General features: G+C 65.8%; 39 protein-coding genes and 9 pseudogenes. 21 read left to right on the top strand and 27 right to left on the bottom strand.

The features are described 5' to 3' along the window. Nucleotides 1-1,090 precede the first annotated feature (1,090 nt). Complete coding sequence (locus IEY79_RS35360) at nucleotides 1,091-1,942, bottom strand: hypothetical protein (protein WP_189111757.1); 852 nt, start codon at nucleotides 1,940-1,942, stop codon at nucleotides 1,091-1,093. A 685-nt stretch (nucleotides 1,943-2,627) separates the two neighbouring features. On the opposite strand from IEY79_RS35360, the pseudogene IEY79_RS35355 reads away from it, so the two are divergent. Continuing rightward, nucleotides 2,628-3,020 (top strand): annotated as a pseudogene (locus IEY79_RS35355) (pyridine nucleotide-disulfide oxidoreductase); the annotation flags it as partial. A gap of 27 nt (nucleotides 3,021-3,047) precedes the next feature. Here the strand turns inward: IEY79_RS35355 and recA are convergent. Next, complete coding sequence (gene recA, locus IEY79_RS35350) at nucleotides 3,048-4,124, bottom strand: recombinase RecA (protein ID WP_189111756.1); 1,077 nt, start codon at nucleotides 4,122-4,124, stop codon at nucleotides 3,048-3,050. Between the two features lie 429 nt (nucleotides 4,125-4,553). Continuing rightward, on the bottom strand, nucleotides 4,554-4,856 hold the full coding sequence (locus tag IEY79_RS35345) for a hypothetical protein (protein WP_189111755.1): 303 nt from the start codon (nucleotides 4,854-4,856) through the stop codon (nucleotides 4,554-4,556). 1,044 nt (nucleotides 4,857-5,900) lie between these two features. On the opposite strand from IEY79_RS35345, the gene IEY79_RS35340 reads away from it, so the two are divergent. Beyond that, entirely contained in the window at nucleotides 5,901-7,352 is a 1,452-nt protein-coding gene (locus tag IEY79_RS35340; RefSeq protein WP_189111754.1) for a scabin-related ADP-ribosyltransferase, read from the top strand. A gap of 196 nt (nucleotides 7,353-7,548) precedes the next feature. On the opposite strand, the gene IEY79_RS35335 is transcribed toward IEY79_RS35340, so the two are convergent. Beyond that, on the bottom strand, nucleotides 7,549-7,950 hold the full coding sequence (locus IEY79_RS35335; RefSeq protein WP_229701400.1) for a transposase: 402 nt from the start codon (nucleotides 7,948-7,950) through the stop codon (nucleotides 7,549-7,551). A gap of 319 nt (nucleotides 7,951-8,269) precedes the next feature. On the opposite strand from IEY79_RS35335, the gene IEY79_RS35330 reads away from it, so the two are divergent. Together IEY79_RS35330 and IEY79_RS35325 are read left to right on the top strand one after the other, a co-directional pair. After that, nucleotides 8,270-10,885 (top strand): WD40 repeat domain-containing protein, encoded by a 2,616-nt coding sequence (locus tag IEY79_RS35330; RefSeq protein WP_189111752.1) that lies wholly within the window; start codon nucleotides 8,270-8,272, stop codon nucleotides 10,883-10,885. Between the two features lie 248 nt (nucleotides 10,886-11,133). After that, nucleotides 11,134-11,286, top strand: a pseudogene (locus IEY79_RS35325) (cysteine hydrolase); the annotation flags it as partial. A gap of 58 nt (nucleotides 11,287-11,344) precedes the next feature. Here IEY79_RS35325 and IEY79_RS37785 read toward each other — a convergent pair. Next, nucleotides 11,345-11,548, bottom strand: a pseudogene (locus IEY79_RS37785) (VOC family protein); the annotation flags it as partial. Nucleotides 11,549-11,630: 82 nt separating this feature from the next. On the opposite strand from IEY79_RS37785, the gene IEY79_RS35315 reads away from it, so the two are divergent. Further along, entirely contained in the window at nucleotides 11,631-11,816 is a 186-nt protein-coding gene (locus IEY79_RS35315; protein WP_189111751.1) for a hypothetical protein, read from the top strand. A 418-nt stretch (nucleotides 11,817-12,234) separates the two neighbouring features. Here IEY79_RS35315 and IEY79_RS35310 read toward each other — a convergent pair whose 3' ends face one another. Then, nucleotides 12,235-14,967, bottom strand: a complete 2,733-nt coding sequence (locus tag IEY79_RS35310; protein WP_189111750.1) for a hypothetical protein — start codon at nucleotides 14,965-14,967, stop codon at nucleotides 12,235-12,237. A 185-nt stretch (nucleotides 14,968-15,152) separates the two neighbouring features. Here IEY79_RS35310 and IEY79_RS35305 point away from each other — a divergent pair, with 185 nt between their 5' ends. From IEY79_RS35305 to IEY79_RS35290, 4 genes and pseudogenes are all read left to right on the top strand, one after another. Next, nucleotides 15,153-15,323: a hypothetical protein gene (locus IEY79_RS35305; RefSeq protein WP_189111749.1), complete on the top strand. Its 171-nt coding sequence runs from the start codon at nucleotides 15,153-15,155 to the stop codon at nucleotides 15,321-15,323. A gap of 139 nt (nucleotides 15,324-15,462) precedes the next feature. Further along, nucleotides 15,463-15,766: pseudogene (locus tag IEY79_RS35300) on the top strand (hypothetical protein); the annotation flags it as partial. Between the two features lie 140 nt (nucleotides 15,767-15,906). Then, nucleotides 15,907-16,343, top strand: a pseudogene (locus IEY79_RS35295) (helix-turn-helix domain-containing protein); the annotation flags it as partial. A 199-nt stretch (nucleotides 16,344-16,542) separates the two neighbouring features. Beyond that, the gene (locus IEY79_RS35290; RefSeq protein ID WP_189111747.1) at nucleotides 16,543-19,350 is read left to right on the top strand and encodes a P-loop NTPase fold protein; all 2,808 of its coding nucleotides are present in this window, start codon (nucleotides 16,543-16,545) and stop codon (nucleotides 19,348-19,350) included. Between the two features lie 552 nt (nucleotides 19,351-19,902). Here IEY79_RS35290 and IEY79_RS35285 read toward each other — a convergent pair. After that, nucleotides 19,903-20,169, bottom strand: a complete 267-nt coding sequence (locus IEY79_RS35285) for a hypothetical protein (RefSeq protein WP_189111746.1) — start codon at nucleotides 20,167-20,169, stop codon at nucleotides 19,903-19,905. A gap of 99 nt (nucleotides 20,170-20,268) precedes the next feature. Between IEY79_RS35285 and IEY79_RS35280 the strand changes: the two genes are divergently transcribed. Beyond that, nucleotides 20,269-21,083 (top strand): IS5 family transposase gene (locus IEY79_RS35280; RefSeq protein ID WP_373292692.1). Its coding sequence is split into 2 segments (ribosomal slippage): nucleotides 20,269-20,629 and nucleotides 20,629-21,083, totalling 816 coding nucleotides; the frame shifts between segments, so codons are not numbered across the junction. Here IEY79_RS35280 and IEY79_RS35275 read toward each other — a convergent pair. The 5 genes and pseudogenes from IEY79_RS35275 to IEY79_RS35255 form a co-directional block, all read right to left on the bottom strand. Beyond that, nucleotides 21,062-21,325: a hypothetical protein gene (locus IEY79_RS35275; protein ID WP_189111745.1), complete on the bottom strand. Its 264-nt coding sequence runs from the start codon at nucleotides 21,323-21,325 to the stop codon at nucleotides 21,062-21,064. The two genes, IEY79_RS35280 and IEY79_RS35275, sit on opposite strands and share 22 nt — an antisense overlap. A gap of 262 nt (nucleotides 21,326-21,587) precedes the next feature. Then, entirely contained in the window at nucleotides 21,588-21,770 is a 183-nt protein-coding gene (locus IEY79_RS35270; RefSeq protein ID WP_189111744.1) for a hypothetical protein, read from the bottom strand. Nucleotides 21,771-21,932: 162 nt separating this feature from the next. Next, a complete protein-coding gene (locus IEY79_RS35265; RefSeq protein ID WP_189111743.1) occupies nucleotides 21,933-23,087 on the bottom strand; it encodes a TIGR02391 family protein in 1,155 nt (384 codons plus the stop codon). Nucleotides 23,088-23,252: 165 nt separating this feature from the next. Continuing rightward, the gene (locus IEY79_RS35260) at nucleotides 23,253-24,479 is read right to left on the bottom strand and encodes a terminase large subunit domain-containing protein (RefSeq protein ID WP_189111742.1); all 1,227 of its coding nucleotides are present in this window, start codon (nucleotides 24,477-24,479) and stop codon (nucleotides 23,253-23,255) included. Nucleotides 24,480-25,901: 1,422 nt separating this feature from the next. Then, nucleotides 25,902-26,546 (bottom strand): annotated as a pseudogene (locus tag IEY79_RS35255) (HAD-IC family P-type ATPase); the annotation flags it as partial. A 311-nt stretch (nucleotides 26,547-26,857) separates the two neighbouring features. Between IEY79_RS35255 and IEY79_RS35250 the strand changes: the two are divergent. Both IEY79_RS35250 and IEY79_RS35245 read left to right on the top strand, forming a co-directional pair. Continuing rightward, the gene (locus tag IEY79_RS35250) at nucleotides 26,858-28,687 is read left to right on the top strand and encodes a PhoX family protein (RefSeq protein WP_189111740.1); all 1,830 of its coding nucleotides are present in this window, start codon (nucleotides 26,858-26,860) and stop codon (nucleotides 28,685-28,687) included. Between the two features lie 459 nt (nucleotides 28,688-29,146). Beyond that, nucleotides 29,147-30,037 carry a DUF5655 domain-containing protein gene (locus IEY79_RS35245; RefSeq protein ID WP_189111739.1) on the top strand — a complete coding sequence of 297 codons (891 nt, stop codon included), beginning with the start codon at nucleotides 29,147-29,149 and terminating at the stop codon, nucleotides 30,035-30,037. 227 nt (nucleotides 30,038-30,264) lie between these two features. Here IEY79_RS35245 and IEY79_RS35240 read toward each other — a convergent pair whose 3' ends face one another. From IEY79_RS35240 to IEY79_RS35215, 6 genes and pseudogenes are all read right to left on the bottom strand, one after another. Next, a complete protein-coding gene (locus tag IEY79_RS35240) occupies nucleotides 30,265-30,519 on the bottom strand; it encodes a restriction endonuclease (RefSeq protein WP_229701401.1) in 255 nt (84 codons plus the stop codon). A 30-nt stretch (nucleotides 30,520-30,549) separates the two neighbouring features. After that, on the bottom strand, nucleotides 30,550-31,290 hold the full coding sequence (locus tag IEY79_RS35235) for a hypothetical protein (protein WP_189111738.1): 741 nt from the start codon (nucleotides 31,288-31,290) through the stop codon (nucleotides 30,550-30,552). Between the two features lie 157 nt (nucleotides 31,291-31,447). Next, nucleotides 31,448-31,756 carry a WhiB family transcriptional regulator gene (locus IEY79_RS35230; RefSeq protein ID WP_189111737.1) on the bottom strand — a complete coding sequence of 103 codons (309 nt, stop codon included), beginning with the start codon at nucleotides 31,754-31,756 and terminating at the stop codon, nucleotides 31,448-31,450. Between the two features lie 373 nt (nucleotides 31,757-32,129). Beyond that, nucleotides 32,130-33,511: pseudogene (locus IEY79_RS35225) on the bottom strand (IS1380 family transposase). Nucleotides 33,512-33,980: 469 nt separating this feature from the next. Further along, nucleotides 33,981-35,543, bottom strand: coding sequence for a SpoIIE family protein phosphatase (locus IEY79_RS35220; RefSeq protein ID WP_189111736.1), 1,563 nt, complete (start codon nucleotides 35,541-35,543; stop codon nucleotides 33,981-33,983). 1,308 nt (nucleotides 35,544-36,851) lie between these two features. Continuing rightward, nucleotides 36,852-37,436, bottom strand: coding sequence for a CGNR zinc finger domain-containing protein (locus IEY79_RS35215; RefSeq protein WP_189111735.1), 585 nt, complete (start codon nucleotides 37,434-37,436; stop codon nucleotides 36,852-36,854). 178 nt (nucleotides 37,437-37,614) lie between these two features. Here IEY79_RS35215 and IEY79_RS35210 point away from each other — a divergent pair, with 178 nt between their 5' ends. The 4 genes from IEY79_RS35210 (at nucleotide 37,615) to IEY79_RS35195 (ending at nucleotide 40,656) form a co-directional block, all read left to right on the top strand. Beyond that, complete coding sequence (locus IEY79_RS35210; RefSeq protein WP_189111734.1) at nucleotides 37,615-38,079, top strand: VOC family protein; 465 nt, start codon at nucleotides 37,615-37,617, stop codon at nucleotides 38,077-38,079. 206 nt (nucleotides 38,080-38,285) lie between these two features. After that, on the top strand, nucleotides 38,286-39,200 hold the full coding sequence (locus IEY79_RS35205) for a pyridoxamine 5'-phosphate oxidase family protein (RefSeq protein WP_189111733.1): 915 nt from the start codon (nucleotides 38,286-38,288) through the stop codon (nucleotides 39,198-39,200). After that, the gene (locus IEY79_RS35200) at nucleotides 39,197-39,454 is read left to right on the top strand and encodes a ferredoxin (protein WP_189111732.1); all 258 of its coding nucleotides are present in this window, start codon (nucleotides 39,197-39,199) and stop codon (nucleotides 39,452-39,454) included. Before IEY79_RS35205 ends, IEY79_RS35200 begins: the two co-directional genes overlap by 4 nt. Then, complete coding sequence (locus IEY79_RS35195) at nucleotides 39,451-40,656, top strand: NAD(P)/FAD-dependent oxidoreductase (protein WP_229701399.1); 1,206 nt, start codon at nucleotides 39,451-39,453, stop codon at nucleotides 40,654-40,656. The genes IEY79_RS35200 and IEY79_RS35195 overlap by 4 nt, the downstream gene beginning before the upstream one ends. Before the next feature lie 222 nt (nucleotides 40,657-40,878). Here IEY79_RS35195 and IEY79_RS35190 read toward each other — a convergent pair whose 3' ends face one another. The 4 genes from IEY79_RS35190 to IEY79_RS35180 all read right to left on the bottom strand — a co-directional run bounded on the left by IEY79_RS35190 (nucleotide 40,879) and on the right by IEY79_RS35180 (nucleotide 42,944). Next, nucleotides 40,879-41,736, bottom strand: coding sequence for an alpha/beta fold hydrolase (locus IEY79_RS35190; RefSeq protein ID WP_189111731.1), 858 nt, complete (start codon nucleotides 41,734-41,736; stop codon nucleotides 40,879-40,881). A 244-nt stretch (nucleotides 41,737-41,980) separates the two neighbouring features. Beyond that, nucleotides 41,981-42,502, bottom strand: a complete 522-nt coding sequence (locus IEY79_RS38555; protein WP_373292691.1) for an MFS transporter — start codon at nucleotides 42,500-42,502, stop codon at nucleotides 41,981-41,983. Continuing rightward, entirely contained in the window at nucleotides 42,499-42,723 is a 225-nt protein-coding gene (locus IEY79_RS35185) for a hypothetical protein (protein WP_189111730.1), read from the bottom strand. The genes IEY79_RS38555 and IEY79_RS35185 overlap by 4 nt, the downstream gene beginning before the upstream one ends. Nucleotides 42,724-42,746: 23 nt before the next feature. Continuing rightward, nucleotides 42,747-42,944: a hypothetical protein gene (locus IEY79_RS35180; RefSeq protein ID WP_189111729.1), complete on the bottom strand. Its 198-nt coding sequence runs from the start codon at nucleotides 42,942-42,944 to the stop codon at nucleotides 42,747-42,749. Between the two features lie 657 nt (nucleotides 42,945-43,601). Between IEY79_RS35180 and IEY79_RS35175 the strand changes: the two genes are divergently transcribed. Then, entirely contained in the window at nucleotides 43,602-43,850 is a 249-nt protein-coding gene (locus IEY79_RS35175; protein ID WP_189111728.1) for a hypothetical protein, read from the top strand. 188 nt (nucleotides 43,851-44,038) lie between these two features. Here IEY79_RS35175 and IEY79_RS35170 read toward each other — a convergent pair. Then, nucleotides 44,039-44,326: pseudogene (locus IEY79_RS35170) on the bottom strand (transposase); the annotation flags it as partial. A gap of 1,742 nt (nucleotides 44,327-46,068) precedes the next feature. On the opposite strand from IEY79_RS35170, the gene IEY79_RS35165 reads away from it, so the two are divergent. Further along, on the top strand, nucleotides 46,069-46,443 hold the full coding sequence (locus tag IEY79_RS35165) for a MerR family transcriptional regulator (protein WP_189111726.1): 375 nt from the start codon (nucleotides 46,069-46,071) through the stop codon (nucleotides 46,441-46,443). On the opposite strand, the gene IEY79_RS35160 is transcribed toward IEY79_RS35165, so the two are convergent. Further along, a complete protein-coding gene (locus IEY79_RS35160) occupies nucleotides 46,413-47,207 on the bottom strand; it encodes an alpha/beta fold hydrolase (RefSeq protein ID WP_189111725.1) in 795 nt (264 codons plus the stop codon). The two genes, IEY79_RS35165 and IEY79_RS35160, sit on opposite strands and share 31 nt — an antisense overlap. Before the next feature lie 40 nt (nucleotides 47,208-47,247). Next, entirely contained in the window at nucleotides 47,248-48,336 is a 1,089-nt protein-coding gene (locus tag IEY79_RS35155; RefSeq protein WP_189111724.1) for an NADH:flavin oxidoreductase, read from the bottom strand. A 474-nt stretch (nucleotides 48,337-48,810) separates the two neighbouring features. Here IEY79_RS35155 and IEY79_RS35150 point away from each other — a divergent pair, with 474 nt between their 5' ends. Next, on the top strand, nucleotides 48,811-50,040 hold the full coding sequence (locus IEY79_RS35150; protein ID WP_189111723.1) for an MFS transporter: 1,230 nt from the start codon (nucleotides 48,811-48,813) through the stop codon (nucleotides 50,038-50,040). Between the two features lie 115 nt (nucleotides 50,041-50,155). Beyond that, complete coding sequence (locus tag IEY79_RS35145) at nucleotides 50,156-50,872, top strand: DsbA family oxidoreductase (protein WP_189111722.1); 717 nt, start codon at nucleotides 50,156-50,158, stop codon at nucleotides 50,870-50,872. Between the two features lie 612 nt (nucleotides 50,873-51,484). Here the strand turns inward: IEY79_RS35145 and IEY79_RS35140 are convergent. Continuing rightward, on the bottom strand, nucleotides 51,485-51,742 hold the full coding sequence (locus tag IEY79_RS35140) for a DUF6221 family protein (protein ID WP_189111763.1): 258 nt from the start codon (nucleotides 51,740-51,742) through the stop codon (nucleotides 51,485-51,487). An 88-nt stretch (nucleotides 51,743-51,830) separates the two neighbouring features. On the opposite strand from IEY79_RS35140, the gene IEY79_RS35135 reads away from it, so the two are divergent. Continuing rightward, nucleotides 51,831-51,974: a hypothetical protein gene (locus IEY79_RS35135; protein WP_189111762.1), complete on the top strand. Its 144-nt coding sequence runs from the start codon at nucleotides 51,831-51,833 to the stop codon at nucleotides 51,972-51,974. A 34-nt stretch (nucleotides 51,975-52,008) separates the two neighbouring features. Here IEY79_RS35135 and IEY79_RS35130 read toward each other — a convergent pair. Continuing rightward, nucleotides 52,009-52,443: pseudogene (locus IEY79_RS35130) on the bottom strand (ATP-binding protein); the annotation flags it as partial. Nucleotides 52,444-52,592: the final 149 nt, after the last annotated feature.

Below are 52,592 nucleotides of genomic sequence, written 5' to 3'. Positions count from 1 at the left end.
GGACCAGACGCCTCACCATCGCTGTCACGAAGGGCAGCCTAATGATCACCAATTGAGATCGGCTCTAAGAATCACAACGCTACGGGGAGGGTCTGACAATCGGGGCTGAACTGCGGAAACAGGGTGCATTGGGCCTACAGCGGGTCAGGTCCGCATAGCTCGCAGCGCTTCCTCTTGAGCTTCTTCGCTCGTCGATCCTGTCTGGTGAGCAGGGAGGGGAGACCGGACCATGCCAGGTAGGAGCGGCTGTGCCCGTGGCGGACTGCCCCGGTGCCCATCTCCATGGCCTCGACCCGCTTCTCGAGGCTCATGAGCGAACGGCATTCCCATCGGTGGAGTCGGCTCGTGCTGGATCACATGGCATAGGTCTTGCCTCGTTGAGCACCGGCAGGTTCTTCGTCTGCTGGTGGTACAGGCGGTACAGCCTTCTGACCAGCAAGGATGTCGGTCCGACGGGTTCAATGTGGGGAGTTGGCCCGCGTATGGTCCGGATCTTGGTGGTAGTGGGGCGTGTTGTACCGCGATGGTTTGGTTGGTAGCAGGGGACAGGCGGCGAGCGAGATGACGCGTGATACCTCGGCGCGCATGGCCGTCTTGGACGGGCCGCAGGGGTGTTGGGGGCCGCTGACCCGGCGAAGCTGGGGATGATTACTGGGCGGGTGGCTGCGATGCGGTGGTCCTGGAAGAAGGCGATCGTCGCGATGGCCTGCTGGAGGTTTTTCTTGCCGGGCGATGCTCAGGCGTCGGTGATTGGTTGTCAGGTGGGGGCGGGTGTCGGGATCTCTGAAGCGCTTTGTGGCCTCCCGCGGTCGGGGCGCGGTCTGGAAGGCCGGCGGCGGTGGCCCAGTGCTGATCGTGGACCGGACCACTCTGGGCGACGGCGCGATCCGGTCCCACATGGCACAGGTTGTAGATCGCGTCTCGCGCGGTCCAAGGTGGTCCAGGTGAGGCATATAAGACCAGGTCAGCCCATTTTGGGCCAGGGGCGTCAACGCAGTTGGTGAGACGCGTGTGAGAGAAACGAACCCCCGTCGGCTGGTGCCGGCGGGGGTTCCCCGTGTGTCGTTTGCGATGACATGCCGTCGCTTCGTCACGCTGTGCAGTTTCGGCGAGGCGGAGAACTCGACCCCTCAAGGCCGCTGGGGAAGAGGCCGAGCGGTGCTGTGAGGTTGGCTGCGCGGGCTGCAGTGACGAAATCCGTGTGGTGGGATTCGAGGCCTTCCATGAGCGGGTCCCGGACCCATCCACCGATCAGTCGGTCCCACATGGCCGGGCAACGGTCGGCTAAGGAGAGAGCCCGAGCTACCTGCATTTCGGTGAAGGTGGCGCTGTCGCGGAGGCAGTAGTCCAGAAGATCCCGATCATGCCTGCTTCCCTCCTCGTCCTTGCGCGCCCACCCGACGAGAAATTCCCAGGCTACGTAAGCCGAGTTATGACGATCGTCGGTGCAATTCTCTGGGTCGCCGGGACACCAACCTGCTTCCAAGGCGCTGATCGTCGCGCGCAGTACCGCGCGATCGAGCGCGCAGCGTTCCAAGAGGCGGCATTGCGAGAGAAGGCGCTCTGCGGCTGTAAGGACATCAGGTGGGGCCAGAAACTCTAGTGAGGCGTAAGGGATTTCCATCGAGATGGCGTGCTTGGCCATGAGCGCCTGGCGTTCATCGTGATCGAGGCTCGGGAGTCGCTTCACCGCACTTACCAGGGTGCGGGAGGCGTTCAGGAACTCCATGCATGCGGTACCGAGCGCAATGTGTCGTTGCTGATCCTGATGGAGGAGGCTCTGGGCCTGTACCGCCGAGATGGCCGTGTCGGCCTGGATACGCCCGGCGAGGAGCGCGGCAGATGTTGCACTTTCTGCGCTGCGCTTAGTCCACCATGCTGCGACTAAGGCGGTGGGAACGGAGAGCAGGGCTGCGATCTCACCCAAGTCGACTATGTCCATGGACCAATGCTGGGTGAAGAAGAGCCGCCAGGAAGGCGGTTCGGTACAAATTGATGAGACCTGACATTTGTTCCCGCTCGCCCGGCTGTTGAGGCAGCCCGTTTCGATGAGACATCAGCGCCGTGTACGGAGATTCTGGAACCTACCGCCAAGGCAGTGTGGCGGAGGCAGACGAGGGTGCGTTACCCGGGCGGCACCGGCGAAGTCTTGAAGCTGACTGCGGCCATATCGCGCCTACGGACTCACGAGGAGTGCCATCATCGGCCCTCGCGCTGACCCAGGGCGTGAAAGCGTGAAAGTGTTCGAGGCGAACCGGCCGGACCGGACCGACCGCCGTCTCCGTGGTAAGTCGGGACCCCCTGATGCCCAGAACGCCGCCCGGGCAGTGCTGAGCGGGCGGGCACGTGCCCGCGCCAAATCAGGCGACGGACCCGTGCAGATCGCCCGGATGTACAAACTCACCAAAGGGGCGGCAGCCAGAGCCCGTACCCAGGCCGTCAACCAGCTCGAGGTCGTCCTCGTCACCGCTCAGGCGGCCTGCGCGAAGACTGGCCGGGCTGAACAACCCGGACCTCCTCCGTACCTGCGCACGGTTCGCCGACGACAGCAACAACAACGAGTGCGAGGAGGAGACGGTCCTGGCCACCCGCATCACCCTGCGCCTGCTGGCCCACCAGATCGAGCAGCGGAGGAGATCTCGAAGCTTCCGTTCGACGTCGTTCCGGCAGCGTCCCGCAGGCAGTTGGCCGCGTCATCGACGGTGAGGAGCCGATGCCAGCCGTGTATGTCACGGGATGGATCAAGCGGGCCGATCGGTCTGATCGGGCACACCAAGGGCGACGTCAATGAGACGGTGGTCTGCCTGTGGGAGGACCACATGGCGGGCCGCCTGGCCGCTCCCGACCAGCCGGATCCTGACGCGGTCGTCGATTTCCTTGCCTAGCGCGGTGTCCGCTGCGCCACGTGTAAGGGCTGGTATCGCCCGGACACGTACGAGCAGGTTCTCGGCACGGAACAGGGACGCGAGCGGATCAAGGTTGTGGAGCGCGCCGCGATGCTGGACGCGTCGGAAGCCTGACCTCCCGCCGGGCCGCGCCCATGTCTGTCAGGCGGCGCTACCCGCCGAGGTTCGGGCGGCATCAGGGGCCGGGACGGTGCCCGTGTCCTCGGCGACCGCGGCCTTCGCCGATACCCTGATTCCGAGCTTCTCCAGGATCTTCTTCTCGATCTCGTCGGCGAGATCGGGGTTGTCCTTGAGGAAGTTGCGGGCGTTCTCCTTGCCCTGGCCGACCTGGTCGCCCTCGTACGTGTACCAGGCACCGGCCTTGCGGACGAAGCCCTCCTCCACGCCCATGTCGATCAGACCGCCCTCACGGCTGATCCCGTGGCCGTACAGGATGTCGAACTCGGCCTGCTTGAAGGGCGGCGCGACCTTGTTCTTGACGACCTTGACGCGGGTGCGGTTGCCGACGGCGTCGGTGCCATCCTTCAGCGTCTCGATACGACGGATGTCGAGCCGCACCGAGGCGTAGAACTTCAGCGCCCGGCCACCGGTCGTGGTCTCCGGCGAGCCGAACATCACGCCGATCTTCTCGCGGAGCTGGTTGATGAAGATCGCCGTCGTCCTCGTCTGGCTGAGCGCGCTGGTGATCTTACGGAGCGCCTGGCTCATCAGACGGGCCTGAAGACCCATGTGGGCGTCGCCCATCTCGCCTTCGATCTCGGCGCGTGGCACCAGGGCCGCGACGGAGTCGATCACGATCAAGTTGATCGCGCCGGAGCGGATCAGGATGTCGACGATCTCCAGCGCCTGTTCACCGTTGTCCGGCTGGGACAGAATGAGGTTGTCGGTGTCGACGCCGAGCTTTTTGGCGTATTCCGGGTCCAGAGCGTGCTCGGCGTCGATGAACGCCACCGCGCCGCCGGCCTTCTGTGCGTTCGCTACTGCGTGCAACGTCAGCGTCGTCTTGCCAGAGGATTCCGGCCCGTATACCTCCACCACACGGCCGCGCGGCAGACCGCCCACACCGAGCGCCACGTCTAGCGCGGTCGATCCGGTAGGGATCACCTCGATGGGCTCGTTGGGCCGCTCGCCGAGGCGCATGACCGCTCCCTTGCCGAACTTCCGCTCGATCTGTGCGAGCGCGGTGTCCAGCGCCTTCTCGTGGTCGGTTCCTGCCATGAGCTTCACCCGGTCCGATTGAGTGGCGCGCCGCACGTCGGAGAACGTGAGCGTCTACTGCCGACAACGGACGTGTCGGAGATCCCAGAAAACGAACATCCGATCGATTGTTGTGTCCAATGAAAGGTACCAAACCGAGGGAAGCGGGATGGGTCGCGCACCGGACCGCTCCGGACGCAGACCGCGCCACCCGCTTCCCCTCGCTGAACCACGGGCTCGTCGAATGTCGTCACTGCTTCCGAGAATGCCTTCCGCCGGCTTCGTGACGTACGAGACCTCGCTGCGGCTGGCCTCCTCGCTGGCATGAGGCGTACTCAGGTGGCCGTGCCGATCACGAAGCCGCAGTCTCACGCAGCCCTGCTGTCTCTCGGTAACAGTGAACGGCAGGCGCCCCAGACCGCATGGCAGTGCCGTCGTGCCGAGGTCTGCCTACTGGGAGTAGAAGCCGGTGATGCGGTAGAGCTGTCGGAGGTAATGGATGCTGAAGCCCATGACCCACCGCTCGTACAGGTCGTCCACGACGATCAGCTGCGGGTCGGTGCGGGCGGTGGGGCGGTGCAGGGGCATGGCCACCGGCACTGGGCACTCGCCGAGCAGGGACCGGGCGTGGGAGGTAGGGGCAATCACTATGCGTCCCACGAGCGCACCGGTCGGGTGGAATTCGGCAGGCACCTGTTCCTTGGCAGCTTTGGGGTCGGCCAACTGGTAGGGACTCGCTTCGCATCGAGCCATTGCGTCTCGCGTAGTCCAAGCAAGAAGCCAGGCAGATGGGCGTCCAGCGCAGAGAGCGCGCTCTTCAGATTCTTCGGCGCTCCAGCATATCCACCGGCGGACCGGCCGCCCACCGCAGTGTTTCGTAGGTTCGCCACGGACTGAGCGGCCAAACCGCGCACTGCCGGAACAGTCGACCGGAGTGATCCGTTGACCCGCGAATGGCCGCCTGCTCTTGCCGCTGATACCGATGAGGTCTCTGCGCAGAAGGGCTACGACGGCGCGCAGTGTCCGGCGCGGGCACCGTTGTACTCCGGCTCCCCGCTATCAAGCACGCGTAGCAAGGGCGCGGTGACGACGCGAGTCGAGCGGCCGATTCTGAGCACCCGGCACGGGAACTCGCCCCGACGAACCAGTGCGTAGCCCTTGGCCCGCGAAAAGCCCAACGCCTTCGATGCGTCCGCGACGCTTCCCGTTCCGTCCCACGTGGCTCGGATGCGTGCGGAGCTGTACTGCGATGCCGGTAGCTCGGGGGTCTCTTTGCGCAATTGGATTCTCCAAGTCATTTCGGGTCCGCATTCAACGAGTCTGGCTAAGGGTGCGTGTGGCTGTCAGGTCGTGGCTGCTGACCGAACGCGGCAGTGGCGTATCTATGGTCTGCGGGATCGCCGGTTTGGGTGACCGGCGATCCCGCGCTATGTTGCTCCGGCTTGAGTCTCGTTGACCTGTTCCCGATGACGCATCATGTGGAGTGCGTGGCGATCCTCGAACCCGTCACAAAGGCTGCCTGACCTGCAGTTTCGCCCCCAAGCGCGGAGGGGCGGCCGGGGATTGCTCCCTGCGGGCGCGGGGACGAAGTCTCCGAGACCCACTGTCCGAAGGGGGCGTCCCCGCACGCGCGGGGAGCAGTCCAGGGCCTTCCTCGCCGTGGCGGTCAAGGCGGGACCGTCCCACCCCGGGTCATCTACAAGAAATCCGTGGCGTGGACGCAGCTCGCTCCGAGTTTCGGGGATCTTCGTCGGTCCGCTGTCCCTGTGGGCCCGGCGTGGGTCCCTCAATGGGCCCGTGGACCCTTCGGATCTGGCCTCGCGCGTACGTAATCTGCCGACTGACACGCCACGGCTGGATGGCTGGGGCCGGGGGATCTTCATGCAGATTGAACGGAAGGGTTTCCGTTGTCCGACTCACAGGGCCTGGCGTTCCAGGTTGGGATCCCCCCGGCGCCGCTGGGAGTTGCCGAGATCACTCGCGGCGACGCGCATCCTGTTGTATTTGATGTTCGCCCTGACGTTGCTGGGCACTGTCGACGTACGTGAGTCGCTGCTGGTGCTGGGCACGCGTGTCACACCGGCGCTGAGCCTGGCCGCCCTCTACGCGGTGGTGCCGGGCATTGTCGCGGTGGTTCTGGCGCGGCGGTTGTGGACCGGCGGCAAGGTCGTGTGGTTCGTGCTGATGGGGCTCCAGGCTTCGTTGTTGATCGGCGGCGTCGTCAACCCGTACGCCGGGTCGTCGCGCGGGGTCAGCCAAATGCTGCTGTCTGGCGTTCTGCTGGCATTGGTGAGTGTGGGTGCGAGCCGGGCGTGGTTCGAGCTGCCGGCGGAGCAGCGGGCGGTGAGGCCGCGCTGGAGGATCCGGCGGTTGAAGCGGGACGGGAAGCTGTCGGTTCCGCATCTGATCACCGGGTGTCGTAACCGGGGTCAGTCGACGGTCGAGTACGTCGGTATGGTCGGCCTGGTAGCTCTCATTGTCGGGGCGCTGATGATGACCGGCGTAGGAAGTCAGGTCGCCGGCGGGCTTCAGAGACAGGTCTGCGACATCCTCGGCGGCGACTGCGAGTCGAGCATGGTCGGTCAGGATGCGGGTGAGGCCGGAGGTGTTTCCAGCGGCGGCGGTGGCTCCACCGGCGGCGGTGACTCCGAAGGAGACGACTCCGGTGGAGGTAACAACGGCGGCGGTGACTCGGGTGGTGGTTCCGACGGCGGCGGTGATTCCGGCGGTTCGAACGGCCCGGTCGCCGACCCCAGGAAGAACCCGCATGTGGAAGTAGCGGTCAAGGACGTTGACCTGGCGAAGCTTCCGAAGACCACGAAGTGGCGTGACACGGATGAGCCGCTCTACCTCCTCGACGACGTCCCTTCGTGGTCTCACGACCGTCCCCGACACGAGGTTTTCACGGACGGCTTCCAGCCGAAGAACCCGGACAACATGGATCTCTACGGCCACGTCGACAAGAACACGGAATCCGCGTTCGTCTCCACGACGACGAAGGAAAAGCCGGTGCCGTACAACGGTCAGGACTACATGTACGAGATCGATGCGCCGGGTGGGATCGACATAAACGGGACCTTCGGGAACAACAGCCCTCATCCCAACGAGGACGAGATCGCCTTCCCCGGCGGGATCGACCTGAAGTACATCAAGGGTGCCTGGGAACTGGACGACAAGGGCAACAAGACCGGCTATTTCAAGGAGAATATTCACTACGAACCGCCGTACGAGCCGCCGGTCGAGGGATGAGTAGCAGGAGCCGACCGGCGTCGGGTCTGTCAAACGATGGTGTAACCGGGATGGTTGAGGTTACTGGCGGGCCCACCGCCAGGCGGCCGTCGAGGGGGATGTCGAAGGCGTTCAGTGCTGTTTTCCAGCGCATGGTCCGGCGGGCCTGACCTTTGCCGGTGGGGTCGAGGGACGTGATCGTCATGTAGAGGCATTTCTACGCGGCGCCGTAGACCTCCGCCAGGTGGCCCTGGGCCTCGCCGGTGGTCAAGCCCTCCGCGGCCGGCGAGATGCCCCTCTCATCGACGCCGGTCAGAGGCTTCTGCCGCTTCTTGACGATCTTCGCCTCGAAGGATCCGTCACGGTCGCGGGCACGGTTGTCTCCACCGGTCCGACATCGGTCAGCACAGCTTTGGGCGTTCACCGTTGCGGAGTTGCCGCCGTCCTTGCCCGCCGGACGTTGCTTGTCATAGCCGAGGTGGTCGGTGATCTCGCCTTCCGGAGCGGACTCGGGCAGCCGCTTGGTCAACTGCCGCAGCCCCTCGCCGGTCAGCACCAGGCCCTCGGCCCGGCCCCCCGGTTCGTCGACCAACTGGTCGTCCACCGACTGAGTTGACACAGCCTTCGTGGGCTCCACGGCCCCTCTGACTCGGACACGTTCTCATTGGGCATCGATGCATCTTCCATGATCGGGGGTTACCCCGAACGTCTTACAGTCCCGGATACGGCATTCTCCTGGCCCCCGCTGCAGATACCGTGACGCCAGATCGCCGTGCGGCCCGACCGCTCAGTGCGGAACAGGCCCGGCGCCCACCCGGCCGCCCCACACCAGAGGAGGTGGACCCCCACCCAACCGCCCTCGCAACCTGCTTCGGCCACCATGCATCGGTCCTACGCGTACATCGTGCGGACCTCCTTCAACAGCGCGTACTCGACGTGTGATCACCGCCCGGCCAGGAGATGCCCGACCGTGCCGGATCTGTACGCCAACGAGGGCGCGCCCTCGACACCATGCCGAGCGTTCCGCACTACGAGGATCGTTGTCAGTGCGGTCCCATAGCTTTGGAGCCATGATGGAGGAATCTGATTACGCAGTCTCCCGGGAAGTGACTTCCTCGCAGGAGCCGGCTTCTTGGCGGGCGGACTGGACGTGTGGTTCCGCGTCCGACCCTCGGTTTCTCCGCTCCTTCAGGGGTCACGACACCCCCGTGGTCACGGTGGCGACGGCGGTGGTCGACGGGCGTCCGGTTGTCGTCTCGGCGAGCCGCGACGCGACGATGTGTGTCTGGGACCTGGCGGCGGGGGAACGGCTGCATACGCTGACGGCAGCTCTCCCCGATCCCAAGTCGTCGTCGTTGCCGCCCGAATTGGTGGGCCTGGCCACGGTGGTGGTCGACGGGCAACCTCTGGTCCTCACCTGCCTCACCGACAGGACCGCAAGGCTGTGGGATCTGGAGACGGAGCGTTCTGCGGGTGAACTTGCCCTGGGGCTGGGACGGTTGGTCCTGGACGGTCGGCACGTGGTGCTGGCGGTCCAGGCGAACCGGACGCTGGGGGTGTGGGACCTGGCCACCGGCATTCGGCTCGGCGTGTTCCCCTGGATGGTAGACGTAGGGGCGTTGGATGGACGCGAGGTCGTTGTCACGTGCCCACCGGGCGGCCCCGCGCAGGTGTGGGATCTGGCCACCGGTCGCGAGGTCGGCGAGTGCTTGCGGGCCGAGGGACCGTGGACACTCGAAGGGCGGGACATCGCCGTAACCAAGGAGGAGGGCCAGGCAGGCCGTGTGTGGGATCTGGACCGCCACGTGCTTCTGGCAGCCGACCTGCGGGAGCTACTGGCGGATGCGGAGTACGATCACGCGGTGTCAGCCCTGGCCGCCGTTGACACACTGTCAACCCTGACGGTCGTCGACGGCCGGGTCGTGGTCCTCGACTCCCACTACGACCGCCCACCGGAAATCGTCGGCGACCTCGCCCCCGGTGTTTTTCCCGACGGCCCGTCCGCGACACTGGTCCTGGAAGAGCGCAGCGTCGCAGTCGCGGTGGGCGTGGACCACACCTTGCGACTCTGGGACCTGCCAACGAGCCCCATGGACCCCACGGGCCCTGACGGTACTCGGAGCATTCGCAGCCTCCCTTTGGAAGCAGCCGCAGGCAAGGAGCTGATCAAGAGCGATCCGGGAGACCTCGTCGACCTGTCGGGCCTGCTCTCCGCCCGGGTGAACAGCCAGCTCACCGACGTGTCCGGCTGGGAAATGCGGGCGAGGCCCGCTTCCCGGAGCCTGGTGCCGGAGGACACGCCCGTCTCCCTCATCGGCGGTCCGGACGGCCTTATCACGACTCGGCACACGCTCGACTCGCCGCCCGCGGGCAATGCGCTGGCCGGTCATATCGATCGGGTGTGGGCCATCGACAGCGTCACGGTCGGGACGCGTTCCCTGGCGGTCACGACGTCCCGCGACCGCACCGTACGGGTCTGGGATCTCGCCACCGGCGAACAGGAGGGCGAGCCCCTCGCCGGGCACACCGGCCAGGTTTGGGACGTCGCCACCACCGTGGTGGACGGACGTCACGTTGCCGTCACCGCAGGGGAAGACCACACGGTGCGCACCTGGGACCTCGCCCCTGCCCGAGGGGATTTCGGTCGACTGCGCGCCGGACACACCGAATCCGTCCTGGCGGCCACCACAGCGGTCTTCGACGGTGTCCCCGTGGTCGTCACCGCCGGCGCCGACCACACCGTGCGCATCTGGGACCTGGCCAACGGCGCGCAGACCTCCGACTCCCTGAGCGCCGAGGTGTTCGCCATGACGACGGCGGTGGTGGGCGGACGCGCGGTCGTCGTCACGGCTGCTCCCGACGCCACCCTGCACATGGGGGAGCTCGCCACCGGCCGAACGATCCTCCGTCCGTTCCCCAGTGGCCACGGCAGAGTCCTGGCCATGGCCTCGGTGACCCTGGACGGCCTGCCCGTCGCCCTCACCGCAGGCAGCGATCGCGTCGTGGGCGTCTGGGACCTCACCACCGGACGGCCGCTGGTCGCACCTCTCACCGGCCACTCCAGCCGTATTACCGCCGTCGCTACCGCGGTTCTCGACGGACGGCCCGTGGCAGTGACGGGCAGCTGGGACAAGACGGTGCGACTGTGGGACCTCGCCACCGGCCGGCAGCTCGGCGAACCCCTGACCGGCCACACCGACTGGGTGACCGCCGTGGTCACCGCCACTCTGGGCGGAGCTCCCATCGCGATCAGCAAGGGCCGAGACCGGACGATACGGCTGTGGAACCTGTCCACGGGGCAGCAGATCCGCCATACCCAAGCCGCCGAGTCAGGCTCCGGCAACACGCTGGCGGTTTCAGTGATGGCCGACGGACGGCTCGTGGCGGCCCTCGGCGATGACCGCACCGTGCGGTTCCTCGATCTCACCGCGGGATGCCCAGCCGGTACCGACCACCTGCTGCCATTCCCCGTGCACTCGCTCGCGGCGGCACCGGGCGGGCGCTTCGCGGTCGGGTTCGGTTGCGAGGTCGGGGTGCTGTCGAGGGCATCCTGACAAGCCCAGGGACCTCGCCAGAGCGACAGTGTTCGCCGAGCAGCAGGTGTCATCTCCACACGGTCCGTCGGCAGGACGGACAGAGGAGACGCCGAGGAGCGCAACTGGCTGTCGTCATGGCCCCGCCCCGGACAGCGCGCTCGCGGCCACCGTCACCGCGGCCGGATCTCTTCTCACTGTCCCGCGGGCGTCGGGCCCGCCGCCAACAAGAACCGGGCGCCAGGTGGCCGGCGTGGACCGGCGGCGCGAGCGCGGGCCGCGCCCACATCCGGTATCTGCGGGTGACCGTGCCGCGTGATGCCGTCGCCCACATCCACTCGGACCTGGCGGACGCCGCCCTGCGGATGATGGAACGGAACATGAACGTCACCATCGGGTACACCGCCTCGGTCGAGTTCTGACCCCCGGTGCTTGTCCGGTCGGGACGGCTTCAGTCCGGGTCCCGTCACCGCCCGGCAGCTATTCCGGGTGGCTGCCGCTGGGGGCTCGGCTCAGGTCGACGACGCAGAACGCGTTTCCGTCCGGGTCGGTCAGGACGACGAAGTCCGGCGTCGGCGGGTACTCCCAGGCGATCCTGTCGGCGCCCAGCGCGATGAGGCGTTCCACCTCCGCCGTCTGCTCCGCGGTGGTGTCGACCAGCAGATCGAGATGGATCCGCGGACGCTGACCTCACGCCAGGGGGCCCGAGCCACCTACGAATGGCGGAAGCCCTGGCAATTGATCGGAGCCTGCAACGGGCAGGGTCTTGCTCGACCTCGGCCGCAGTGAACAGGTCGGCGACCACGTGCTGCTGGAAGTCGACCACTTCGAAAGCCAGCAGGGACGAGCCACCGGCACTGGTGTACTGCGCGACGCCCAGGAGTTCTGCTACTGGATGAGGGATGGCAGTCCCTTGCTCCCGTACAACTGGGCGCCGCACCGCACGGCCTGAGAACCTCGCAGGTACATCTGTCCGGCAGCCGCGGGTACTGCGGCTGCCGGACTTCCGGGCCAGCGTCAACACCTATCACGGTCCGTACGCGAAAGCCGTCTGCTTCCTCAGCGCGAACAACTGATGGCTGGACTGTTCAGTGGCGCGGGCATTTCATGCCCGACGGCCGTAACTTCTCGCCTGAGCGGGTCGTTGTGGCACGCGGGGGCGTTTTGGTGTCTGCACGTGATTCCAACTACCCGCGTGACTCTGTTCACGAGAACCTTGTCGGCATAGTCCATCCGCGACCAGTACGGGTACGAGATCGCTGACTTACGCCAGCCTCGATGACTTACGGGTTCGAAGTTGGAAGAATTTATTTGTGCTCGCCGCAGTGTCTGTTCAGTATTGATGCGAAGCTGAGTTCAGGAATGGCTGGTCATGATTTGCGATGGTACGTCGCAGCCTCCGTCAGATCCGGGGTGTCTGGTTCGATTCCGTGTTGGAAGAGCTCCATGACTTCTTCCACGGATACGCCTCGATCAGAAAGGAGGCGCATCAGCTGGGGAGCGGCGTTAAAGGTTCCCGCATGGACTTCCCCGTAGAGCTCGTCGACGCGGCCCTCGGCTGCCAGCAGCTTGGTGAGCTTCACAGCCGATGCATAGTGGTGGAAGTCAGCGGCAGATCGAAGCTCGTCGACGCGGCCCTCGGCTGCCAGCAGGTCTGCCGTCAGGTTGGCGAGCATCAGGGCGGCAGTCTCATCACCAGCGTGGACACGAGGTTCGAGAATCTCGATCGCCTCATCAACGCGCTGTTGTTGAACAAGATGGTCGATCAGCACCTGGGTGGCATGCTTGTCGTCGGCAGCGGTCCGAAGAACGTCGATCGCCTTCTCCAGGTTCTCGGTGGAGCCCATGGCCGTCTGCAGGCTGATCAGCCACTGAGCACTTTTCCTGTTGCCTTGTTCGGTGAGGAGTCGCAGGGTCTGAATCGCTTCGCTCGCTTCATCGAGCCGGTCGTGCTCGGCGAGGAATTCGACCAACAGGCCAGCGGAATTTACGTCGCCGGCGTTGGCGCGGGATTGGAGCTGATCGAAGTCGCCCTGCAAAGCCAGTACCTGGGAGAACCGCCAGTTGGCCTCCTGGTCGCCGGCCTCGGCACGCGATCGCAGGGCATTGAATGCCTCGATCGCCCCGTCACTATGGGGATGGAAACCCAGTAGCCATGCCAGTTTGCCGATGGCCTCGCGCTTACCCGTATCAGCGTGAGGGCGGAGGACGTGAATCGCCTCGCCATTACGGCCTCGGTCGACCAGCACACCAGCCAGCTGTACTGCCGCGTACTCATCGCCAGCGGTGGCACGAGATTGTAGTGTCTCACTGACTTCGATGGCCTCCTCGGCATGACCCTCTCTGGTCAGGGCACTGACCAGCAGTGCGGTTCCCTGACCGCCATCGCCACTATGAGGACGGAGAGCGTCAATCGCCTCGTCGGTACGACCCTGGCTTACCAGTAGTCGGTAGAGAAGCAAGGCGGCGATGCTGTCGTGCGCGGCGAACCGGGCATAAATGCTCTCAGCAATCCGGAGCAACATGCGGAATTGTGCTGCTTGGGCGAGACGATGCAGGTCATCGGTATCGGTGGCGTGGTCGATGAGGGCCTGCCAGGTGACACCAGTAAGACGGTGGGTGCGGCGGACACGGGTCAGGTGCTGAAGGAGGTAGCCAGCGACGGTGTAGCCGAGGACGGTGCGGCGGTCGGCAGACAGGAGGGGAATGAGGGGGGCAGTGGCGCGGTCGTCACGACGGCCGGTGCTGGTCAACTCGGCGAGGGCCTGGTCGAACCAGGTGTCGTTGGGTTGCAGGCTGGTCAAGTTGGCGCGGGCGACTGCGTGCAGCAGATCGGCGGTCAGAGGGGAGCGGAGGCCGTGCCGACGAGCGTCGACGGCTGCGTGGATGACGGCTTGGTGGGCGTCGGGGGCGTGAGCGTAGCGGCGCATCAGCTGCGGGACGCCAGCAAGGGCCTCGGTGATGTTGTAGTCGGGGTCCGCTACCGCCGTCGCCAGGCGGGGGTCGGTGTCGGCCAGCCGGGTGGCGTCGTCGCGTTCGCTGGGGGAGAAGGTGTACAGCGCAAGGTCGGTGGCAGCGGTGAGGATGTCGAGGGCGTGCGGGTAGCGGGGACGAGGCGGGCCGGTGGCCGTGCCGTCGGCGATGGCACGCAGGTCGGTCCGGTAGTCGGGCCACAGGGTGCCGACGATCACCACCGGAGTGCTGGACTGGAGCAGCTGCCGTACGGCGCGGGCGGTGAGCGGGGAGTGGCCGGCCTGTTCGTCAGGCACGAAGTGGGGACTGGGTAGGAAGCGCTGCAGCTCATCTAGCCAGATCAGCAGCGGTGGTATGGGGAAGTCGGCGGCGGCGATGTCGTTGATTAGGCCGCCATCGCCGAGGTCGGGGACGAGGAGGCGAAAGTCGGGCAGGATCTCGCGGGTGGTCTCGTACAGCAGACGGGTCTTACCGACGCAGGGCTTGCCAACCAGTACCACGAACCCGCCGTCCTTGCCCGCAGTATGCAGTTGCTCCCGCAGTTCCTCGGCTGATTCCCGTTCGACAAATGTCGGCAGCTGCCGATCCAGCCCTGCTGCAGCAGCCATGTTCGGCTCCTGAACTGATGTGGCGTGCGTCTGGTCGAGGGGGATGGACGGATGGACGCGCAGTAGCAGCGGCTTGGCCGTGTCGCTGCCGACCTTCGGCAGGCTGTCGTGTCTACCGAGGTGCTGGTGCAGCCGGTCGACTGCGCGCTCCGGCTGGCTGGGAGGCGCCTGGGGGGCTGGGAATGCGTCGGGGGTGTGGGCCAGTTCCCAGGTGGCCTGCCACGCTCGGCGTTGGGCCGTCCACCAGGCGGCACCGCGACTGTCAAGCCGGTCGGGCGCGTCGGCCCAGTTCAGTAGCACCTCCACCAGCGCCCAAAGGCGGTCGACGTCACGGGGTGGGCTGTGGCCAGCGAGCCAGTCGCTCACCGTGGAGCTGGCCAGCCGCTTCATCTGAGGGTTTCGCTGGTTGGCTTCTCGGCATGCCTGCGCGCGGGTACGGCCGCCGCGTAGGGCCTTGGTTTCAAGGGTTTGCAGTTGCCGGGCCAGTGCAGTCACTGCCGACGACCGAGCTTTGTCGTGCATCGGAACCCCCTCCGCATCCGGTACCTGTCCGGGGTGTCCGGCCGTCCGCCGTGTCTGCGGTGCTGTAACCAGCGAGTTTATCGCCAATGTCCGGCCGGTCCGGTAGCGATTGAGGCTCTGCCGACTGGTGCCGTGTGCTGTTCGCGAGCCGCACCACCCGGCGCGGCGTGGAGAGGGGAACACGCATGGACCCGGTGATCGCCAGTGCCTGGGCGGGCGTGGCCGCGGTGGTCGTGCTGGCTACCGCCGCCGTGCTGGTCACGTATGTGGCGGTGAAGGGCACCGATTCCCGGCATCGCGCTGCGGTGCTGCGCGGTGTTGCCGAGATCATCCGCGCGTTGCGCGGCCGACGGTGAACAGACTCAGTTGGCGCTAGGGAATCTGAGGTCCTGAATTCTGATGTGCACGCTCACGCACGCGTTCTACCTGCAGTGAGCCGGGGCCGTCACCATGGGGGCGCTCTTCAGGACGTTCGTCCCCGAGCCCGGGAGAACCCTGATGCGAATCACCGCCCGCCGTGGCGTACTCGCCACCAGTATTGCCGCCCTCACCACCGTCGCGAAGCTCCTGAGCACCACCCCCGCTCAGGCCGCTCTGCCCACCCCCGATCGCCCCTTCGACGGCCCGCTCATACCTGTCGTCCCTGACGGTGACGACGGAGCACTCGCGCACCGGCTACAACCGTGACCTGCTCCGGCACTGGATCACCATCAGCGGCAGATGCGACACCAGAGAGACGATCCTCAAGCACGACGGCACGAACGTGGTCACGAACTCGCTCTGCTCGGCGACGTCCGGCAGGTGCTTCGACGGTCTTGTCGCTCACACCGTCGGGCCGCAGGTGTCCAGGGGCCGGATGATCCTCGTCGTCGTTGATCTCGCTCATACGGTGATCCTGCCCTGAGCGCTCTTTTCCACGGCAGTCGGCGCGGCCTGTGCGCCCCGCACCCGCAGCCCCGCCCGGTCGTCCCAGCACCCCGGGCTCCGCAGAAGCCGGCCCCGGAGTGGAACCAGGCATTGCTGTCCGCCCCCACCCTGACCGGCATGTCCCGGAAGCAACTGAGCGATCTCATCCACACTTGGCCGTCGACGACGACGTCAAGCGCGGATGCCCGCCCCGCCTCGCCTTCCCCGACCAGGTCCTGGCCGCCGTCCTCCACCTACGGGTCGCCCTGGCCGCTGAACCCCTCGCCGTGCTCTTCGACAGCAGCCGCACCGCCGTGCCCCGCACCCTGTTGAAGATCAGGACACTGCTCAAGGCGCACGCCAAAAGCGTCCCACCGGCGACCACCCCACCCGCTGCCCTCGCAACCCTCCATGCCCGGGTCATCGCCCTGAGCATCGACCCCAACAGCAAGATCAAGACGCCATGTTGATGACCTGCAAGCCCTTAGCTAGACGTCTGATCCTCAGAGCCACCCGGTGAAGTCACTGGTCCCGGATCAGAGACCGGAACTCATCATTGCTGCCGTGTAGTGCGCGCAAACTGCGCCACCTTCAGCAGAACGCTGTCCGTCGTGCTCTTTCAGGGCGTTAGCATCCGCAGGTCCTGGTACTTGGGGGAAGGGTGGGCGCATGTCGCCGTTACGGGACTGGCTGGATGCCTGGGAGGCGAAGGCAGAGGACTTCGTGAGCGGGGGTGACAAGGCCAAGATCTACCGCCGTTGTGTACGGGCGTCGCTTGCCGAGCCCAAGACCGTGCGGCTGCTGGGAAAACGGGAGGGCGTAACCCGCGACGCCGTCCTGAAGCGGATGAGAACGACGAGGTACCACCGCTACGCCACCATTCAATGCCCCTCGACTGCCTTGGACGAAGCGGTAGTCAAGCTGGACGAGGTCCGCGGTAAGCACGAAAGGGCGGCGCGTGAGACACCTTGGAACTGGCGGGTGGTCAGCTCCCTGATCGCGCTCGGGGCCACAGCGGTGCTCTTTTTCGGCGGACTGCTCGCCCTGGGCGTAGCGAGTCTGGCCGCGGCGGCCGTGATGTTCACCCTGTTCTGGCGTGGCAAGCCGGCGTGGTCCAACCTCATGCAGTGCCTGGTCGCCGCAGGGTTGGGCATCTCCTGGCTGGTCCAGCGTTACGAGGTGGGACAGCGCGCTGTCGGCTGGGGAGAAGACCTGCAGAAAGGGGGCACGGGCCCGGTGGTTGCCCAACTGGTCCGCCACATGCTGGGCGAGGACCCGGACTCCCTGTTCATCCCGGACAACTACGACTGGGGCCTGCGCGCGCCGCGGGCACCGGGCTTCGTCGTCGAGAACGGGGCCAGGCGTCAGCTGGAGAGCAAACTCGCGCACATCGAGGACGGCACCATTGCTGTCTGCGGACCACGGGGCGCCGGCAAGACAACGTTGCTCGATGAGTGCGTCAAGAAGGCGGGCTTCGGCGTGATCGCCCAGGCGCCGGCCACCTACACCCCGCACGACTTCCTGCTCTCACTGTCGGTACAGCTCTGCGAGAAATACATGCGCGACCAGCGCTATGACGCGCCAAGGTTCGCTCGCCTGTCGCCCGTAGGCAGGCTGCTGCGGGGGGTGAGGCTCCAGGCCAAACGGCTGGGGCGGTGGAGCTCCTTCGCGGTACCCGCCGCCGCGCTACTGGTGCTGGGTCTGTCTGCCTCGGTGCGCTCCCTGTACGCCCAGTACGCCACATCCGTTGCCGACTTCGCACGCACGAACGCAGAGTCGACCCGCAGCTACGCGGTGGAGATCTGGCAGGGCCACACAGTCGTCGCGAGCGTGACCGCCATCATCGCGGGGATCGCCTGGTGGCAGGCGCGGCACGCGGCCTGGCTGCCACGCCTGGTGGGACGACTGGCAATGCATGGCAGCAGGCCACTCGGTCTTCTCCTGGCCTGGTTATCCCTGGGCACAGTGTTCTTGGACGAACAGATCCGCAAGCAGGCCCAACACCTCTACCTCACCCAGCAGGAAGCACTGATCAAAACCGTGGCCGTCACCGCGGTACTGATGTTCGTGTGGTGGCTCTTGCGCATCGCCCGGGATTCAGACACCGAGTTCCCCCTCGGCAGGTGGCACATCTCCCTGGAGAAACTGTTCCGACCTGCGGCTGCCGCCGGCGGGACGTTCCTGCTGCTGTACCTCATCGACAACCCGCAGGTGCGCAGCCTCTTATCGGACACCGAGAACCCGCTGCGACTGGCGGGAATCGTCGCCGGGGTTCTGCTGTCGAAAGCGGGCGGATGGAGCCCGCGGCCGGAGGAACCGGAACTGGTGACCCAGTGCCGCAACCACCTCTACCGTCTCCAGACGATCCAGCAGTCCACGAACGGACTGACCACCGGCGCCTCCCAGCTCCTGAGCCTGGGCAGCAACCACTCCACAACCGTCTCCACAGTCCCCCCAAACTACCCAGAACTGGTGCAGGAGTTCCGCAACCTGCTCAGGAGCATCGCCTTCGAGAAAGCCGAGCAGGGCAAGACCGTGGTGATCGCCATCGACGAGGTGGACCGCCTCGGCTCGGACACTCAGGCACTGGCCTTCCTGAGCGAGATCAAGGCCATCCTGGGCGTGCCCTACGTCTACTACCTCATCTCGGTGGCTGAAGACGTTGGGGCCGCGTTCGTCCGCCGGGGCCTGCCGCACCGGGACGTCACCGACAGCTCCCTGGACGACATCGTCCACGTTCAGCCCAGCACTCTCAAAGAATCACGCGCCATTCTCGCCAAGCGCTCCCAGAACATGAAAGACCCCTACATCATCCTCGCCCACGCCCTGTCCGGCGGCATCCTGCGCGACCTGCTCCGCTACGGACTGCAGATCCGCGAAATCCAGGAGAAAACCCAGTCCCACGAGCTGACCCACATCTCCCGCCACCTCGTCCTGGAAGAACTGGCAGAAACATTCGCGGGCTTCCGAACTCTGCTGAGCAAGCAGCAGTGGACCCACAACACCAGCGACGTCCTCGCATCATTCCGCACCCTTTGCGGCTATCACCGTGATCCATGCCCGTGCACGGAAGCCGAAATGCTGCACACTCTTGACGAGTTCGCCTTCTACACCGACGGCACCTGGCCAAACACCGCAGCCGCCGGCGACCAACCTGGTGCCGCAGCCGATCTGGAACTGACCAGTGACGCACGCCAGCTCATCGACGAAGCCTCCGCGTACGCCTACTTCTCACTCACCCTGCTCGACATCTTCAGCATTGAAGGACTCGAACGCCGCACCCAGCTCGCAGCTGAACACGGCCCGGACGGCGACCCCGAACGACTGGCCGACGCCCGCCAGGAACTCGGCATATCGCCCTACAGCGCCCGCCCTCTGATCGAAAGCATCCGCAAGGCGTGGTCGTTGCCCCTGGGGCCGACTGCCAGCAGCCGCGTCCGGCCAACGCTCGTGAACTGCCCACGCCACACAGGCTGAGTTCCCTACGGACGACGGCCCAGAACGCTGTGCGCGTCGGCCTGCTGCCCAATGACGTGCGAACGAGTACGCGGTGGCGGATCGTGGGTGTCAATAGTTGATAGTGCTCGGGGAATGTCCGACGCTTCCATTCATTCACTCACTCGGGTGAACAGGACGGAATCTGGCGGCAGACTTCGTAGAACAGCGACATGAGACCCCGTCGGCCACATTCACAGAGGCGGCACTCTATCGTCACGGTTTGACATCTCCCGCTCCTTGACACCGCTATTGGGAATCGTTTCTGCGGTGAAAGTCTTCGTCCGTACGGGGGGATCGGGGACGGGGATCGGTCGGATGGCTGGCGGGGAGTCAGTATCACTGCGCGTTGTGATCAAGAATCTGTTGCGCGGTTTCGCGCTCGCCGCTTCCGCTGTTGTCCTACTTCCTCTTCTCTACGCGACCCCGGCGCATGCCGAGGTCCTCATGCTCTCGGACGCTGTCGGTGAGCTGCCCGAGGCGGTAGCCTGCGGGCAGCGTGCAGAGGCTGACCCTCCGCTCGTGCGCTCATCGCTATAGTGCTTCGTCGGTGTCCTCGTCCCCGAGATCGTCTGCTGCATCGATGAGCAGCCTGCGGGTCGCGGCGTCAGCCCTATCGGTCATGAGACGCAGAGCCTTCTCCAGAGTGCTGCGGTCCGACGTGCCGTACTTTATGGTGTTCAAGATCTGCCGAAGCTGCAGGGGCGATTCCGAGAGGTTGCCAGCGCGCGAGGCGGCCTCCAACAGCTCCATCACCTCTTCAGACTCGGCAATGATCGGAACGTTGGGGAGATCGTCCATTGTGACGGGGCTCGGATGCTGCGAGGCGAGAATCGTCAAGCCGCTGTCCGAGGCCGTTGGGCTTAGACGTCGTTTCCTTTGGCTTGATCGTTCGTGGGTCTGAGCATGGCGACTCTTGCTGAGCGGTTGGTGCCGGACGAGTTGTGGGAGCTGTTTCGGCGGGTGGTGCCTCCGACGGAGGTTGTACGCCCGCAGGGCGGTGGGCGCCGGCGGGCCGGTGACCGTGAGGTGTTGACGGCGATCGTGTTCGTCGCGATGTCGGGTTGCTCCTGGCGGCAGTTGCCGCCGGTGTTCGGGCCGGCCTGGCCCACGGTGTATCGGCGTTTCGCCCAGTGGTCCAAGGCGCGGGTGTGGGCCAGGCTGCACCGGGTCATCCTCGATGACCTGGGTGCCCGTGGTGAGTTGGACTGGTCGCGCTGTGCCATCGACTCCGTCAGCGTCCGGGCCCTCAAAGGGGGCAGCTGACGGGACCGAATCCGACCGACCGCGGCAAGAACGGATCGAAAATCCACCTCATCGTCGACCGGTCGGGTCTGCCTATCTCCGTCGCCATCTCCGCCGCGAATACGCACGACAGCCTCGCCCTGCAGCCCCTCGTGCAGGGCATCCCACCCGTCCGCAGTCAGCGCGGGCCACGGCGTCGCCGACCACGCAAGCTGCACGGCGACAAGGGCTACGACTACGACCACCAGCGGCGATGGCTCCGTGAACGTGGCATCACACCCCGCATCGCCCGCCGTGGCAAGGAAAGCTCCGCGCGGCTGGGCCGTCATCGCTGGGTCGTCGAACGCACCATGTCCTGGCTCGCCGGATGCCGTCGTCTGCATCGCCGCTACGAACGCAAACCCGAACACTTCCTGGCCTTCACCGCTATCGCCACCAGCCTGATCAACTACCGCAGACTCACCAACTGAAACGACCTTTTAGGAAGCACGATGTCTGCCCAAGGGGTGGCCCTGCGTAGGGTGTTCACGGCTTCCAAGGTCGCATCGTGCTTTCCCTGGTAGCTCAGGACCTGCTGCGCGGCGATCTCTTCCATGACAATCCACGGGGCCGCGACCCGCTCTACCTTCGCGGCCCGAATGGCGCGGAGCATGTCAGCAGCGGGACTTCGCAGCGAGGTCGACTTGAGGATGTTCGCGTCCAGAATGATCAAAGCGGGTGGCTCCGTCTCTCTCGAATCCGGGTCGTACGGTCATACCTTCTCAAGTTCTGATCAACGGGTGGAGGGGAATTGCGGGTCCTCAGGCCGGCACTCCTCGGTAAGCAACTCCGCCGGTACGAGGGTGATGCACACCACGGCGTGCTCCGGGCCGCGACCGAAGATTGCGTCCTCTTGGCCCTCGTCGGTGTCCAAGTGGATCAAGCGCAACGGCTCTCGACACCGCATCGTCAGCGTGCTCCGCGCCCGCGATGGTCTACTCGGAGCCGAGGAGGTAGCCGAGCGCGATGTCTACGAGCTTCGAGGCGTCGCCGAGTTCACGCCGCTCGGTTCCGGATTCGCCGTCCCCGGTGATCGCGGCAACCTGGCCGGCCTGCTTGGAGTCGTACGTAGCCAGTAGCCAGTAGCCAGTAGGCAGCCAGGCGCCGCAGGTCCTCATCAGGGACCCAGGATGAGGTCAGCTCCGCCCAGGCGTTACGGCCCGGCCGGCGTGGGTCGGCCATGACTGGCTTGTAGTCCAGCCAGCTCCAGACATCGGTGATCAGCTCGCGCAGGCCCATGGTCCCCCTACAGGCAGTCGGCCCCGGGCCGCTGGTCCAGTTTACGAGTTGGTTAGCGGTTGCTCGCCCTCGGACCCTGCACTCTTGCGCTCTGCGGCGAGATCCAACCGTCGGGAGAGCAGGCTGAGAAAAGCCAGGGCTTCGTACGCTTCCTCCTCGCTGTAGACCGGGTAATCGCCATGCCCGCCGGTATTGCGAAGGGCGGCCATCATGCCGGAGAACAGAAACATGTAGCCCTCCTGCTCGCTGACCCTAGTGAAGTCATCCTTGGCGCGAGTCGGATTGAGCTGCGGCACTTGAGGTACTGGCATTTTGGGCACAGCGAAAGCCTTATGCATCAGCGCGCGACCACTGCCGCCCGGGTCAACCAGCCCTTGAATTCGGTGCTCCAAGCGCCCGCACATCGCGAACACAGCCTGCTTGAGGAATCCAGCCCAGAATAGTTCACCCGCGTGTATTTCAACGTCTGGGTGCAGAGATGCGAGCATGCTAGATGCACTTCCCAGCGACTCTTCAACCATAGGCGACGCCGAGGCATCGATGGCCATTGTGGGCCACGCCTGCGAGTCTGGAGCGAGGACCCTCTGTCGGCGGTCCCAGTATTCGGCAAGGCTTGAGACGCCTTCGAAGGGTCGGATGCCTCGGTCAAAACCCAGTTGCCAAGCTTCATATCCCTCCTCGGGATTGTTACTAAAGCTTCGGCTCCAAGGCTCGTGCATGGCAAGCAGCACGGCTCGGAAAAGGACGCTTGCACGAGGGAGGAGGTTGGAATCTAACCCTGGGTATGAGCGCACTGTTTCGAAGTTGATAAAGGGTTGCTGCGCATCGGATGGCGGGTGCGGTGACTCCCAGTCTCGTTCAATCTTGCTGGCGAGCCGCACGATGCCGAGGAGCGCACTAACCTCGGGGTCGGAGCCGTCGCAGTTGGCGGCGCCCGCCAGAGTGAGTTGAATGGGCGCGATGGACTGCGGTGGTCGACGCTTCATATCGAGGTCGATACCCCAGAGGACCCCTGGTGGAATTTGACCTATTGCATCCTCGAAGCTGATGGATCGGTCACGCCACAGCTTTCTGTCGACTTCATCGAACGTCGGCCAGCGGTCGGCGTCCCGAAAGAACGCCCAGATCATCGCGATCAGGGCGTAACCCTCGTCACCGTTTGGGCGTGGCATGCCGACGGGCTTCGAAGCACCCATACAACTCAACTACCTTGCGAGCGGTGCGTGAACATGTGGCCGCAAGGCTACTGGCGCAGGGAGCCGACGGCTTCCAGATTCCACAGGCCGCGAAGCTGACGATCCCGGCCAGCGACCCGGTCGTGCGGTTACGGGGGCCGTTTTGCGCGCGGTGTGGGTTCAGCCTCAGCGCCGACCATCGAAGCGGTCGCCGTCGATGTCCGTTGGCAGAGTGTCGAGTTGATCCGGTTCGGTCAGTTCCGTCAGTCCGTGCACCGCTGCGTCCATACGGTCCGGGCTGTCCATCTCCTCCACCCAGGTGACCCTCTGGTCCTCCAGCTCGGTGTACTCGCCAACGTGGTGAACGAGCTGCTGTTCGTAGAGCTGGACCACTGGTGCCGCACGCAGGCGCTTGCCGACCTTGGCGGTGACCTCCAGGATCATCGGCATGAGCAGGCCCTTGGTGACTCCCTCGCGGTGTAGCCGCTCCCATTCCTGGGTGACGATCTGCCTCGCCATGTCTCCGCCATAGTTCTTCTCCACCACGATGGCGTCTGCTTGAGTCCGAGGGCCAGTCGGCAGGCGGCAAGGCCCAGTCGTTGGCACCCATGGAGCCCGACCTGTCGGCAAGGACGTAGAACTGGCGGTCGAAGTCCCGGCCCACACCGATGACGCCGGTCTCGTCGCCGACGGTGGACTCTCCGTCGGCGGCGTCGACGGACACGACGATGCGCGCCATGTCGATGCCGAAGAGTTGATCCTGGCGGTGTCGATCCACTCGCGCTTCCAGACGCCTCCCTCCGGCGGGCGCGGCTTCTGCATGTAGCGGGCGCCCCAGACCCGTTGGCCGACACGCTTGCAAGTTCGGGTGTGGTAAGCGGCGTCGAATCGCTGGGGCCGCAGGGGCTCACCGGGTGCCCGGATGAGCGAGTCATCGGGGGTGTCGGCGAGGGCCGGAAGGTCGATGACGCGCCATGCGTCGCACTCGGTGGCGAGGATGCGCCCGGCTAGGTCGTCTTCGTGCCAGCGTGTCTGGATCACGCAGATGGCGCCGGTCGGTTCAAGTCGGGTCTGCAGTACGAAGGTCCTCCAGTCCCCGGCGCGCTTGCGCATGGTCGACGAGTCCGTGTCGGCCATGTCCTTGACCGGGTCGTCCACGATGGCGATGTGGGCGTCGCGTCCTGTGAGACCGCCACCGGTGCCTGCGGCGAGCAGGCCGCCTTCCCCGCCGACGATGGCGATTCGGTTGGCGGCCTGGCTGCCGGTCTTGAGCTGGATGCCGAGGTCGTCGCCCCAGGTGTAGATGGCATCCCTGATCCACCGACCGTGGTCCTCCGCCAAGTCAGCGGAGTAGGAGGCGATCATCATGCGGTGCTGCCAGGATTGCGCCGCAGGCACCAGAGTGGCGCCCATCTTGAGGCCGCCCTGCGGCTCATGCCGTGCCGCGGGGGCATCGTGAGCATGACGCGGTCGCAGCGGCCTTCGGCCGTGTCGATGAAGGCCCGGTCGATCAGGTCCAGATGCGGCGCCTGCATCTCCCGACCGTCGGTGAGGAATGCGGGCGAGGGTGCCCGGCAACCTGCTCGATGACGGGATCTTCTCCCGCCCGCAGAAGAGAGGGAGACGTGGATCGCAACTCCGGCATCCGCTCCTGATAGGTCGGCAGCCCCATGGTGGCGGTGACCCTTCGGGGCGACCGAGGATCGCTACCCACTCGGAGACGCGGAGCGGCTGCCCGTCGCACGGTGGCGGTCGCCCTCATCAGTGGAACCGCCGTGGGCGTGTCTCTGGAGCGAGCGCTTAGAAGGCGCTTGTTGTGTTCGCTGTGTAGTACCTCTGAACTTCGCTTTTACGCCTGCCCGACGAAGCGTCAGGGGTTTTGTGGGACGCATGTGGGATCAGATGCCCCGGGGAGCCATGGGACGTTGGTGCTTCCCGGTTGCCTTGCGTGGCTCTTTGTATCACCCACGCAAGGGCGGCGGGCCATCCCGGCGATCCGCCAGGGATGTGCTCGGTCGCGGGTGTCCGCTTCCTGTAGTCGCTCGTCCCGCGAGGGGGATGGCGGTGGCCACGACGTCGACGGCAGTCGTCGGGGACATTGGCCACGAGCCTCTCGCGTCGGAGGCTTGGGCACGGTCTCAGCGCCAGATTCACGACGCTCACGGTCAGCGGGAGCCGACTACCCGCGCCCGGAGCGCGGCCGGGGCCGCCACCCCCGGCCCGACTGGCGCCTGAAGAGCCCCTGAACAGGTATTTTGTCATCCGAGCTGAGGTTCTCTCTTTCCGCCTGGTCGGACTCCATCTGGGTGTTTCTGCCTGTTCCTGGCTGCTGTTGGTCACGCGTTGGCCACGCGGCCAACCGTCGGGCCGGTCGGGCGCGTTGGCGCGCCAGAAGTGGGCTTCTCGCTGGTGAGGCGACCGAAGCACGTTGCGCAGGGCAAGGGCGTGTGGTGGAGTTCCGCTTCGTGTATGAATTCCACCACGTCGGCGAATTGGAGTTAATAGTTGCCTCAAGGAGACGTACATCTGGGAGATGCGGGGCTCGGCGCCGATCTGGGTGTGGGCCATCCTGGCGCCGAGGCGCTGCGGTCGACGAACTGCTCTAGCAGCGGGGCGAGGGTGTGCGAGTCTCGACGGTCTTCATTTCCGGGTCCTATTTGCCGAGCAAATCGGCGTGGCTCCCGTTGGTTCTTTGTGTTGTCACCTTCGGAGGAGGGGAGTTCGAGAGCCGGTGGCCGCGACCACGCCCCTTTCTCGCCGAGGTTGAGGTGGGCGTTCGGTTCCATGACGGTGCGGGGCCGCGGGGGCCGGAGGTGTCCGCGGTGGACGGTTCCGTCATGAGTGCTGTTCTCCTTGGCCGGCTTGGCCGACGCGCGCGCCGGTTCTCCGGGCGGCCGATGGCTGCCAAGCGCGCAGCCGCAGGCTGTTGCCCGCCACGAGCAGGGAGCTCAGCGACATCGCCGCGGCGGCGACCATGGGCTTGAGCAATCCCACGGCCGCGAGCGGCACGGTGACGGCGTTGTAGCCGAACGCCCAGATCAGGTTGGTGCCGAGGGTGCGTCCGGCGAGGCCGACCGCGTCGGCGACCGATCCGATGTCGCCGCGTACCAGGGTCACGTCGGCCGCTCCGATGGCGACATCGGTGCCACTGCCCATGGCGATACCGAGGTCCGCGCCAGCGAGGGCGGCGGCGTCGTTCACACCGTCCCCGATCACCGCGACGCGGCGGTCCTCGTCCCGCAGACGCCGAACCAGTTCGGCCTTGCTCTCGGGCGTGCAGCTCGCGTACACCTCGTCGATGCCGAGTTCCTCGGCGATCGCATCGGCGACGGCCTCGCGGTCACCGGTGGCCAGTACGGGTGTCACCCCCAGTCGCTTCAGCCGGTCGACGGCACGGTAGCTGCCGGGGCGCGTGACGTCACCCAGGGCGATGAGTGCTTCGCCCACCCCGTCGATCCTGACCTGTACGACGGTGCCCGGCGCGGCGGGTCCCCGCATCCTGCCACCCGTGAACGGGGCACGGGCGGGCCGGGAACCCACGGCGCGCATCGGCGGCGTGCCGGCGCGGCCGACGGCCGCGCCTTGATCCCAATCGCCCCGGTGGATCCCGGAGTTCCACCTTGACACCTCCCTCTCTTGACCTTCCGTTTACCTTCGAGGGGAAATCAGGCCATCTCGGCTTCCTAGCGTGGCGAACCCCTGACAGGGGCATCCCCGTTGTTGATCTTGGCTGGAGGCCGTACGTGCGCCCCGACACACCCGCTTCCCCTTCACCTTCTGCTTCACCTTCGATGTCCGAACTGGCCCAGCGTCGTCTGTCCCGCAGGACGGTGGTTGCCGGAGGGCTCGTCACCGCCGCCGCGTCGTTCTTCGCGGCCCCGCCCGCGGCAGCCGCGGCGGAACAGGCGGGAGTCGCGACTCACGGTGGCCGTAAGCCGCTGCTCGGGTTCCCCGCGGTCTCACCGAGTACCGCCGACGAGGTCGTGCTGCCGCCGGGCTACAGATACCAAGTGCTCTACCCCTGGGGCGACCCGATCGTGCCGTCCGGGCCCGCCTACGCCGAGGACGCCGGCAACACCGCCGCCGAGCAGGCCAAGCAGGCAGGTGACCAGCACGACGGCATGTGGTATTTCCCGCTCAGGGGCGCTCGCTCCGGTCTGCTCTGCGTGAACCACGAGGCCACGGCCGAGCAGTTGCTGCACACCGACGGCCGTGCCGACTGGACATCGGAGAAGACCGCCAAGTCGATGGCCGCGCACGGTGTGTCGATCATCGAGATCGAGCGGCGCCGCAACGGCCAGTGGCACCTCAACGAATCCAAGTACGCCCGCCGGGTGACCATGACCACGCCTGCCGAGATCACCGGTCCGGCGGCGGGCCACCCGCTGCTGCGCACCGGCGCGGACCCCCACGGCGTCCGGGTGCTGGGCACCCTGAACAACTGCGCCAGCGGGCCGACCCCTTGGGACACCTACCTGACGTGCGAAGAGACGATCAACAAGTACTTCTTCTACGACGAGGAACCGCCGCCGGCCGGATCGGTCGAGGAGCGCTACGGCATCGGATCGGAGAGCCCGTACCCGTGGTACACCACGGAACGGCGGTTCGACATGCGGGTGGAGCCCAACGAGTACAACCGGTTCGGCTGGGTGGTCGAGATCGACCCCTTCGACCCTTCGTCGAAGCCGAAGAAGCGGACCGCCCTGGGGCGCATGGAGCACGAGAACGCCGTCGTCGTGCGCGGCAGGCGCGGCGAGGCCGTCGTCTACATGGGCGATGACACGCAGTTCGACTACTTCTACAAGTTCGTGGGCGCCGAGCCGATCAAGGACGCGCTCAAGCGTCGGCGCAGCCCCCTCGACAAGGGCACTCTGTACGTCGCCCGGTTCGATGAGGACGGCTCCGGCAGGTGGCTGCCGCTGGTGCACGGCAAGCCGGGCCTGACCAAGGCCGACGGGTTCGCCGACCAGGCCCAGGTGCTGATCCACGCGCGTCTTGCCGCGGACGCCGTGGGAGCCACCCCTATGGACCGCCCGGAGTGGTGCTCGGTGCAGCCCGGCACCGGCGCGGTGTTCTTCACCTGCACCAACAACACGGCCCGAACCGAGTCGGTGAACGCGCCCAACCCACGGCTCAACAACCGTTTCGGGCACATCATGAAGATCGACGAGAACCGCAACCCCAGCTCGGAGAAGTTCGAGTGGGACATCTTCCTGCTCGCCGGGGACGAGGCCAGCGGCGCCACCGTTCCCCCGGACCAGGCATTCGGCTCGCCCGACGGCCTCTGGTTCGACGCGCAGGGCCGGCTGTGGATCCAGACCGACGGCACCCAGCCGACGGTCAACGGCGTCGCGCAGAACAACCAGATGCTCGCGGCCGACCCTGACACCGGCGACATCAGGCGGTTCCTGGTCGGCCCGCCGCGCAGCGAGATCACCGGCATCACGTCCACACCGGACGGCCGGTCGCTGTTCGTGAACATCCAGCACCCCGGTGACTCCGGTACGCCCGAGAACCCCCGGCTGAGTTCGAACTGGCCCGACTTCAGCCCCACCGGCCGTCCCCGGTCTGCCACGATCGTCATCACCAGGGAAGACGGTGGTGTGGTCGGCGCCCGCTGAGCGCACTCCACGCCGACGCCGGTCCGCAGCGGTTGCGGCACTGGCGTCGGCGTTCAGGTCGCCGGATTACCACATCGATGCAGGGCAAGGACTGCGATGGAGTTCCGCTTCAACGTGTAGCGAGTGACTTAGCACCACGTCGCTGATCTGGCAAACATGCAGGTCATAAGGGGTCCGACCTTCCGGGGTCGGGTCCTTAGTTTTTTCCCGTGCTGGATAGGTGCTGGATGATCTGATCTCTCGTCACCTGTCATCACCCCTCGTCATCCGTACCGTGCTGGATTGGTGCTGGAATCCCGGCGAGGCCCTGGAGTGCCCTGCGGCGGCAGCCCTGCGAAGGGGGTGAGTGGGCTCGGCAGAGCGATCCATGCACACACTTCTTTCACGGCCCCGCAGTCGTTCACGGAAACAAACCTGTGCCTACTCGGCGTTGATGCTCTCTGAGCCGAGGAGGGGGAGGTGTCGGGCCTGAAGCTGTTCCATACGACGAAAAGCGGCGTGACCGAGGTCGCGCCGCGTCGTGCTGAGGTCGAGGCGGATGTGCAGGGCCTTGTCGAGGCGCACATGGAGACGCTGCTGGGCGTCCGGTTCCTGGCGAGTGAGTACGGCACGGGACCGGTTCACGGGGGCCGGATCGATTCGCTCGGGCTGGACGAGAACGGGTCGCCGGTCATCGTGGAGTACAAGCGGGGCGTTGACGCCGGCGTTATCAACCAGGGCTTGTTCTACCTGTCGTGGCTGATGTACCACCGGGCGGAGTTCGAGCACCTGGTCCGCGACCAGTTCGGGTCCACGGCCGCGGCTCAGGTGCTCTGGAGCGCACCACGTCTGATCTGTATCGCCGGCGACTTCACCCGCTACGACATTCACGCCGTACGCGAGCACCGGAGGCCAATCGACCTGGTCCGTTACCGGTTCTTCGGCAGCGACCTGATCGGTCTTGAGACCGTTGCCTCCGTCAGCAACGGCATGCGGGTGATCCGCCGGGCGCGCCGGCAGGCGGTCGCACGGGCGGCAGCCGGCGTGCAGGGTGCGTCGATGGTCGAGCTGGCGGACGCGGTGGACGAGGCTCTGCTCGGTCTGGGGGACGGCGTGAACCGGGTCGAGCACAAGCAGTACCGGGCGTATCAGCGGCTGCGGAACTTCGCCTGCCTGTGCCCGCCTCAGCGCAGCAAGGTCCTGGTCTACCTGAAGGTCGACCCCAAGGACGTCGACCTCGTTCCGGGGTTCACCCGGAACGTGACCGGCCTCGGCCATCACGGAACGGGCGACCTGGAGGTGCAGCTCCGCACGCCGAGGGACGTGGAGCGTGCCAGGGATCTGTTCCGGGCGAGCTACGCGGCAGGGTGATCGCATGCCGGCATCCTGGCCGTGAGCGTCTCGCGGTCGGTTGGTGGTCGTCGGGTGGTCCCTTCCGACGTAGGGGCGGGTCGTGGCGGTGGACTGTCCATGATGCGCGGGATCGCCGGTTTGGCGAACCGGCGATCCCGCGCTATGTTTCCTCCGCTCTGATAGCCCTTTGGTCAGCATGGACGCCCACTGCGCGGCCGGCGGTGCAGAGCGGCCTCGGGGCAGTGTCACGACAGGGCACCCGCTGAGCTTGCCGTAGGGCTTGTAGGAATAGGGGCCGGGATGTCGATGATTTCGTAGAACGAGTCTCCCCAAGTGGCCCATTTCTGCAGCCGCTCGGCGTCAATGAGGTGGATTTCGTGCTTGCTGGCGAAGGCGCGGGCCGGTTCGGAGAACGTCGCATTGGTGATCATCACAGCGATGTCTGCGTTGTGTTCCTGACGGGCTGTGCCGTTGAACCGTTGTACGGGCTCGCTGCCGATTCCCCGTCCTGGCAGAGTCTTTGTCTGTTTTCACTGGACTACGGCGGTGCGGTTGTCCGGTGTGCGGAATATCCCGTCCGCGCCCAAGTCCCCGGGCCCGCCCCGGTCTCGGAGGACCGTCATGCCGTCCCGATTCGCCAGCCAGGAGATGAGGATCTCGAAATTTGTGGAGTCAAAACGCAGCATGTGTTCCGGCGTGTAACTCTTCCCGCTCTGCCGGAATTCTGGCCTGCGGCTGTTGAGGTCGGCCAGTCGGTCGATTTGCTTCGACACGTCTGAGGCAAGGGCTTCTCGTCGCCTCTTCAGGGGTGTGAGGTGGTCTCGGCATGCAACGACCGTGTTGAGTGGGGATTCGTGGCTCCCTGGTGTGAACCGAAGTGACGGCTCCTTGTGAGGAAAGCACAGCAACCTGTCAAGAGTCGCACCTGAAGCCTGCAGTATCTCTTCGAGTCGATTTACTTCCTCGCTGGTGACTGCCATGGTGGAATCAAACACGGCGTCGAGATCGGCTCGTGCGCTCTCCCATGACAAGCCCTGGAATTCCGGGTCTGATTGGTGCTCCTGGAGGGTTTCGAGGTCGGCGAGCAGGGTGTCTCGTGCGTTCTCCAACCGGGATTGGGCTTCCCTGCCGATCACCCCTTCCTGCATCCACAAGAAGGCGGCGAGGAGGTCAGACTGGTCGGCCTTTCCCAGGATGTCACCCATCAGTGCCCGCGTACCGCGGTCGGGGTAGCGGGGCGGGACGACACGGGCGTTACGGTCAATGATCACCGCGCGAGATTACCGAAGGGCTCCGACAAACCGGATCCCCTGTGTAAAGGCTACGGTCTTTTCGGTGTCGCCGCCGAGGTCGCCGACACGATGTGGGGGCAGGGTCCGCGCTGGATGGTACGTCCCAGGGGCGGTTGTGCGTGTCCGCATGCCGTCTCTAGGCGGTCTGCTGGTGGTTGCTGTCGTTGGTTTGTTCGTGTGTGTTCCGGGCGGTTGCCAGGGGGCGTTGCCAGGAGGTGACGGTCGGTCGTCGTCGGAGCAGTGTGCGGCGTTTGCGTTCGGTCATGCCGCCCCAGATGCCGAATTCTTCGCGGTTGTCGAGCGCGTGGGCCAGGCATTCGGTACGCACCTTGCAGCCGAGGCAGACGGCCTTGGCCCGGTTCTGTTCCTGGCCCTGGACGAACAGGGTGTCGGGGGCGATGGTCCGGCAGGCTCCTCGCTCGCTCCAGCTCGACGACGCGTTCACAGCGTTTCGTTCCCGTGGGGGAGAGTGGCGCTACAAAACATTCCATCGTGAAACAGACCGCGGTGCGGGAGTCACTCGTTCGGGTGGCGATCGCAGGAGTGCACCGCGTCGAGCCCCAACAGCTCGCATTCTTCTGGAATTTGAGCGTGCGGCTTGCCGCCGCGGGATGGCTCGGCTCTCAGCGCGACGCTGAGTTCTGTGCTAGTCTCGATCGTTCATGAGTCCTCGTCGGTTCGCTGACGGGGACTCTGTGTTTGTGTGGTGCGGTCTTTTCGGGTGCGGGGCAGGCTGATGGCCCGGTTGTCGCGTCGGGGTGGGCGCCGGGTTCCACTTTCCGGGGGGCGCGGGTTGTCGGGGCGGTCGAAGTGGCTGGTCAGTCGGGGTTCGGCAGGACCTGGAGCCGGTCGATTGCCTGGGTGATGACGTCGGTCCAGGGCCATCGGGCGGTCATACGGAGCCAGCGGCGGCGGCCCGTGGTGATGAGTTGGGCGGCGGCGGAAAACAGCCGCAGGCGGAGCTTCTTGGGTTCCCAGCGGCAGGGGTCGCCGGTCAGAGCGAGCATCGGCATCCAGGCCAGGAGGTCCAGCGCGAGGGAGACGATCCCCAGCCAGATCCGGTTCTGGGCAGTGTGGTGCAGGGGCAGGTTTTGGCAGACCGGTGTTGCGGGCGTTTCGGATGCGGTCCTCGCAGCGGGCCCGCCTTCGGTGACGCAGTTCCAGGGTGGCGAGCCGGCCGCCCTTCGTGTCGGTCGCGAAGCGGGTCAGACGGTTGCCGTCGACGTCGGTGAAGCGCAACTGTGCTCCGGGGTGGGGCCGTTCCTCGCGGACGACGAGCCGCATCCCCGTGGGCCAGGAGGAGAGGTCGGGCATGTCGGTGATCTCTGCGAGCCAGGCGCCGGGACGCTCGGTGCCGCCTGCGTCGTAGGCCGGCGTCCACGCCTTCTCCGGGATGTTCAGGAGGGCCTGGTGAATGGCGTCGGTGATGGTCATTCCGACGGATTACGACAGCAACCGGCCCCGGCGGGAGAGCCGGTCGAGGAAGGCGTGGGTGCCCGCCTGCGGAGTCGGTGCGGATCAGTGTCTGCCGGCCCCGCCGCAGGTGTCTGGGGAGCTGGGCCAGGGCGAGCCCAGTGGTGGTGATGTGATCGCTCGCGGTGTTGGAGCCTGCGTTGCCGGGCCGCAGCAGCGCGGCCACCGGCTCTCCGGAACCTGCCTGGCCGTGGTCGACGAACGCGACGAGCGGATGATGGCCGAAGGTCTTCTTCCAGGTCGCGGTCGCGTCCTGCTTCTCGGAGTGCGCAAGGACCAGCACGCCGTCGATGTCGACGATCACGTGACCATCGGCGGCCGGACCGCTCGCCCCGGCCAACTCCCGGACCCGCGACCGTACTTCGGCCCGCGCCGACCGGATCGCGGTGAGCGCCTTCGGTCCGGCTGCGGCGAGGGCGTCGATGAGACGGGAGACCGTGGGATCGGATGCCCCCGGGCCGAACACGTCGGGCTCGGCCCGCAGCATGGCGACATCGGCGAGGCAGTCCCCGCCCAGAGCGACCCTGAGCGCGGCATCCAGCAGGACCTTGCCCGGGTCGTGCACTGCCCGCGGCTTGCGCCACGGGGCCAATGCCACCGATATCGCGTTGTCCAGGCCGGACTTGCGAACCGTCTCCACACACAGCACCGCCCCGGCCTGCGAGACCACCCCACGGCCACCGCCCTCGACGCGGACACGCGGGTACAACCCGATACGCTCACTCACCTGGAGAGTGCTTCTTTCCGTGCAGCCAACAGGACCCTAGACAAGTCCCATCGTTGCAGGTCAGGAGCACTCTCCGCTTATTTGAGCAAGTCATGGACGGGCACGCTCATGAACGCCCGAGGTTAAGGGCTGTCCCGTAATCCCTGGTGGATCAGCGCGCGGCGTCAGATGCGGTGCATCGCAAGGCGGAGGGACGTCCGCATACTGGGCGTATTCGGGCGATCCGACAACGCGGCGAGGTGCCGTAGCTGTCGTCGCGCGCCCGCCAGGGATTACGGGACAGCCCTTAGGTAACGGGGGCGTCGTCCGGCGAGCCGGAGGGGGGATCCCTTGGCATGCATGCGGTTCAGCACCATCGGCCTGGTGGGCAGGGGGAGGGGCTCAGGACCGTTCGCCCAGGCACCTCCATGGGCTTGGGCAAAAAGTGAGCCCCGGATCCAAGGGGCCACAGGTCTCGGCCCCGGGTTCTTTACCGCCTGGCCGGCAGTCGGCGCAGTATGAGGAGGGCGACATCGTCGTGGGTGCCCCAGCGGTCGCTGAGGCACTCGGCTATGTGGTCCGCCAGCGCCTCCGCTCCTGGGGGGCCGGTTCTGACTGCTTCGGCGAGGTCCGCGACACCTACCGTGAGGTCGCTGCCGGCTTCCTCGACCAGGCCGTCGGTGCACAGAATCAGGGATTCGCCGGGCGCGAGAGCGGCCCGGGTTTCGGGGAAGTACTCCCGGCCGAACTCAGTCGCGATTCCCAGCGGGAGCCCTCCCTCCAGATCGGGCTCGCTGACAGTGCCGTCGCCGTTCCGTACGAGGGGATTCAGGTGACCGGCCCTGGCGGCACCTACCTCTCCCGTGGCGGGGTAAACCTCTGCGTACGTGCAGGTCGCGAAGCGGTCGGTGTCCAGTTCCGTGAGAAACCGGGAGGCGCGTTCCAGGACCCGCGACGGCGCGTGCCCCTCCCCGGCGAACGCCCGCAAGGCGATGCGCAGTTGTCCCATGATGGCAGCGGCATGTGTGTCGTGACCCTGCACATCGCCTACAACGACGCCGACGCGGCCACCGGGCAGCGCGATCACGTCGTACCAGTCGCCGCCCACTGCTCGCCCGCTCGAGGCCGCGCGATAGCGGACGGCTATATCGGTGCCGTCGAACTTTGGAATGCTGCGCGGCAGCATGGACTCCTGCAGGCTTGTGGCGACATCGCGCTCGCTGTCGAAGAGCATGGCCCGCTGGAGGGACTGGGACAGGATCGCGGCCATGCCCAGACAGAGATCGCGGTCCTCGGCCGAGAAGCGTACGTGTTGCCGGAAGATCAGGGCGAGCCCACCGATGGTCCGGGCCTGAGCGGTCAGCGGGAGGTAGGCCACCCCGCTGACACCCCCGAGTTGCTCCACATAGGACTGCATTCTCGGGAATCGCCGCAGTAGCTCTGCGGCCGAGGAGTAGAAACGGGCTTCGTTGGCCATCACCGCTTCGGCGAGCGGTGTGGTGCTGTCGGCACGTCGGTGCACCAGCCCGTGGAACAGCTCCATGTCGTTTCCGGACAGTTCGACCAGGTCCAGGAACTCCCCGTTCATCAGACCGAGCGCCAGCCCGTCCGCGCCGAAACGTTCCAGTCCGCCCCTTCCGGTCAAGACGGAGATGACATCGTTCACCGTGAGCGCCGTCGAGAGCGCCTCGGCGGATCTCTGAAGTGCTGAGGTCAAGCCACGGCCCGCCCCGGTGAGTTCCGCCGCAGTATCTCGGAGCACGCCGACAACCCGGCCGGGCGGCACCCGTTCGTCACGAAGAATGCGACCACCCATATGAACCCACCGCGGCTCCCCCTCATGCCACGTGATCAGGAAATGGATACTGAAGGAGGTCCGGTCGGCCTTGATGTGCTCCTCCCACGCGGCGTGGAGCCGTTCGCGGTCCTCCACCCGCGGGAGGAGCGAGCCGAGTCTGCCGTCGTAATCCTCCGGCCGGAGGGCGAAGAGGGCCAACCCGGCATCGTCGACCTGGAGCGTGCCGCTCCGCGGCTCCCAGTCGAAGCTGCCCATGCGCGGCGTCTCGGACGTCTCACCCGTATCTGATCGCTGCCTATTTTGTCCTGCGATACGTACGGCAACAGAGCCGTCACCGACCGCTGATCGATCACGCCCGGCTCTGATGGAGCTGTGTTCGCCCGATTGGCGAAAAGCCCTCATCCAGCGACGGACCGTACTCAGGAGATCTCCCAAGATCGTCACAAAAGTAATATTACGGCACCTGTGGCGCGGCGTCGGCTCTACCCGTCCGACCGCACCGACCAGTGAGACTCCGCGGGCGCTACTCACGCCGACCGGGGCTTGCCGCAGGATGACTTCGTCGCGGCGTCCACTTCGCCGGGGTCTTCTTCGTCGTCTTCCTCGCGGCGGTCCTCTTACGGGAGGGCGCGTCGTCGACGGTGGTCTCCTCGCCGCTCTCGCCGCAGGACTCCATGGCCATACGTGCCGGCATCGGCAGGGGGAATTTCCCACCGAGAGGCCCGCTCCTGGCGGTTGGCACGCACGCCGATGACCGCCCGCGACGGACCTGCCCGAGCGCATGCGTTCGGCCCGCGGGTGACATCAGGTGACCGGGCGCGTCCGGTGGCCTGCGTAACAGCAGAATCAAACATGTGATCGAATGATGCGTGCCCGATCCTTCCCTGGCGACCTTGTCCGCACCCAGCACGTCTGGACAGCCACCTGCCAGGCCCTCGCCGCTTGCCGCCCGGCCGGCAACACGCTGCTTCGGCGACGGCTGCCGAGGCTGTCGGTCCGCCTGCACCGGCACCCGGCGGCCCGCCCCGCGCTGAGCGTCACAGCGGACGCCGGCGCGAACGGCAGGCGCGCGGCGGGATGAGAACAGCGCCAACCGAGGCGCGGACAGATCCCGCACGCGGCCGGAGGCCGGGTCACGGAGCACGCCGAAGGCCCCTGAGGTGCCGGTTCGGACAACCCGCCTTGTTGATGGGGAGTCCAGGCGAGATGGGGCGCGCGGCTGTGCTGCTCGTCAGCCGCGGACCAGGGGTGCCTTTCCTCAGTGGCCGCCTATGGCGGCTATCGACGCCCGGCGCCGACGCAGACCAGGACCCGGCCGCCCCTTCCAAGGGTCCCTCCATCGGACTCTCCACGGCCCGTTCGCCCGCCGGGCGCGTATCCGCAGGCCAGCCCCGGCGGCCAAGGTCCCACCGTGCGTTCGACAACGGGCAGGCCGTCATGGCGCGCGCCGATCACCACTTATTCAACCATTGAAAGTGATTTTGCCAGTTGAAGCGAGTGGCGCCGGAGAGTATGTGGTGCCGGGTTTTCTGAGGGCAGGCCGGCGCATGGGGTGGTGCGCCGTCAGCATCCCCGCCTGGGCGTACTCTGGTGGCGCTCGTAGTGTCGGCGGGTCTTGGCGCGGTTGCCGCAGGATCCCATGGAACACCAGCGCCGCCCCCCGTTCTTGGTCGTGTCGTAGAAGCGCAGGGGGCATACGGGGTTGGCGCACTTGCGAATGCGGTCGGGCCCCTCCTCCAGCAGGCGCAGATAGAGGTCGGCCGTGCGCCACGCCGCGTTCCAGCCCGGCGTGTCCGTCTCCACTACCGACTCCGGACCGGCGGGTCCCAGCAGGCGTCGCACGCGGCCGTGGTCGAGTGTGTCGTTGAGCATCTCGCGAGCCCGCTCCAGCTCGGGTCCCTCGCTGGCCACCATCGAGCTCAGCGCGGTCCGGATTGCCAGGAGGGCCCCGAGGGTCTCCTGCGTGTCCGGTGCGATGTCGGCCAGTCCGGCGGACGAGAGCCAAATCGCCAGTCCGCCCGGGCGCTCAAGCAGGTCGTGGGCGCCGTCGTCGTCCACCCAGCGCGTGTTCAACAGGTCCAGCGGCAACGGCTCCCCGAGGAGAGGGCGAGGGTCCGCGTCGGCGGCGTGGGCCGGATGAGTGTGCATGCGGTGCGCCCTTTCGTGTCGGGGTCCATGCCATCACACCGTCGAAGCATAACCGGCTAAAGAAATTTCAGCGGTTGCATGTGGGGGAGGTAACCGTTAATGTTCCGTTAGCCGGTTAGGTCGAGCGAGACTGTTAGCGCCCACCGGCTCCATGCATCCGCCCTCCGGAAGGAACGTCATGACCACTTCTCTGGCCCCTGCCACCCTCAAGACAGGCCACGTCGGCCTCGGTGTCACCGACCTCAACCGGTCGCTGCCGTTCTACGCGCGAGTCCTCGGACTCGAGACCCTCGCCGAAGGCAAGGACGACAGCCGACGCTGGGCCTTCCTCGGCCGGGACGGCGAGATCCTCGTCGCCCTGTGGCAGCAGAGCCAGGAAGGTTTCGCCACGGCCACCGCAGGCCTTCACCACCTGTCCTTCCAGGTGAACACCCTCGATGAGATCGCCGCGACCGAGGCCGTCCTGCGCGAGCTGGACACGGAGTTCGTCCACGACGGCGTCGTAGCCCACGCCGAGGGCGCCGCCTCCGGTGGCATCTTCTTCAAGGACCCCGACGGCATCCGCCTGGAGGTCTACGTGCCCACCGGCGCGGAGGGCGCTCCCGCGCCGGCCGGCCAGGAGCCGACCTGCGGCTTCTTCTAGAAGCGGCCAGCACTCCGGGAGGCCCCACCCCCGGCCCGCCCCGGCCGGCGTGCGGCCTCCCGGCCCACTCGCCCGACCGCCACGTGTACGAGCTCCCGCTCCAGCCCAAGACCCGAAGGGATCGCGTTCCTTTCGGTCCGCGCACCTGCTGGAAAGCATCTCGCTCCACAAGCGGCCCGGACACGTCGACATCATGAGGAGCAGACATGGACCCGTATCACCACGGCGAACTAGCGGTGCAGAAGAGAGCCGGTCTGACAGAGACGGCCAAGGCGGTTTCCGGCGCGATCATGACCGAGATCCCCGACGTGGCCGCGGACTTCATCGAGGAGCAGCAGATGCTCGTCATCGGCGCGGCCGACAACCGCGGCGAGGTCTGGTCCTCCCTCCTGGCGGGCGAGCCCGGGTTCATCACCGTCACCGGACCGTCCTCCCTGAGCGTCGCAGCCGCGCTGTCCGCCGGTGACCCCCTGCACCACACCCTCGCCGAGCCGACCCGCCTCGGCATGATCGCCATCGAACCCGGTACGCGGCGGCGCATGCGCATGAACGGCACCGCCCGTCCCACCCGCGACGGGCTGGAGATCACACTGGAGCGGATCTACGCGAACTGCCCGAAGTACATCCAAAAGAGGGTGCCGCAATGGCAGCCCGCTGCTCCCCGCGAGCCACGGGAAGCAGGCGCGCTCGCCGAACAGGACATCGCGCTCATCGACAGCACGGACACCTTCTTCATCGCCACAACAGACATGGACGGCAACGCCGACGCCTCCCACCGCGGAGGCAACCCCGGCTTCCTCCAAGTCCGCGGACCCCGGCATCTGCGCTGGCCCGACTACGTCGGTAACTCGATGTTCAACACCTTCGGCAACCTTGAGGTCAATCCCCGCGCAGGACTGATGATCCCCGACTGGACCACAGGCTCTCTCCTGCACCTCACCGGCACCGCGGCCGTGGACTGGGACCCGGACCACGCAGCCGCTCTTCCGGGAGCACAGCGCGTCGTCGACTTCACCGTCGAGCGCCTCGTGCGCGTCGACAACGCCTCCCCGCTGCGTTGGACCGATCCCCAGTTCTCCCGGTTCAACCCGCCCATCACACATGAAGGAGGAACCTCATGACCGAGCGCCCCGTCGCTGGTCTTAAAGTGATCGTCGACATGAACCTGTGCGAGAGTCACGGTCAGTGTGTCTTCGCCGCGCCCCAGGTGTTCGCCTTCGACGAGGACGACATCCTAGTCTACGAGCCGAATCCCGACGTCTCCCAGTACAAGAAGGTCGCCGCCGCCGCGGCGGCGTGCCCCGTGCGGGCGATCCGTGTCGAACACGGCACCGAGGGCGACGCCCCCGCCGATGGCCCCGAGTCCTCGCGATGAACACGCAGGCGATGCGTGTCGTCGTCGTCGGTGCCTCGCTCGCCGGGCTCAACACGGTGCGGGCCTTGCGGGACGAGGGACACACAGGCCCGATCACCCTGGTCGGCGAGGAACCCTATGGCCCCTATGACAGACCGCCCCTGTCGAAGGAATTCCTCACCTCCGACGCGGGGCACGAGTCGCTGTCCCTGGCGGACACCTCCGCTCTCGGACTGACGGAGCTCTACGGCCGGCGAGCACTCCACCTCGAGCCGCGTGAACGCACAGTGCACCTGGATGACGGGCATGTCGTCCCGTACGACGGTCTCGTCATCGCCACCGGTGCCGGAGCACGTTCCTGGCCCGCTCCGCGTCCGGCCGCAGGTGTGCACACCATCCGGACGCTCGACGACGCTACGGCGCTGCGGCACGACCTCCGCGGTGCGCGGCGCCGGATCCTCGTCGTCGGAGGCGGATTCATCGGCAGCGAAGCCGCAGCGACGGTGCGTGAGCTGGGGCACGACGTACTTCTCGCGCACCAGGGGCCGGCGCCCCTGCACCGCCCGATGGGTGAGGACGCGGCCTTCTTCGTCGCGGAACTCCACCGCGCCGCAGGTGTGTCCCTGCTGTCTTTCGCCACCCTCACCGCACTGCACGGACAGCAGCGCGTCACCTCCGTCACCCTCAACGACACACACAGGGTGGGCGCCGACACCGCGGTGCTCGCGCTGGGGGCCACACCCTGTACCGAATGGCTCACACACTCGGGACTTCAACTGGATCGAGGGCTGGTCACAGACGCCCACGCCCGCGCCGTAGGTGCCGACGGCCGGCCACATCACAGGGTCGTCGGCGCCGGGGACGTCACACGGTTTCCCCACCCCCACACGGCGCGACTCCTCAGCCTCGGCCACTGGAGCCACGCGGTGGAACAGGCGAGAACAGCGGCACGCACACTCCTCAACCCCTATGCCCCGGCCGTCTACCGTCCCGTCGCCTCGTTCTGGTCCAGCCAGTACGGTGTCCGCTTCCGGGCCGTGGGACTGCCCATGGAAGCCGATCGGGCTCGGACCCTTGAACTCGACCTGGAGCGAAGGCGCTTGGAGGTGGCCTACTACCGCGACGGACGACTCGTGGGAGCAGTCACCGCGAACCGCGCGGGACGCATCGCCCAGTACAGAGAACAGCTGGCCGACGACCTGACGGCCATGGCCTCGGCCTGAACCGGGCCGACCTGCGCATCCACAACACCGAGCGCGACCTCGCGGGCGCGGCGGGTTTTGTCCCGCAACAGATCGTGGACCCGCTGGCAAGTGCCGCCCGCCTCAGCCTTCGCGCAGTAGTCATAGACGGTCCTGTGCGATGGAGAGTCGTTAGAGGACCAGTGCGGTTGACATCAACTGCGAACACAGACTCGATCAGCAGCTCCGATGGAGCCACGACACTCAAATACTGCGGTCGAGGAAGTCGTGCATGATCGGAACAGCGACGTCGAACTTGTCTTCCAGTAGGAAGTGGCCGGTGTCGAGCAGATGGAACTCTGCCTTGGGCAGGTCTTCGAGGTAGGGGTATGCACCGTCCGGCGGGAAGATGAGGTCATGCCGCCCCCAGACGATCAGGGTGGGGGGCTGGTAGTTCCGGAAGTACTCCTGGAACTGTGGGTAGAGGGTGACATTAGTGCCGTAGTCGTGGAACAGGTCGAGCTGGACGTCCCAGTTTCCCTGGCGGGCAAGCTGGGTGCTGTCGTGAAGCCAGCTGTCCGGGTCCAGGCGAGCCACGTCCCGCACGCCGGTTGTGTACTGCGACTTGATCGCCTCGTCGGCGAAGACAGGTGTAAGCGCCCTGCGGTTCTCCTCGCTGTCCTCGTCCCAGTACTTCTTGATCGGGTCCCAGAACTCACGCAAGCCCTCCTCGTAGGCGTTGCCGTTTTGCACGATCAGCGCGCTGACCTTCTCCGGTGCCTGGAGGGCGAGGCGGAAGCCGGTTGGGGCTCCGTAGTCGAACACGTAGATCGCGTAGCGGTCGATCCCGAGCTGGTCGACGAGGCCCTTCATGAGGTCCGCGTAGTTGGCGAAGGTGTAGTCGAACTCAGACCGGTCCGGGACGGCCGAATGTCCGAAGCCGGGGTAGTCCGGCGCGATGACTCTGTACTTGTCGGCCAGTGCGGGGATCAGATTGCGGTACTGCCAGGACGACGTCGGGAAGCCGTGCAGTAGCAGAACCACGGGCCCGTCAGCAGGGCCTGCCTCCCGGTAGAAGATGTCGAGTCCGTTGATTTTGATTGTATGGAAGTGCGTGGACATGCTTCTTACCTCTCTGCGAAGAAATCCGGTCGGAGAAGCGCGAGACGCGGGGTTGATGGCCTCACATTGAAACCTGGTCTCTAATCGCTATTGAAGCAGTAGGGACAATTGATGCTCCCAGTCGGTCTGCTTTAGATAGCTAAGGTGCAATCACCTCACAGGCCTCACCGCCAGCGACGGAACCACTTGTTCTACTCCAGCCTATTGCCGTATGGCCCGCCCCGCTCGTCGGTGCACGCCGCGTCTACTGTCCACGACGAGGCGCCCTCGGCGCGAAGCAGCACCGCCTGCTCGGGGGCCCGCTTCCGCACTGCTCCCTGTCACCTGCCCCGCCAAGTCGGGTGGGAGCCGAGGCCGGCCGCCGACCAGGCCGCCGAGGCCGATTCCCATGTTCCAAATGGTCACTAATCGACGGCTGGGCCGCGTCGGCGTGTTTGCCCGCTGGCTCCATCAATGCTGACTGCAGCAAGGTGACTGTTCCTCCGAACGCGAGTCCCCAGACTGCGGCCGCGACATAATCGACGGCAGGGCTGGAGGAGGCGATGGCAAGGACTGCTGCGGCTGTGGTGAAGAGCACGATGGTGAGGATGACCAGTTTGCGGTGGTGGCGGTCCATGAGCGCGCCCGTGAGCCAGATGCCGATGATCGAGGCGCTGCCGAAGTCGAGAAGGATCCACTGAACCTGAGCGTGCCGGCAGGCGTCGCTGAGGATCGGCGCGATGTAGGCGTAGAGGATGGTGTGCGCGAGGACGAATGCGCCCGTCACAACGAGGACGGTGCGCACACCGTGCGGCGCAGCATGCGGTTGCACGGCACCCTGTCCTCCGCCTTCTGGCCGGAGAAGTTCGGCAGCTTCCAGAGGGCCCAGATGATCAGTAGCCCCGTCTGGATCGTGACGATGCCGAACGTGAGCTGCCATCCGACTGCCTTGCCGTGCAACGTGCCGACGGGAACTCCGAGAGACGGGGCCGCAGGAATGCTGGCCATGGCGAACGCCATCGCCCGACCCTTCAGCCCGGGTCCCACAGACGCGCCGCGTAGTCACCGACGGGGCTCCAGACCACGCCCGAGGAGGCGCCTGCGATGAACCGGGCACCCCTTGTGATGGGGAAACTGACGGAGAGGACGGGCGCGAGGTTGGCGATCACGAACCCCGTCAGGGCTGCCACGAACAGATGGCGCATCAGCCAGGAGGCGGTGGCCAGCATGGAGGGGATCGCCGCGTGACCGCGATCATGTGCAGTGCAGGGTTGATCGAACGGTTCCTACCCCGGCTGAGTCGGGCGCGGACCTTGTTCCCACACGGGAATGGGAGCCCTGCCGGTGAAGTGTGCGAACGCATCCTTCGACTGGGACCGGACGGCACCGGCCGTCTCACCGATGACGACGGTAGCGCTGACCCCCAGCACCCGGGGATATCCAGCAGCGAGGGCGCCAGCGCCTCCACCAGCCTGCGCAAGCGTGCCGCCGGACCGTTGATTTGCTCGGTCAGCCTGCGGCACTCGCCCACAAGGTCACGGGCGATCTCCACGCCGACTACCGCGCGGCCGAGCTCGGCAGCCATCATGTCGAATACGCGCAGGCGGCGTAATTTCCGGGAAGGAACCAGGAGCTCAGGGTCGCTCTCGTGGAGGAACCGGCGCAGCTTGTTCGCCGCAGCGGTCCGGCTCCGCGCCACGCGTCGGCGGTGGTCGACCATCAGATTGACGTCCCGCGCGGATCCGGCGAGGCTGGCGCGCGGCAGCCTCGGTTCCCCCAGGGCGATCCGCGCGACCGCCTCGGCGTCGATCGGGTCGGACTTGCCCCGCTCCCGGGCCGAGCGTCGGGCCCCGGCCATGAGCCCGCGCATGCACCCAGACCACCGAATGGTCGGCAAGCAGGAGATCCGCTTCGAACCGCCGGGTCAGATGGCGGCAGTCCTCGATAGCCAGCAGGGCCTGCCCGAATCGGGCAATCCACTTGAGCGCCCGGAAATGATCGGACGGACTGGCCTTGACGGTGATCTCGTCCGCTCTGCGTCCCAGCTGGTCGACCGCGACCAGCGTATGCGTTTTCTTGTGAGCGTAGATACCGACAACGTGCAAGGCAACCTCCGCAGTCCGGTGGAGAGTTGAGCGAGGCCTCCACCGCGGGGCGCGCCTCGATCGGGCTCGCGCGGCACGTTCCTATCAGGCCCCTCCGGGGCAGAGGACCGGGCCGGCGGGGCGGTACATCGCCGATAGGCCACCGTTCAGAGCCAGCCCCGCCGGTATCTGCCACTGTGTCATCGCCCGTAGGCCCCAGAGGCTGACATTGACGCGAAGAAAGCCGATGCCGCCTTCAAGATCTCGCCAGTCCTTCGCAGTTCGGCGTTCTCGGCGCACAGCCGCTTGATTTCCGCAGACTCCTCGGACATGACTCCGGGCCGCTGGCCGGCGTCCACCTCGGCCTTGCGGACCCAGGTCCGCATCGTCTCGGCCGCGCCGATCCCCGACTTGGCCGCGACCGCCTTCATCGCGGCCTACTCGGACGGGTGGTTCGGGCGGATCTCCGCGACCATGCGCACCGCACGCTCACGAAGCTCAGCAGGGTAGGGAGACGGACGTGCCATGACTCGGTCCTCTCAGGGAATCGAGTCTCCATCAGACCCGGAGCGCTTCAGAAGGGGAGCACAGCCCTGACGATCTCAGTCGTGAGACCAGCATTCAGCAAGCTGCAAATCTGCTTGCCTATAGCAACTTGCGACTCCTCGTAGTAGCGCAGCATCGGGGAGGGGACACCCGTCCGCTCGGGTAACTGCTTGATCCTCATCACAACTCCGTATCAGCGTCTTGCCATCTCACTGATGTCAAGGTTGGAAGCTAGTCCAGTCACGGTGCCGGAGAGCCAACCCACTCCAAACCCTAGGGGGGTACAGCACACATGCATCGCGTTCAGCCGCTTGCTAACGGCCTGCACACAGACCACCCCGTCCCCGGACTGCCCTTCATCGACGACAGTCACATTCCGGTCGATGACCCCACAGGCGTGGAAGCCATCGCTCGCCGAGGAGAGGGCGCTTCTAGGGGACGTTGGGAGCAAATTCCCGAGGCCGAAGGGGCTTGGATCGCCTTCACAACCGACCCGATACGCCAAGACCTCGCATGGGTCATACGCCACCACCCTGAGAACGGTCGTACGATTCTGCTGGTCCGGGACAAGGACGCTGTCCTATGGCACAGCAGCTGGAGAGGCCCTAAACTCCTATTCCGACAGGGTGGATATTGGTGGGATGGCACCACCTGGTACCGACCAGACCAGTCATGGGACGCCGCTTGTAAGAATTTTTCCCACAGGCCGGTCGAGGACGCGGCCACCGTCACAGCCGCAGATCTACTAGAGGAGAACTCTCGACCCAGGGGCGTCCGCCTGCTGAGCGTCTCCGACTTCGACCTGGGGGCTTCGCCACCGGAACCGTGGAACAACCACCTGGCTCTGTGGGCCTCACTGCGAGCCGCCGACACACGGCCCCTCTCGCAGTGCGTAGTACGACTCTCCGCACCGGAGCTCGCCGCCGACCAGCTAATTGGGGTACCAGAGATGTCGAAGATTGGAAAAATCGAAGCTCCAACCCTGCGCATCTACATTGCCCGTGTCCAGCGCGATATGCCACCACCCCAGGTGAAGGCCAATGGCCGGAGTCTCTGGGCCCGTACAGTCGCCAAAGACTGGGTAGAGGCACGTGATTGCTCCCATAAGAGCGCGGTCGCGGAATTCAGCTCCAGCGATGAGGACTTGACGGCCGACCAGTCGTAGCCGCGCCAGCGACTCACAGGCTTGTCAGGACCGCTCCCAAGCGCAGCGGGGAACTGAGTTCCGGCTATCGATCGCCCGGCGGCGTTCACGGAGACAGGCGGTGAAAAACTGCCTACTTCCGGCGTGGCACCAGACGGAGAAGCGGCGGTGCACGGTCGACTTCGATACTCCGAAGCATGTCGCAAAGACCGGAAATGTGTGCCGTCACGGAAAAGAGCCGCACCGAGGGCTCCTCGTAGTCGCAGCATAGCGAAAGTTCGCGTACTCCATGCACGTAGGCGTGTCGGATGATGTGACCCTTCATTCCGGCGGTTCGGTACCATCAGCGCGATTCGGGTCCAAGCGAAAGTCGCATGCATCGATGAAACAGCCGAAGGTAGTAATTCAGTGCGCTCGACTTCCTGTCGACCTTCACGCGGCCAGGTGACGACCTGTCGGCATGGTCAGTGCCGCCAAAGGACATCCATCTGGCCCGGCTGCTTGACCTCGCACTGTTGATTGATATACTGAGGGAGACAAGGTTCACATTTATGTGAATGCTGGTGGCAGGGAGTGACGATGAGAATCAAGGAGCTTTCGGAACGGGTCGGTGTATCCACCCGTCTCTTGCGCTATTACGAAGAGCAGGGTCTTATCACTCCGGGTCGTGAGGAGAATCGCTATCGATGCTACGACGAAGCGGCCGTGGAGAGGGTTGAGCAAATTCGCGGCCTGCTCGGAGCCGGCCTGACCACGGAGATCATCCGGGAGGTTCTCCCATGCCTGGGTGCCGCAGCGTGCTCCCAGTATGACGACCCTGAATTCGTTCGCCGGATTGCAGCAGAACGGGACCGGTTGCGGGAACGCGTAACCATACTGACGCAGAACATCAATGCTCTGGACAACTATCTGAGCGCTGTGTCTCAGGGTGCATCATCCGGTGATGCCGCCTGACGGTGCATGAAGTCCTCGAGCGCCCGATTGAACGTTGGCGGATCCTCCAGGTAGGGAAGGTGTCCGCTCTCGGGGAGGCGCGTGACAGTCGCATTCCCGGCGAGCGCGATCAGCTGCTCGGTGGAGGGCGAGGGGACCAGATGATCTCGCTCTCCGACGATCAACTGCACGGGGACGACGAGTCCGCGGAACTCCTCCACCTGATCGGCCTCGTCAATCTGGTGGAAGACGGCATTCACGTGTGCAGGGTCGATGCGATCTGCTGACGTCAGAAAACCTCTCGCTATGCCGTCAGGTCCGGAGAGCCCCATGCCTGCGAGCAGCAGCTGGGCCCATTCGCGAGCGCCACCCGGACGCAGGAGCAGATCATAGAGCTCGACGCGTCGTTCGTGCTCACGCGGCGGAAGCTCCAAGTACCCGTTCACGACCGTCAGACGTCTGACATGGCGGGGTGATCGTGCTGCGAGCGTGATCCCCACTCTGGCACCCATCGCCAGTCCCACGACCGACACATCGTTCACTCGAAGGTGATCAAGTACGGCCTGCGCGGCATTCGCGTAATGCCCGAACGGGACTTTTGTGCCTGTGGATCGACCGTGGCCGGGGAGATCCAGGGTGATCACGCGGTGATGCTCCGCAAGGGCTCGGCGCTGGTGCAGCCAATTGTTCGCGTTGCCGCCCAGACCGTGGAGGAACAGGATCGCGTCGTCGGTGGCGCCTTCGTCGGTGTAGTGCAGAGTCTCCCCGAGCCAGCTCAGTTCCATCGCCGTGCTCCCTTCTCGCCGCGTACGGTCAGTCTGCTGCTCAGCGGCTGCCGGGCCGGACGAAGTCGCCCCAGCCGCGCAGGTGGCTGATGAACCGCTCGCTCAGTCCACCTCTCCGCAGGAAGTCCGCGGGGACGGGGAGGGCCGGACTTTCGTGCTCGAAGTCCGACTCCACCAGAACGGGGCAGTTCCGCTCCAGGATGCCGGCCCGTCCGATCAGCACGAAGTCGCACCCTTCGTCCAGAAGCCGACCGGCGCGCTCGGCACTCCTGATGCGGCCGGCTGCACCCAGGCGCACGCCCTTCCGTGGCAGATCCGCGAAGATGCTCAGCATCGTCCGGCCTCGGAACGCACCCTCCTGGATAATCTGGTTGTAGTCCCACAAGGCGAGATCCAGATAGTCGATCAACTCTCGATCGAGGATCTCCGCGGTCATCTCCCGAAGCTCCTCTATGCGCAGGCCGTACCGCTCGATCGACAGGCGCCATCCGATCTGGAAATTAGGTCCGCACTCCCGACGGATGCCCTCGATCACCTCGATGGTGAAACGTGCGCGATTCTCCAGGCTGCCGCCGTACTTGTCCGTCCGGTCGTTCAGTATCGGGGACATGAATTCCGACAGGATCCACCCGAAGGCGCCGTGGACCGCGACGCCGTCGAATCCGGCCTTCTCGGCCCTCTTCGCGCCTGCGATGAAGCTGTCACGGATGCGCTCCACCTCTGCTGTCGACAACGCGGAGATGCCGGGCAGTGTGCGGCTGGAGGCGGGCGAGGGCACGCCTCCGAAGTAAGGACTCGCGCGATGCCCCGCGTGGTGAAGCTGGACCGCCGACAAGCCGCCGCCCTCGCGAATTGAGTTGGCCACCTCTGTCAGTCCTGGCAGGTGCTTGTCACTGAAGATGCCGGGCTGTCGAGCGCACGCAATTCCACTGGCCTCGACGATCGTCGCGCCCGTCTGGACCAGCCCGTAGCCACCCTGGCCAAGCTGCCGCATCCACTCCTTGTCGAAATCGGAGAGGAAGCCTTCCGGCTCGCTCTGCTGATTCGTGAGAGGCGCCATCATGAACCGGTTTCGCATCGCAGGGCCATGCAGAAGCGGGAGCGGCTCGAAGAGGTCTGCAACGGTCACGGAAGATCTCCAGTTCGGTAGTGGTCAACCTGCGGATGGGTGCCGCGGCTCGTCATGCCGCGGGGCGGTGACACTCAATCCAGCCTTACACCTTCACATTAATGTGAAGGCAAGTTGGTAAGCGTGCGCTCTAAATTTCAAGCGCGGTGAAGTGCGCGGCGTCTTCTCGTGGCGGACCGCTCTGCCCACGTCGTAGGGCGGCGCCGGTGTCACAGCGTGGCGCCGACTGGACCGGACGTGACGGTTCCCCGGTCGACCGGCTCTCCGGCCGCGTTCTCGCCCGCTCCGAAGCCATGATCCAGCCGGCGATACCCCCTCTCGGCGAGCACCCCATGAGAGCCATTCACGGTCCGGTTTGCATTCACACTGATGTCAAGGTTGCAGTATCGTCTGCGCCCCGCAAAAGCGGTGCACCGAGATGTGACAGGCCGGCCGGCAAGCTGCGGCTTCGGCGCGCCAGAGAGGGAAGTAGAAATGACCAAGGTTCAGGAGCCGATATTGAGGGCGCCGGGACAAGACCGCCTCCCCATCGCAGCTCTCATCGCACTCTTCACTGCAGGCTTCATCACCACTCTCACTGAGGCTCTGCCCGCGGGGGTGCTTCCCCAGATGAGCGATGCGCTAGGCGTTTCCGAGTCGATGGCTGGACAGACGGTGACCATCTACGCCGTTGCCACGCTGCTCACAGCGATCCCTGTGGCGGTCGCCACGACGAACTGGCCCAGACGACATCTTCTCGTCGTCGCGCTCGTCGGATTCCTTGTCGCCAACCTTGTCACAGCGTTTTCCGTCAACTACACGCTCACGATGGTGGCGAGGTTCGTTGCCGGCGCGGCGTCCGGTGTGACGTGGAGCCTCCTGGGTGGCTATGCGCAGCGCATCACCCCGGACGCACTGAAGGGCAAGGCCATGGCCTTCGCTTTCGCCGGCACGCCCGTCGCGCTCGCCCTGGGTGTTCCCGTCGGAGCCTTCCTCGGCCAGATTGCGGGCTGGCAGGTGACCTTCGGCCTCATGTCGGTGCTGGCCGCGCTGCTCATCCTCTGGACCATGTGGAAGCTGCCGAACGTCCCGGGCCAGAAGGCCGCCGAGCGGCTGCCCCTTCGTCACCTCCTTCGTATCCGAGGTCTTCGCACCATCCTGGTCGTCACCGGTGTGTACGTGCTCGCTCACACCATCCTCTACACGTACATCTCACCCGTGCTGGCGGGCGTGGGGCTCGAGGACCAGGTGCAGTGGATTCTGCTGGCCTTCGGTGTCGCCTCGATCCTGAGTATCTGGCTCACCGGTATGTTCGTCGACCGGCATCACCGTCGTCTCGTCATCCTGAGCACTGTGTTCTTCGCCGTGGCGGCGGTCGCGCTGACTCTCTGGTCGGGGAACGTGGTCGTGGACTACGTCGCCGTGACGGCGTGGGGACTCGCGTTCGGTGGGGCCGCGACCCTGTTCCAGGGCGCGCTGATGTCAGCGTCGCGTGAACACGCCGACGCCGCCCAGCCGCTGATGGTCACGATGTGGAACGGCGGAATCGGCCTCGGCGGTCTGATCGGCGGCATCCTCCTCGCCGGCCTCGGATCGGCGTCGCTCATGATCGCCGTCGCGGTCCTCGCCATCTTCACGGTCGTCGTCGTGATCCTCGCACGAACCCACGCATTCCCCGGACCCAGCTCTGAAGGCTCGCCGGCGACGACCGGCGAATCGATCTGAACGCCCGACGAAGCCGTACTCGACCGCCCCCCTTCGTCCCTTCACCGGTGCTCGGGCTCGTGATCTCCGGCGAGAGCACCGGTGCCGGCCCCACGGTTGCGAGAAAGAAGAGGCCATGACCACTGATCAGAACGTCGACTTGACACCGACACCGACACCGACATCCACGTCCTCGGCTGGGATCGATCCGATCCGGGTCGATGTGTGGTCGGACATCGCTTGCCCCTGGTGCTACATCGGAAAGCGGAAGTTCGAACGCGCCCTGACCGAGACCGGCATTCCGGTGGAGATCGAGTACCACGCGTATGAACTCGCACCGGATCTGCCCGAAGAGTTCGAGGGAAGCGAACAGGACTACCTGGAGATCCGCGGATTCACGGCCGATCAGGTTCAGCCCCTGCTCGCCAGAATCGTTGCCGCGGCAAAGGCTGTCGGACTGGACTTCGATTACGACATCCTCCGGCACACGAACATGCTCAAGGGACACCAGCTGATCCGGTGGGCCAAGGCGGAGGGGCGCCAGCTCGACATGGTGGAGCGGATTCTCGCCGCTCACTTCGAGGAGGGGCGGCACGTCGGCCAGGACAAGGATCTGGCCGAGCTCGCCGCCGAGATAGGACTCGACCGCGAGAAGGCGCTCAGCGCACTCGAGGAGGGCCGGTATGCCGACGATGTGCGGGCGGACGAAGCCAGGGCGCGACAGCTAGGAATCCAGAGTGTTCCGTTCTACGTGTTCGAGAACGCCTACGGAGTCGCGGGAGCACAGGATCCGGCAACGTTCGCCGACATTCTGCGCCAGCTAGCCGAGAAGAAGCGGGAGGCCTCTCAGTGACCGAGAAAGAGCAGAACCGGATCGTCCAAATGCCCGTTCCGGTGGCCGCCACGTGCATCGACGGTGTGTGCACGGTGCCAGAGGAAGACTCAAGCCCGCTCATCAGGCTGACGGCGCCCGTAGCCGCTACCTGCATCGACGGTGTGTGCACGACACCCGACGTCACTGATCACTCGGAGGATCAGCCGGAGAGCTGATGACTGCCGCCTGTGGATGTCCCACAGGCGGCACCGGTTTCTCCTGGTGCTTTTCTGGTTTATCGGTCAGCACTGGTAAGGCTAAGGTCTGTCCCCCCCTAGCCCCTGGTGGATCAGCTCGCGTCGTCAGCTACGGCACCTCGCCGCGTTGTCGGATCGCCCGAATACGCCCAGTATGAGGACGGCCCTCCGCCTTGCGATGCACCGCATCTGACGACGCGAGCTGATCCACCAGGGGTTACGGGACAGCCCTTACGAGCTCGTGCATGGTTGGCGGTAGCGCATCGGAACCTTGATCGTTGATCATGGTGAGTGTGGTGGGGAACCGGGCTCGTGCAGCAATCATCCACAGCAAGCGCATCACCGGGCTGACGCCCGACGTGATCGCTGAACTAGGGACTGTCTCCTTGAAAGGCTATGGGCGCCATTCCTGCTTGTAGCCGGGGTGTTCGGCGTATGACTGGCCAAGGACTCGCAGCGCGTATGCCAGGCCGGCCGAGCGGGAGTCCGAGGCGTCCATGGCTTTGTGGTCGTTTGCCAGTTGCTCAATCAGATCGAGCATGGGGAGGTGGCTGTCGAGAAGAGCCTCGCCGCCTAGCGTGCTGGCCACGTAGGCGTAGGCATGGTTATCGTCCATGATGCGTGCGACGAGGAACTTCGCAAGATCGTCCATGTGACCATCCTCGCGGGCAAGGTGCTTCGGCGGTCAAGCGGCTGTCCAGATGAGGATGGCAGCGAGGTGGAGTGCGGCCTGGTAGGCGATGGCGAGCGGAGGCCGGTATTTCTGGGTCTCGGACGGCCTGGTCGTCAGGGATCCCGGCATCGACAGCATGACCGGCGTGATCGCCGGCCTGATCGAGAACGGCGAGTTCTCCGAGATCTTTCAACGGGTGATCAACGACTGATCAAGTGCTCGGCCGCCGGAAGCGTCGTGGGTGGTCAGGCTACGTCGTTCTCTCGCTCGATGGCCTTGAGGCGGTTCTTGAGCCGGTAGCTGGGGCCGTTGATGGAGATCACTTCGCAGTGGTGGAGGAGGCGGGCGAGGATGGAGGTGGCGAGGACCTCGTCGCCGAAGACCTGGCCCCATTCGCTGAAGGTTTTGTTCGAGGTCAGGATGATCGAGCCCTTCTCGTAGCGCTTGGAGATGACCTGGAAGACCAGGTTCGCTTCCGCGCGTTCGAGGGGCTGGTAGCCGACCTCGTCGACGACGAGGACGCTGGCCCGCAGGTAGGTGCCGAGCTTGTTCGTCAGCCGTCCTGCGGTCTCGGCGGCCTTGAGGTTGCGGACCATGTCGTCGAGGCTGGTGAAGTAGATCGAGTAGCCGGCCCGGCAGGCCGCAACCGCCAGGGCGACGGCGATGTGCCTCTCACCGACCAAGCAGCAGAGTGCCGAACAGCAGGTCTCAACGCATCAACAACTGGCCCTTTTCATCCGTACGCGGCTGGGGACGTTCACGGCTCTGGCAAGATTTTCGTAGGCGGAGATCATCTCGGTGACACGGTCAGCCGGGCCGCGTAGCGGGC

Source organism: Streptomyces camponoticapitis, assembly GCF_014646115.1.
Lineage (GTDB): Bacteria > Actinomycetota > Actinomycetes > Streptomycetales > Streptomycetaceae > Streptomyces > Streptomyces camponoticapitis.
This window is presented reverse-complemented; position numbering and strand designations above follow the sequence as displayed.

Coding starts and splice junctions, on each gene's coding strand:
- IEY79_RS35360 (WP_189111757.1), bottom strand. CDS start 1,942: ATGGACATAGTCGACTTGGGTGAGATCGCAGCCCTGCTCTCCGTTCCC.
- recA (WP_189111756.1), bottom strand. CDS start 4,124: ATGGCAGGAACCGACCACGAGAAGGCGCTGGACACCGCGCTCGCACAG.
- IEY79_RS35345 (WP_189111755.1), bottom strand. CDS start 4,856: ATGGCTCGATGCGAAGCGAGTCCCTACCAGTTGGCCGACCCCAAAGCT.
- IEY79_RS35310 (WP_189111750.1), bottom strand. CDS start 14,967: ATGCACGACAAAGCTCGGTCGTCGGCAGTGACTGCACTGGCCCGGCAA.
- IEY79_RS35305 (WP_189111749.1), top strand. CDS start 15,153: ATGGACCCGGTGATCGCCAGTGCCTGGGCGGGCGTGGCCGCGGTGGTC.
- IEY79_RS35290 (WP_189111747.1), top strand. CDS start 16,543: ATGTCGCCGTTACGGGACTGGCTGGATGCCTGGGAGGCGAAGGCAGAG.
- IEY79_RS35285 (WP_189111746.1), bottom strand. CDS start 20,169: ATGGACGATCTCCCCAACGTTCCGATCATTGCCGAGTCTGAAGAGGTG.
- IEY79_RS35270 (WP_189111744.1), bottom strand. CDS start 21,770: ATGAGGACCTGCGGCGCCTGGCTGCCTACTGGCTACTGGCTACTGGCT.
- IEY79_RS35265 (WP_189111743.1), bottom strand. CDS start 23,087: ATGGGTGCTTCGAAGCCCGTCGGCATGCCACGCCCAAACGGTGACGAG.
- IEY79_RS35260 (WP_189111742.1), bottom strand. CDS start 24,479: ATGGGCGCCACTCTGGTGCCTGCGGCGCAATCCTGGCAGCACCGCATG.
- IEY79_RS35250 (WP_189111740.1), top strand. CDS start 26,858: ATGTCCGAACTGGCCCAGCGTCGTCTGTCCCGCAGGACGGTGGTTGCC.
- IEY79_RS35220 (WP_189111736.1), bottom strand. CDS start 35,543: ATGGGCAGCTTCGACTGGGAGCCGCGGAGCGGCACGCTCCAGGTCGAC.
- IEY79_RS35215 (WP_189111735.1), bottom strand. CDS start 37,436: ATGCACACTCATCCGGCCCACGCCGCCGACGCGGACCCTCGCCCTCTC.
- IEY79_RS35210 (WP_189111734.1), top strand. CDS start 37,615: ATGACCACTTCTCTGGCCCCTGCCACCCTCAAGACAGGCCACGTCGGC.
- IEY79_RS35205 (WP_189111733.1), top strand. CDS start 38,286: ATGGACCCGTATCACCACGGCGAACTAGCGGTGCAGAAGAGAGCCGGT.
- IEY79_RS35200 (WP_189111732.1), top strand. CDS start 39,197: ATGACCGAGCGCCCCGTCGCTGGTCTTAAAGTGATCGTCGACATGAAC.
- IEY79_RS35195 (WP_229701399.1), top strand. CDS start 39,451: ATGAACACGCAGGCGATGCGTGTCGTCGTCGTCGGTGCCTCGCTCGCC.
- IEY79_RS35190 (WP_189111731.1), bottom strand. CDS start 41,736: ATGTCCACGCACTTCCATACAATCAAAATCAACGGACTCGACATCTTC.
- IEY79_RS35185 (WP_189111730.1), bottom strand. CDS start 42,723: ATGGCCAGCATTCCTGCGGCCCCGTCTCTCGGAGTTCCCGTCGGCACG.
- IEY79_RS35180 (WP_189111729.1), bottom strand. CDS start 42,944: ATGCTGGCCACCGCCTCCTGGCTGATGCGCCATCTGTTCGTGGCAGCC.
- IEY79_RS35175 (WP_189111728.1), top strand. CDS start 43,602: ATGGTCGGCAAGCAGGAGATCCGCTTCGAACCGCCGGGTCAGATGGCG.
- IEY79_RS35165 (WP_189111726.1), top strand. CDS start 46,069: ATGAGAATCAAGGAGCTTTCGGAACGGGTCGGTGTATCCACCCGTCTC.
- IEY79_RS35160 (WP_189111725.1), bottom strand. CDS start 47,207: ATGGAACTGAGCTGGCTCGGGGAGACTCTGCACTACACCGACGAAGGC.
- IEY79_RS35150 (WP_189111723.1), top strand. CDS start 48,811: ATGACCAAGGTTCAGGAGCCGATATTGAGGGCGCCGGGACAAGACCGC.
- IEY79_RS35145 (WP_189111722.1), top strand. CDS start 50,156: ATGACCACTGATCAGAACGTCGACTTGACACCGACACCGACACCGACA.
- IEY79_RS35140 (WP_189111763.1), bottom strand. CDS start 51,742: ATGGACGATCTTGCGAAGTTCCTCGTCGCACGCATCATGGACGATAAC.
- IEY79_RS35135 (WP_189111762.1), top strand. CDS start 51,831: ATGGCGAGCGGAGGCCGGTATTTCTGGGTCTCGGACGGCCTGGTCGTC.